56 protein-coding genes, 3 tRNA genes and 1 rRNA gene are annotated in these 53,248 nt (G+C 39.7%); 53 read left to right on the forward strand and 7 right to left on the reverse strand.

Annotated elements, in window-relative coordinates:
* Positions 1-494: 494 nt before the first annotated feature.
* Positions 495-1,145 (reverse strand): DUF2529 family protein, encoded by a 651-nt coding sequence (locus tag BMW30_RS07545; protein ID WP_091475418.1) that lies wholly within the window; start codon positions 1,143-1,145, stop codon positions 495-497.
* A gap of 191 nt (positions 1,146-1,336) precedes the next feature.
* Here BMW30_RS07545 and fsa point away from each other — a divergent pair, with 191 nt between their 5' ends.
* From fsa to fabZ, 28 genes are all read left to right on the forward strand, one after another.
* Positions 1,337-1,984 (forward strand): fructose-6-phosphate aldolase, encoded by a 648-nt coding sequence (fsa, locus tag BMW30_RS07550; RefSeq protein WP_091475420.1) that lies wholly within the window; start codon positions 1,337-1,339, stop codon positions 1,982-1,984.
* Positions 1,985-2,009: 25 nt separating this feature from the next.
* Positions 2,010-3,275, forward strand: coding sequence for a UDP-N-acetylglucosamine 1-carboxyvinyltransferase (locus BMW30_RS07555; RefSeq protein WP_091475422.1), 1,266 nt, complete (start codon positions 2,010-2,012; stop codon positions 3,273-3,275).
* A gap of 78 nt (positions 3,276-3,353) precedes the next feature.
* Entirely contained in the window at positions 3,354-4,319 is a 966-nt protein-coding gene (gene glpX / locus BMW30_RS07560; protein ID WP_091475424.1) for a class II fructose-bisphosphatase, read from the forward strand.
* 190 nt (positions 4,320-4,509) lie between these two features.
* Positions 4,510-5,811 carry a transcription termination factor Rho gene (gene rho / locus BMW30_RS07565; protein WP_091475426.1) on the forward strand — a complete coding sequence of 434 codons (1,302 nt, stop codon included), beginning with the start codon at positions 4,510-4,512 and terminating at the stop codon, positions 5,809-5,811.
* A 1,031-nt stretch (positions 5,812-6,842) separates the two neighbouring features.
* On the forward strand, positions 6,843-7,658 hold the full coding sequence (locus tag BMW30_RS07575) for a gluzincin family metallopeptidase (RefSeq protein WP_091475429.1): 816 nt from the start codon (positions 6,843-6,845) through the stop codon (positions 7,656-7,658).
* Positions 7,659-7,786: 128 nt separating this feature from the next.
* Positions 7,787-7,999 (forward strand): 50S ribosomal protein L31, encoded by a 213-nt coding sequence (gene rpmE / locus BMW30_RS07580; protein WP_091475430.1) that lies wholly within the window; start codon positions 7,787-7,789, stop codon positions 7,997-7,999.
* A 124-nt stretch (positions 8,000-8,123) separates the two neighbouring features.
* Positions 8,124-9,203 (forward strand): peptide chain release factor 1, encoded by a 1,080-nt coding sequence (prfA, locus tag BMW30_RS07585; protein WP_091475432.1) that lies wholly within the window; start codon positions 8,124-8,126, stop codon positions 9,201-9,203.
* Entirely contained in the window at positions 9,190-10,047 is an 858-nt protein-coding gene (prmC, locus tag BMW30_RS07590) for a peptide chain release factor N(5)-glutamine methyltransferase (protein ID WP_091475434.1), read from the forward strand. The genes prfA and prmC overlap by 14 nt, the downstream gene beginning before the upstream one ends.
* Positions 10,048-10,049: 2 nt before the next feature.
* Entirely contained in the window at positions 10,050-11,057 is a 1,008-nt protein-coding gene (locus BMW30_RS07595; RefSeq protein ID WP_091475536.1) for an L-threonylcarbamoyladenylate synthase, read from the forward strand.
* Between the two features lie 9 nt (positions 11,058-11,066).
* Positions 11,067-11,468 (forward strand): arsenate reductase/protein-tyrosine-phosphatase family protein, encoded by a 402-nt coding sequence (locus tag BMW30_RS07600; RefSeq protein WP_091475435.1) that lies wholly within the window; start codon positions 11,067-11,069, stop codon positions 11,466-11,468.
* A 14-nt stretch (positions 11,469-11,482) separates the two neighbouring features.
* Positions 11,483-11,911, forward strand: a complete 429-nt coding sequence (gene rpiB, locus BMW30_RS07605; protein WP_091475437.1) for a ribose 5-phosphate isomerase B — start codon at positions 11,483-11,485, stop codon at positions 11,909-11,911.
* Positions 11,880-12,428: a TIGR01440 family protein gene (locus tag BMW30_RS07610; protein ID WP_091475439.1), complete on the forward strand. Its 549-nt coding sequence runs from the start codon at positions 11,880-11,882 to the stop codon at positions 12,426-12,428. Before rpiB ends, BMW30_RS07610 begins: the two co-directional genes overlap by 32 nt.
* 18 nt (positions 12,429-12,446) lie before the next feature.
* Positions 12,447-13,685 (forward strand): serine hydroxymethyltransferase, encoded by a 1,239-nt coding sequence (glyA, locus tag BMW30_RS07615; protein ID WP_091475442.1) that lies wholly within the window; start codon positions 12,447-12,449, stop codon positions 13,683-13,685.
* A gap of 32 nt (positions 13,686-13,717) precedes the next feature.
* The gene (upp, locus tag BMW30_RS07620) at positions 13,718-14,347 is read left to right on the forward strand and encodes a uracil phosphoribosyltransferase (RefSeq protein WP_091475444.1); all 630 of its coding nucleotides are present in this window, start codon (positions 13,718-13,720) and stop codon (positions 14,345-14,347) included.
* Between the two features lie 12 nt (positions 14,348-14,359).
* Positions 14,360-15,496, forward strand: coding sequence for a non-hydrolyzing UDP-N-acetylglucosamine 2-epimerase (gene wecB / locus BMW30_RS07625; RefSeq protein WP_091475446.1), 1,137 nt, complete (start codon positions 14,360-14,362; stop codon positions 15,494-15,496).
* 148 nt (positions 15,497-15,644) lie between these two features.
* Complete coding sequence (locus BMW30_RS07630; protein ID WP_180366261.1) at positions 15,645-15,998, forward strand: ATP synthase subunit I; 354 nt, start codon at positions 15,645-15,647, stop codon at positions 15,996-15,998.
* 13 nt (positions 15,999-16,011) lie between these two features.
* Positions 16,012-16,746, forward strand: coding sequence for a F0F1 ATP synthase subunit A (atpB, locus tag BMW30_RS07635; RefSeq protein ID WP_091475449.1), 735 nt, complete (start codon positions 16,012-16,014; stop codon positions 16,744-16,746).
* A gap of 47 nt (positions 16,747-16,793) precedes the next feature.
* On the forward strand, positions 16,794-17,009 hold the full coding sequence (atpE, locus tag BMW30_RS07640) for a F0F1 ATP synthase subunit C (RefSeq protein WP_091475450.1): 216 nt from the start codon (positions 16,794-16,796) through the stop codon (positions 17,007-17,009).
* 98 nt (positions 17,010-17,107) lie between these two features.
* Positions 17,108-17,623: a F0F1 ATP synthase subunit B gene (locus BMW30_RS07645; RefSeq protein ID WP_091475452.1), complete on the forward strand. Its 516-nt coding sequence runs from the start codon at positions 17,108-17,110 to the stop codon at positions 17,621-17,623.
* The gene (gene atpH, locus BMW30_RS07650; RefSeq protein WP_091475454.1) at positions 17,623-18,165 is read left to right on the forward strand and encodes an ATP synthase F1 subunit delta; all 543 of its coding nucleotides are present in this window, start codon (positions 17,623-17,625) and stop codon (positions 18,163-18,165) included. The genes BMW30_RS07645 and atpH overlap by 1 nt, the downstream gene beginning before the upstream one ends.
* An 18-nt stretch (positions 18,166-18,183) precedes the next feature.
* Complete coding sequence (gene atpA / locus BMW30_RS07655; protein ID WP_091475455.1) at positions 18,184-19,698, forward strand: F0F1 ATP synthase subunit alpha; 1,515 nt, start codon at positions 18,184-18,186, stop codon at positions 19,696-19,698.
* 25 nt (positions 19,699-19,723) lie between these two features.
* A complete protein-coding gene (gene atpG, locus BMW30_RS07660) occupies positions 19,724-20,602 on the forward strand; it encodes an ATP synthase F1 subunit gamma (RefSeq protein ID WP_091475457.1) in 879 nt (292 codons plus the stop codon).
* A 26-nt stretch (positions 20,603-20,628) separates the two neighbouring features.
* On the forward strand, positions 20,629-22,041 hold the full coding sequence (gene atpD / locus BMW30_RS07665; RefSeq protein WP_091475458.1) for a F0F1 ATP synthase subunit beta: 1,413 nt from the start codon (positions 20,629-20,631) through the stop codon (positions 22,039-22,041).
* Between the two features lie 18 nt (positions 22,042-22,059).
* Positions 22,060-22,467, forward strand: a complete 408-nt coding sequence (locus BMW30_RS07670) for a F0F1 ATP synthase subunit epsilon (RefSeq protein WP_091475460.1) — start codon at positions 22,060-22,062, stop codon at positions 22,465-22,467.
* A gap of 62 nt (positions 22,468-22,529) precedes the next feature.
* Positions 22,530-22,763 (forward strand): DUF1146 family protein, encoded by a 234-nt coding sequence (locus tag BMW30_RS07675; protein WP_091475462.1) that lies wholly within the window; start codon positions 22,530-22,532, stop codon positions 22,761-22,763.
* A gap of 77 nt (positions 22,764-22,840) precedes the next feature.
* On the forward strand, positions 22,841-24,124 hold the full coding sequence (murA, locus tag BMW30_RS07680) for a UDP-N-acetylglucosamine 1-carboxyvinyltransferase (RefSeq protein WP_091475463.1): 1,284 nt from the start codon (positions 22,841-22,843) through the stop codon (positions 24,122-24,124).
* A gap of 15 nt (positions 24,125-24,139) precedes the next feature.
* Positions 24,140-24,331: a DNA-directed RNA polymerase subunit beta gene (locus tag BMW30_RS07685; protein WP_091475465.1), complete on the forward strand. Its 192-nt coding sequence runs from the start codon at positions 24,140-24,142 to the stop codon at positions 24,329-24,331.
* Between the two features lie 4 nt (positions 24,332-24,335).
* Positions 24,336-24,779 carry a 3-hydroxyacyl-ACP dehydratase FabZ gene (gene fabZ / locus BMW30_RS07690; protein ID WP_091475467.1) on the forward strand — a complete coding sequence of 148 codons (444 nt, stop codon included), beginning with the start codon at positions 24,336-24,338 and terminating at the stop codon, positions 24,777-24,779.
* Between the two features lie 12 nt (positions 24,780-24,791).
* Here fabZ and BMW30_RS07695 read toward each other — a convergent pair whose 3' ends face one another.
* Positions 24,792-25,202: a YwpF family protein gene (locus BMW30_RS07695; protein WP_091475469.1), complete on the reverse strand. Its 411-nt coding sequence runs from the start codon at positions 25,200-25,202 to the stop codon at positions 24,792-24,794.
* Positions 25,203-25,419: 217 nt separating this feature from the next.
* On the opposite strand from BMW30_RS07695, the gene BMW30_RS07700 reads away from it, so the two are divergent.
* Positions 25,420-26,700 carry an aminotransferase class V-fold PLP-dependent enzyme gene (locus BMW30_RS07700; RefSeq protein ID WP_091475471.1) on the forward strand — a complete coding sequence of 427 codons (1,281 nt, stop codon included), beginning with the start codon at positions 25,420-25,422 and terminating at the stop codon, positions 26,698-26,700.
* 20 nt (positions 26,701-26,720) lie between these two features.
* Here the strand turns inward: BMW30_RS07700 and BMW30_RS07705 are convergent, their stop codons facing one another.
* Positions 26,721-27,677 (reverse strand): LysR family transcriptional regulator, encoded by a 957-nt coding sequence (locus BMW30_RS07705; protein ID WP_091475473.1) that lies wholly within the window; start codon positions 27,675-27,677, stop codon positions 26,721-26,723.
* A gap of 150 nt (positions 27,678-27,827) precedes the next feature.
* On the opposite strand from BMW30_RS07705, the gene BMW30_RS07710 reads away from it, so the two are divergent.
* The 5 genes from BMW30_RS07710 to yidC all read left to right on the forward strand — a co-directional run bounded on the left by BMW30_RS07710 (position 27,828) and on the right by yidC (position 32,414).
* A complete protein-coding gene (locus BMW30_RS07710) occupies positions 27,828-29,042 on the forward strand; it encodes a pyridoxal phosphate-dependent aminotransferase (RefSeq protein ID WP_091475475.1) in 1,215 nt (404 codons plus the stop codon).
* Complete coding sequence (locus tag BMW30_RS07715) at positions 29,039-29,467, forward strand: RidA family protein (RefSeq protein WP_091475476.1); 429 nt, start codon at positions 29,039-29,041, stop codon at positions 29,465-29,467. The genes BMW30_RS07710 and BMW30_RS07715 overlap by 4 nt, the downstream gene beginning before the upstream one ends.
* Positions 29,468-29,775: 308 nt before the next feature.
* Entirely contained in the window at positions 29,776-30,312 is a 537-nt protein-coding gene (locus BMW30_RS07720) for a single-stranded DNA-binding protein (protein WP_180366262.1), read from the forward strand.
* Positions 30,313-30,536: 224 nt separating this feature from the next.
* Entirely contained in the window at positions 30,537-31,349 is an 813-nt protein-coding gene (locus tag BMW30_RS10805) for a transglycosylase family protein (RefSeq protein ID WP_091475479.1), read from the forward strand.
* A gap of 186 nt (positions 31,350-31,535) precedes the next feature.
* Positions 31,536-32,414 carry a membrane protein insertase YidC gene (yidC, locus tag BMW30_RS07730; RefSeq protein ID WP_091475481.1) on the forward strand — a complete coding sequence of 293 codons (879 nt, stop codon included), beginning with the start codon at positions 31,536-31,538 and terminating at the stop codon, positions 32,412-32,414.
* Positions 32,415-33,369: 955 nt separating this feature from the next.
* On the opposite strand, the gene cls is transcribed toward yidC, so the two are convergent.
* The gene (cls, locus tag BMW30_RS07735) at positions 33,370-34,851 is read right to left on the reverse strand and encodes a cardiolipin synthase (RefSeq protein ID WP_091475538.1); all 1,482 of its coding nucleotides are present in this window, start codon (positions 34,849-34,851) and stop codon (positions 33,370-33,372) included.
* A gap of 138 nt (positions 34,852-34,989) precedes the next feature.
* Here cls and BMW30_RS10625 point away from each other — a divergent pair, with 138 nt between their 5' ends.
* Complete coding sequence (locus BMW30_RS10625) at positions 34,990-35,139, forward strand: Lmo0850 family protein (RefSeq protein ID WP_180366263.1); 150 nt, start codon at positions 34,990-34,992, stop codon at positions 35,137-35,139.
* Between the two features lie 40 nt (positions 35,140-35,179).
* Here the strand turns inward: BMW30_RS10625 and BMW30_RS07745 are convergent, their stop codons facing one another.
* The gene (locus BMW30_RS07745; RefSeq protein WP_091475484.1) at positions 35,180-36,367 is read right to left on the reverse strand and encodes an FtsW/RodA/SpoVE family cell cycle protein; all 1,188 of its coding nucleotides are present in this window, start codon (positions 36,365-36,367) and stop codon (positions 35,180-35,182) included.
* 115 nt (positions 36,368-36,482) lie between these two features.
* Here BMW30_RS07745 and BMW30_RS07750 point away from each other — a divergent pair, with 115 nt between their 5' ends.
* From BMW30_RS07750 to BMW30_RS07810, 14 genes are all read left to right on the forward strand, one after another.
* Positions 36,483-37,847, forward strand: coding sequence for a UDP-N-acetylmuramoyl-tripeptide--D-alanyl-D-alanine ligase (locus BMW30_RS07750; protein ID WP_091475486.1), 1,365 nt, complete (start codon positions 36,483-36,485; stop codon positions 37,845-37,847).
* An 88-nt stretch (positions 37,848-37,935) separates the two neighbouring features.
* Positions 37,936-39,447, forward strand: coding sequence for a DEAD/DEAH box helicase (locus tag BMW30_RS07755; RefSeq protein ID WP_091475488.1), 1,512 nt, complete (start codon positions 37,936-37,938; stop codon positions 39,445-39,447).
* Between the two features lie 97 nt (positions 39,448-39,544).
* Positions 39,545-40,009 carry a PH domain-containing protein gene (locus BMW30_RS07760; RefSeq protein WP_180366264.1) on the forward strand — a complete coding sequence of 155 codons (465 nt, stop codon included), beginning with the start codon at positions 39,545-39,547 and terminating at the stop codon, positions 40,007-40,009.
* The gene (locus BMW30_RS07765; RefSeq protein ID WP_091475493.1) at positions 40,002-41,594 is read left to right on the forward strand and encodes a PH domain-containing protein; all 1,593 of its coding nucleotides are present in this window, start codon (positions 40,002-40,004) and stop codon (positions 41,592-41,594) included. The genes BMW30_RS07760 and BMW30_RS07765 overlap by 8 nt, the downstream gene beginning before the upstream one ends.
* Positions 41,551-42,021 carry a PH domain-containing protein gene (locus tag BMW30_RS07770; protein WP_091475495.1) on the forward strand — a complete coding sequence of 157 codons (471 nt, stop codon included), beginning with the start codon at positions 41,551-41,553 and terminating at the stop codon, positions 42,019-42,021. The genes BMW30_RS07765 and BMW30_RS07770 overlap by 44 nt, the downstream gene beginning before the upstream one ends.
* A complete protein-coding gene (gene acpS, locus BMW30_RS07775; RefSeq protein ID WP_091475497.1) occupies positions 42,018-42,374 on the forward strand; it encodes a holo-ACP synthase in 357 nt (118 codons plus the stop codon). Before BMW30_RS07770 ends, acpS begins: the two co-directional genes overlap by 4 nt.
* 4 nt (positions 42,375-42,378) lie before the next feature.
* Positions 42,379-43,527, forward strand: a complete 1,149-nt coding sequence (gene alr / locus BMW30_RS07780; RefSeq protein ID WP_091475499.1) for an alanine racemase — start codon at positions 42,379-42,381, stop codon at positions 43,525-43,527.
* 53 nt (positions 43,528-43,580) lie between these two features.
* Complete coding sequence (locus BMW30_RS10425) at positions 43,581-43,775, forward strand: hypothetical protein (protein WP_143249006.1); 195 nt, start codon at positions 43,581-43,583, stop codon at positions 43,773-43,775.
* On the forward strand, positions 43,741-44,115 hold the full coding sequence (locus tag BMW30_RS07785; RefSeq protein WP_091475501.1) for a type II toxin-antitoxin system PemK/MazF family toxin: 375 nt from the start codon (positions 43,741-43,743) through the stop codon (positions 44,113-44,115). The genes BMW30_RS10425 and BMW30_RS07785 overlap by 35 nt, the downstream gene beginning before the upstream one ends.
* Positions 44,116-44,162: 47 nt before the next feature.
* Positions 44,163-45,179 (forward strand): SpoIIE family protein phosphatase, encoded by a 1,017-nt coding sequence (locus BMW30_RS07790; protein WP_091475503.1) that lies wholly within the window; start codon positions 44,163-44,165, stop codon positions 45,177-45,179.
* Between the two features lie 73 nt (positions 45,180-45,252).
* Positions 45,253-45,576 (forward strand): STAS domain-containing protein, encoded by a 324-nt coding sequence (locus BMW30_RS07795; protein WP_091475505.1) that lies wholly within the window; start codon positions 45,253-45,255, stop codon positions 45,574-45,576.
* A complete protein-coding gene (gene rsbW / locus BMW30_RS07800) occupies positions 45,573-46,049 on the forward strand; it encodes an anti-sigma B factor RsbW (protein ID WP_091475507.1) in 477 nt (158 codons plus the stop codon). Before BMW30_RS07795 ends, rsbW begins: the two co-directional genes overlap by 4 nt.
* On the forward strand, positions 46,024-46,803 hold the full coding sequence (gene sigB, locus BMW30_RS07805; protein ID WP_091475509.1) for an RNA polymerase sigma factor SigB: 780 nt from the start codon (positions 46,024-46,026) through the stop codon (positions 46,801-46,803). Before rsbW ends, sigB begins: the two co-directional genes overlap by 26 nt.
* A gap of 47 nt (positions 46,804-46,850) precedes the next feature.
* On the forward strand, positions 46,851-48,989 hold the full coding sequence (locus tag BMW30_RS07810) for a Tex family protein (RefSeq protein ID WP_091475512.1): 2,139 nt from the start codon (positions 46,851-46,853) through the stop codon (positions 48,987-48,989).
* 52 nt (positions 48,990-49,041) lie between these two features.
* On the opposite strand, the gene BMW30_RS07815 is transcribed toward BMW30_RS07810, so the two are convergent.
* Positions 49,042-50,442, reverse strand: coding sequence for an alanine/glycine:cation symporter family protein (locus tag BMW30_RS07815; protein WP_091475514.1), 1,401 nt, complete (start codon positions 50,440-50,442; stop codon positions 49,042-49,044).
* 207 nt (positions 50,443-50,649) lie between these two features.
* Positions 50,650-52,155, reverse strand: a complete 1,506-nt coding sequence (locus tag BMW30_RS07820) for a catalase (RefSeq protein WP_091475516.1) — start codon at positions 52,153-52,155, stop codon at positions 50,650-50,652.
* A 273-nt stretch (positions 52,156-52,428) separates the two neighbouring features.
* Between BMW30_RS07820 and BMW30_RS07825 the strand changes: the two genes are divergently transcribed.
* The 4 genes from BMW30_RS07825 to BMW30_RS07840 all read left to right on the forward strand — a co-directional run.
* A tRNA-Glu gene (locus BMW30_RS07825) sits at positions 52,429-52,503 on the forward strand.
* Between the two features lie 94 nt (positions 52,504-52,597).
* Positions 52,598-52,683: transfer RNA gene (locus BMW30_RS07830), tRNA-Leu, on the forward strand.
* A 53-nt stretch (positions 52,684-52,736) separates the two neighbouring features.
* Positions 52,737-52,810 (forward strand) — tRNA-Gly (locus BMW30_RS07835).
* A 143-nt stretch (positions 52,811-52,953) separates the two neighbouring features.
* Positions 52,954-53,248, forward strand: a 16S ribosomal RNA gene (locus tag BMW30_RS07840); the annotation flags it as partial.

Consider the following 53,248-nt stretch of genomic DNA (forward strand, 5'->3'; position numbering starts at 1 on the left):
AGTAGCTCACAGACACGCAGATTGGTTTGCGTTCCAATGAGAGTAGCTCACAGACACGCAGATTGCTTTGCATTCCAATGAGAGTAGCTCACTGACACGCAGATTGCTTTGCATTCCAATGAGAGTAGCTCACTGACAAGCAGATTGATTTGCGTTCCAATGAAACTTTCTCACTGACAGTCAAGCACACGACTTTGTCTCAGAAGTAAAACTTCAACTCCTGAAAGTGTTCCTCAGCACCATGATTACAGCTCGTGAGGAACACTTTTATCCATGATTTGTGCGTCAGCTCGGATTTTCCGGAGTTGCCGCACACTTTGGAACTCCATTTGTGCGTCAGCTCGGATTTTCCGGAGTTGCCGCACACTTTGGAACTCCATCTGTGCGTCAGCTCGGATTTTCCGGAGTTGCCGCACACTTTGAAACTCTATCTGTGCGTCAGCTCGAGATTTCCGGAGTTGCCGCACACTTTGGAATTCTGAGCCGCTCATCAATCACTCATCACTGTTCATTTCTTGAATCAGTGCGTACATTTGATAGTACAAATACATGAACGACATGATATATGGATTTACGATTCGGTCTAGATCTGGTGTCGGCACGACTTCTCGTGGTGACTTCAGATCAATAAAGTGATGAACGGACTCGAAGTCCACCGGACTTTCACCTGCGGAACCTTCTCCACCTGTTCCAGCGATCCCACCAGCACCAGCACCGCTAGCACCACTACCACCAGCACCGCTAGCACCACTACCACCAGCACCAGCACTGCCAGCACCACCAGCAATTCCACCACCAGCTCTGCCACCTTTCTTATTACACACCAACACGTATTCAATGTTCTCGACCTCGAGCTCCTCCAAAAACACAGATAACGGCTCGTCTGCGTATTTGCTGAGAACTAACACGCGGTCAGCGCTCGTGATCGGGGCAATACCGCCGAACTTCAATGCGCCGGGCAACGCTGTCTCACTCTCAGTTAAAAAGTCTTCGAGTAACTCGAAGTCGCCGAACCCTCGAATATAAACATTTCCTTCTCCAAATGATGCTTGTGCGAGTAGACGTGCTGCCATTTCAATTTCTTCTGTTTGATCATGTAAGCCGTTCAAAATGTGTGTGAACTGTGTTTGTAGTATTTTATCCAATTAAAACCCTCCTAATTTTCTCCGAAATAACAACCAACCAACCAATCAATCGATAAACCTCCATATCTCCATCACATAAAAGCGTTTTTCCATTACTGAAAGTTTAAGATTTAGTAACAGTGATGTCAAAATCTTTAATATAAAGTAAACTTAAACTATAATGTAGGAAATAATACTTTAGGAGACGCTAAATGAAATACTTTATTGACACTGCAAACATGGATGAGATTAATGAGGTTTTTGAATGGGGCGTATTGAGTGGTGTGACAACGAATCCTTCACTTGTTGCGAAGGAGAAAGATATTTCATTTCATGATCGTTTAGTTGAGATTGCGGACTTAGTTCAAGGGCCAGTCAGTGGTGAGGTTATCGCACTGGATGCTGAGGGTATGATTGAAGAAGGTCGTGAGCTTGCGAAGTTACATGAACATATCATCGTGAAGATTCCGATGACTGAAGAAGGTATGAAGGCTGTCAAAGTATTATCTGAAGAAAATATAAAAACAAATGTGACTTTAGTGTTTAATACAGTTCAAGCATTGACTGCTGCTCGCGCGGGTGCGACGTATGTATCACCGTTTATTGGACGTTTAGATGATATTGGACTTGATGGTTTACAATTAATTGAAGAAATTTCATATATATTTAATTCACACGGTATCGATACAGAAATTATTGCAGCATCTATCCGTAACAAGTTACATGTTCATGGTGCTGCGCTTCGTGGTGCACATATCGCGACGATTCCATATAAAGTGTTAAAAGAATTAACGAAACATCCATTGACGGATCAAGGTATAGACAAATTCTTAGCGGATTGGAAAAAAACGAACGCTTGAATTTATTGAGTTAGGAGATTTTTACATGACAAAAGAAGTGATTAAAGTACGCGGTGGCAAAAAGCTCACTGGCGAAGTGAGTATCAGCGGTGCAAAGAATAGTGCGGTCGCACTGATTCCTTCATCGATATTGGCATCGAGTGGCAAAGTTGTTTTAGAAGGTTTACCAGAAATTTCAGATGTAAAAACATTGATGAGTTTACTCAATGATTTAAATATAGAGACGAAGTTAAATGGGACGACGCTAGAAGTGGATAGTTCAAACGCTGAGAACGTGCCGTTACCAAACCAAAAGGTGCAATCGCTGCGCGCATCATACTATATGATGGGTGCACTTTTAGCGCGCTTTAAGCGCTGTGTGATTGGATTGCCGGGTGGTTGTCCACTTGGGCCGAGACCGATTGACCAGCATATCAAAGGTTTTGAAGCGCTCGGTGTTAAGGTGACAAACGAACATGGTGCGATGTATTTAGAAGCTGAAAATCTAAAGGGTGCAACAATTTTCTTTGATGTTGTATCTGTTGGTGCAACAATCAATATTATGATTGCAGCATGTATGGCTGAAGGACGTACAATTTTAGAAAATGTTGCGAAGGAACCTGAAATTGTTGACGTGGCAACACTCTTAAACAACATGGGTGCAGACATTAGAGGTGCCGGTACTGACACGATAAAAATTCGTGGTGTTAAGGAACTTACAGGCACGCGCCACAACATTATTCCAGACCGCATTGAAGCGGGTACATACATGATTGCCGGTGCTGCGATGGGTGAGGAATTCACAGTGCGCAACATCATTCCGACACACCTTGAATCGTTGACTGCGAAGCTGACTGAGTTTGGCGTAGACGTTGATATTCATGATGATTATGCCGTGATTTCAAGACCGAAGTCAGTGACGCCGATTAATGTTAAAACACAAGTATACCCAGGTTTTGCGACAGACTTGCAACAGCCGATTACGCCGCTTTTATTCTTAGGTGATCAGCCGAGCAAAATTACTGAAACAATTTATCCTGCAAGATTTAGACATATCGATGAATTGACGCGAATGAATGGAAAGATTGAAAACAACAGTGGGTCTGCAATTATTTATCCTTCTACATTACGCGGTGCTGATGTTGCTGCGAGTGACTTACGCGCAGGTGCATCACTTCTTATCGCGGGATTGATGGCTGAAGGTGTAACGACTGTGCACAACGTCAATCACATCGACCGAGGCTATACCGATATTGTGGAGAAATTAAAAGCAGTTGGCGCAGATATTTGGCGAGAAACGATTGAGGATTAATCTAGAATCCACTCAAGCGAGTGGTTTCTTTTGTGTTACAATTGAGAAAAGTTTTACACATTCAAGGGGGACTTGTTAATGGAAAGAAGTTTGTCGATGGAACTTGTACGTGTTACAGAAGCTGCGGCACTACAAAGTGCACGTTGGGTAGGTAAAGGCCTAAAAGATGATGCAGATGATGCTGCGACTACTGCGATGCGCACAGTGTTTGACACAATACCGATGCGCGGTACGGTCGTGATTGGTGAAGGTGAGATGGACGAGGCACCGATGTTATATATCGGTGAAGAACTCGGTACAGGTGAAGGTCCTGATATCGATATCGCAGTCGATCCACTTGAGGGGACATCAATCGTAGCGAACGGTGGTTGGAACGCGATGACAGTTCTAGCTGTTGCAGATAAAGGAAACTTACTCCATGCACCGGATATGTACATGCATAAAATCGCAGTTGGACCAGACTGTAATGGTGTCGTTGATCTAGATGCCAGCGTACGCGAAAATATCGAAGCGGTCGCAAAGGCTAAAAATAAAGATGTTTCAGAAGTAACGGTAACAATTCTTAAACGTGAACGTAACCAACAAATCATCGATGAAATCCGCGAGGTCGGTTCTCGTATTAAGCTGATTGATAACGGGGACGTTGCAGCAGCAGTTAATACATGTTTCGATTGGACTGGCGTGGACATGATGCTCGGTTCGGGCGGCGCACCTGAAGGTGTCATCGCAGCCGTTGCCATGAAATGTTTAGGCGGCGACTTCCAAGCAAGACTTTTCCCACATAGTGATGAAGAACGTGAACGTTGTAAACATATGGGTATCGACCCAGATAAAAAACTCGTATTAGATGATTTAGTGACTGGAGACGATGCAATTTTTGCAGCCACTGCTGTCACTGAAGGTGAATTGATGCGCGGTGTACGCTTTAAAGGTCAGCATGCAGAAACATCTTCAATCGTTATGCGTGCGAAGAGTGGTACGCTGCGTTTTATCAATGGCACACACAGACTCGATAAAAAACCAAACATGGTATTAGATAACTAAGGTGATAAGAGTAGTCCAGCAAACAAGTTGGACTACTCAATTTGCATGTAGCTCTCCAACTGTGTAAAATACATATTTGTAATTAACTCCTTGAAGATTACCACTATTATTTTCTTTTTTAGCTTCCTTAATATTTAAAAACTCTAATTTACATATAACAATTTAAAGAAAGCGATGTGACTTTATATTTATGGCAGACATGAAATATAAGTCTTTTGACGAGTATTATCGTAATTACACGACAAAAGATCTTACGGAAATGGCAAAGGGTTTAGATTTACAAAACTATAGCCGATTGAATAAAAAAGAGCTTGTCTTAGCAGTGATGGAAAAAGAGATGGAAAAAGACGGCAACCATTATATGGAGGGTGTATTAGATGATATCCAAGCAGATGGTTACGGTTTTTTAAGAACGGTAAACTTCTCTAAAGGTGAGAAGGACATTTATATCTCAGCATCACAAATCAGACGTTTTGAATTAAAAAAAGGGGATAAGGTGACAGGGAAGGTACGTAAACCAAAAGATAATGAGAAATATTATGGTTTACTGCAAGTAGACTTTATCAATGATCAGAACGCTGAACAGATTAAAAAACGTCCGCACTTCCAAGCGTTAACTCCGCTTTATCCTGATAAGCATATCCGACTTGAAAATGAACCGAATGAAATATCAACACGTATCATGGACTTAGTTGCACCGATTGGATTTGGGCAACGTGGATTAATCGTCGCACCACCAAAAGCCGGGAAGACGACGATTTTAAAAGAGATTGCAAACTCAATTACGACGAATCATCCAGACGCAAAGCTTTTTATCTTGTTGATTGGGGAACGTCCAGAAGAAGTGACAGATATCGAACGTTCTGTTGTTAAAGCTGAAGTTGTGCACTCTACGTTTGATGAGCCACCAGAACACCACGTAAAAGTGGCGGAGCTTGCGCTTGAACGCTCGAAACGTATGGTGGAGATGGGTGAAGACGTTATTATTTTAATGGATTCGATTACGCGACTGGCTAGAACGTATAACTTGGTCATTCCACCGAGTGGTCGTACGTTAAGTGGTGGTCTTGACCCTGCATCATTACACCGTCCGAAGCATTTCTTTGGTGCTGCGCGTAACATTGAAGCGGGTGGCTCACTGACTATTCTTTCGACTGCACTAGTCGATACAGGCTCTCGTATGGATGATGTAATCTATGAAGAGTTCAAAGGAACGGGTAACATGGAGCTACACTTAGACCGGAACTTAAGTGAACGACGTGTGTATCCTGCAATTGATATTCGCAGATCATCGACGCGAAAAGAAGACTTACTACTCGATAAAAAAGAGCTCGACGTACTATGGCAGTTGCGCAACTTGTTTACGGATTCATCAGATTTCACAGAGCGTTTCTTGCGCGTGTTGAAATCGACGAAAACAAATGAAGAATTCTTTGATGTGCTGGCGGGCAGAATGGTTGAATCGAAGAAAACGGGCAAGCCGATTATATAGAGATACGATTTGTGAATAGTCAAAAAGCATGAAACATTATTAAATGTGATTGTTCTAAAGTAGTACAAACATAGTAAAGCGTCTTGAAAATCTTAGTCAAAAGATTTTCAAGACGCTTTTCAATCTTTACTATGATTTTGAATAGTTCAATTTTTAGGTCATGTACTATACTTCTGAGTAAAATTTAAAAGTTTCATGCTTTGAACACGATAATCTACATGGAAAAGGACCTAAGATACAAAATAATACTGTGTTGTGTTTATGATTTTTCTACAAGTGCTTATAGAATGGAGAACGAGGTATTTTATATAAAAAAATCCAAAAAATCAGAAAATTCTAAAAAATAGTTTACATCTACAATAAATATGGTTTAATTGAAATAATAATACTTTGTTGCCAACAAAAAAATTAAAATGAATCTTGATATCAAAATAATTATGTCGAAAGGAGATAGATACTATTAGTTTTTCAATATTGTTGATGTAAAATGACGAATCAGGATTGGATGTGATTGATGTTTCGATTTTAATATTATAGTAAGAGCGTTTTGTGCACGTGCTTGTGTTATGAGTTAATCGAGATTTAGGTAATTCATTGTGAAATGTAAAGTTTTAATGTTGTTAACAATGGAGTATTCATAAGATGTATTGAGAAATGTAATGGAAACCTTCCTAAAACAACTAGGTCGATATGAAAAGTAATTGTTCTTAAATGATTGGATTAAAAACAATTGTATTCTTTTGACAATTAAATTGTTCGATTCAGAATCAGTAGATTTATATTTTTGTTGTGATTGAGATTTTATACTAAAAACATCGTAATGCTATAAAAATAAAAATTTTAAAATGGTGATTGTATGAAATATATGTATTTGCATATCGTTAACGTTATTGTTCATGTTGTGGTCATTATAGTTATTGGGATGATGTCTCATGGAGGTATTCTTCCGTCGGTTTATATACCGGTAACATTGCTGTTTGCGACGATTAGTATAATTTTGCTAAATATACACACTAGAAAGGCTGGGAAAAATGATTAAAATTACACGTTTATTTATGATAGTTGCAATTATTGTTACTAGTTATGTATCTCAAATCGGTCTGGTTCAAGCATATGATGGTGAAGAATTTAAGAAACAGTTACTTATAAAAAAAATTGAGTCTACTGAATTTTTTAATGAACATGAGAATCAAATGATTAGCGAAAAACCACACGTTATAAATGATTTGCTAGATATAAATCAAGAGAAAATTGGCTATTTAGTGCAATATGAAGTGGAAATGGTAAGTGAGGAACATTTAATTCAAAATGATAGTGAAGAAGATTTTATTGTAGAAACAACCATAACTTCGCTACTAACTTTTTTATACAATGAAAAAGAAAGTGTGATGGAGGTACTTTTGGTTGATTACTCATCTATTGAGTCAGAAGGGATTATTTATCTTAGAAACTTTACTAGTGATGTAGTTGAGGAAATTTTGCTTGCTGATTCTAGTAACAAAGGCTTGAAAGAAATGTCAAGTGATGTTAAGAAATCTAAAGATATGGCAGTTGCAGCAGCAAAACAAAATATAGGATCAGGTAAAGTAGGGGAAGATGCAGAGTTAAATCCAGATTATCTACCGGGTTGCAGATATTGGTACTGTTCTGAGTTTATAACAGGTGGAGGAGATTATCATGGTAATTGTAGTGCTCTCGCTGGTGGGGTTTGTGGCGTCACTGGGGCATTTACAAGGGTTGGTAGTGCGATATGTTATGGATCAAGCCTTTTAGGTTGTTATGTGCCTAAGTACAAGCAGTGTGTGAGAGGATATTGGTTAACAAAGAACTGTCCAATTCAATCATAATAATTGTTATTATAGGGAAACTTCATGCTTGACCGCAATGAAACATGCGTGTATAATAACTAATTGCGACGCGTGAAAGACGCGAATAACTCTGTTCCAGATGGTTCAGGGCAAAGGAGAGTATAATTATGAAAACAGAAATTCATCCAACGTACAACACTGTAAAGGTGACTTGTTCTTGTGGTAACGAATTTGAAACAGGTTCAGTATTAGATAAAGATATCTCGGTAGAGCTTTGCAACGAATGTCATCCATTCTACACTGGCCGTCAGAAGTTCGCATCTGCAGATGGACGTGTTGAGAAATTCAACAAAAAATTCGGTCTTAAATCAGACAACTAAGTCAAATCGAAATATTCCAGGGCGCATCCATTTCATGGGTGTGCCCTGTTTTTATGTAAACGAAGAAAAAGAATGAATTGTGATATAATAATAGAGATATTTTAGAAGAAAAAAGGAGAACTACATGTTTGATAAACTAGAGATTATTGAAGAACGCTACGAGCAATTAAACGAGCTGTTAAGCGATCCGGATGTCGTCAGTGATCCAAACAAATTACGAGAATATTCTAAGGAGCAAAGTGACCTTCAAAAGACGGTCGATGTTTATCGGGAATATAAACAGCACAAAGAGACGATCGCTGAGTCAACAGAGATGCTTGGAGATACCGATGACAAAGAGATGATCATGATGCTCAAAGAAGAAATCTCGGACAGTGAGAAGAAAATTCCAGAGCTTGAAAAATCATTGAAAGTGTTGTTGATTCCGAAAGATCCAAACGATGATAAGAACGTAATTATGGAAATTCGTGGCGCTGCAGGAGGAGATGAAGCGCAAATTTTCGCGGGTGATTTATTCCGTATGTACTCACGATTCGCTGAAAACCAAGGGTGGAAAACTGAAATCGTTGAGTCGACGCAAAGTGAACACGGTGGATTTAAAGAAATCAGCTTTTTAATCGTCGGTCAAGGTGCATATTCGAAACTGAAATTTGAAAATGGCGCACACCGTGTGCAACGTGTACCTGAAACAGAATCACAAGGGCGCGTGCATACGTCAACAGCAACGGTTGCAGTATTGCCTGAAGTTGAAGATGTAGAGATCGAAATCCGTAATGAGGATTTAAAAATTGATACGTACCGTTCAAGTGGAGCGGGTGGACAGCACGTCAATACGACAGACTCTGCCGTGCGTATCACACACTTACCGACGGGCACTGTCGTGACATCTCAAGATGAGAAATCACAGATAAAAAACCGTGAACGTGCGATGAAAGTCTTAAAAGCACGAGTCTATGATTTAAAACAACAAGAAGCACAAAAAGAATATGCGGACCAACGTAAGACAGCTGTCGGTACAGGTGACCGTTCAGAACGCATACGTACGTATAACTATCCACAGAGCCGTGTGACAGATCATAGAATTGGATTGACACTACAAAAATTAGATCAAATCATTGAAGGAAAACTCGATGAAGTCATCGATGCATTAACAATTTCAGAACAGACAGAAAAACTTGAGGAATTAAACAATGCAAGTTTCTAAACAAGCTGCAATCTTTCAAGCGGAAAAACGATTGAAAGAAAGTGGCTTAGAACCGCGGGTCGCGACACTCGTGTTTCAAGATTTATTTAATGTGTACCAGGTGGCATTTACACTCGCACTGAGTGAACCAATCAGTGAACGTGACCAAGCAAAATATGATGCAGCCATTGCGCGTGTATTGACAGGTGAACCGTATCAGTACGTCGTAGGGTTTGCACATTTCTACGATGCGAAGTTCACAGTGAATCCGAATGTGCTCATTCCACGCTTTGAAACAGAAGAGCTGGTTGACTTCATCTTAAAGAGAGAATCGAATGAAAATCTTACGATTGCTGATATTGGCACAGGGACTGGCGCAATCGGTTTAACACTCGCGCAGCATGCGGATAATCACGTATATATGACAGACAAGTTTGAAGCGGCCATTCAAGTCGCTAAGTCAAACGCATCGATGCTGAATGCCGATAAACAACAAAACGTGCATTTTTTAGTCGGGGATATGTTCGAGCCGTTGATTGAGAACAACATCAAAGTCGACGTCCTCGTGTCCAATCCACCATATATCGCTGCGTATGAACGAGACGTCATGAGTGCAGATACACTGTTTGAACCACAGACCGCACTATTTGCACCAGAAGAAGGATTGTATTTCTACAAACAGATGGTGGAACAATTAGAGCGTGTATTGAATCCGGGTGGCCGTGTTTATTTCGAAATCGGATATAAACAAGGTGACGTGCTAAAGAATTACATTCACGGATTACATCCAAATATAACTGTTGAAGTTATTAAAGATATTAATCAAAATGATCGAATCATACACTTCACTTGGGAGGCGATGTGACGGTGCTAAAGGTCTGGAATATTCATGAATCAGAACTGAATACTGATCAAGTGTTACAGTCACTTAATCAAATTGCACAAGCGCTCAAGTCGGGTGAAGTAATTGGCATGCCGACAGAAACGGTTTACGGATTAGCAGCAGATGCAACGAATGATGAAGCGATTCAGAAAGTGTTCCAAGCAAAGGGAAGACCTGGCGACAATCCGCTGATCATTCATATATATGATATCTCTCAACTCGATGCCTTCGTTACTCAAATCGATAAAAAAGCACAACGATTAATGGATGCGTTTTGGCCAGGGCCAATCTCATTTATTTTACCGCTTAAACCAGATTTTTTATCTGAACATGCTACAGTCGGTCTCAACACAGTCGCCGTGCGCATGCCAAAGCATCCGGTTGCACGCGCAGTGTTACAACATGCAGATGTACCGATTGCGGCACCGAGTGCGAACACGAGTGGGCGACCGTCGCCGACGCGTGCTGCGCATGTTTCACATGATTTGGGAGATACTATATACGGTGTTATCGAAAGTGAAATATCTGAGTTTGGGCTTGAGAGTACGGTGCTCGATTGTACATCGATTCCGTTTCGCATTTTAAGACCGGGTGCGATTTCTCATAAACAAATAGAAACGGTATTAAACGAATCCATTCAAATCGACGATACACATTCAGATAAACCAGTCTCTCCTGGCATGAAGTATCAGCATTATGCGCCACACCAACAGGTCAGCGTTATTCGAGATTGGGAAACGATAGAATTACCAAAGGATGTCGGTGTTATTGCGCCTGCAACTGTGAAACAATACATACGTGAAGATGTGTATTTTATCGCTTTATGTGAAGATGAGTTCGCGTATCAAGAAGCTGGACAAAACTTATACCATGCACTGCGTGAAATGGATAACTCAACTGTCAATGAGATTTATATACATGGTTTTAACGAAAATGATGATACCGCAGCACTGAATAACAGAATTTTTAGAGCTGCTGGCATCAAGTCGTAGAGGGATAATATGAAAATAATATTTGTCTGCACAGGGAATACATGTCGCTCACCGCTTGCAGAAAGCTACGCGAAGACGATTCACTCGAATAAGAATTTTGAATCGCGCGGTATCATGGTGACCAGCGATGAAATCAGTCGTGAATCTCTCAGAATCATTGAGAGTGAAAGTTTAGCTCAACCAACAGAGCCAAAACAGCTGAACGCAAATGATATAGAAGATAGCTTATTGCTAACAATGACGAACGGTCACAAGGCGCATATTGAGCAAATGTATCCAGACGCAAATGTGAAATTGCTGAGCGAGCATACATATGGCACATTAAATGATGTCATGGACCCATTTGGTGGTAATAGTCATATATATGATGAAGTGTTCAAAGAGCTAAAGGACTATATTGATCGATTATAGAAAGGATGAATTTAATGAAAGTCGCAATTGCAAGTGATCACGGTGGGTATAACTTAAAGCGAGAGGTCGTACGTTATTTAGAAGATAAAGGGATTGACTACGAAGATTTTGGCACAGACTCTAGCGATTCCGTTGATTATCCAGACTTTGCGAGACCTTTATCTGAAAAGGTGAAAAATGGTGAGTTTGACCGTGGTATTTTAATTTGTGGTACGGGTATCGGTATGTCGATTGCAGCGAACAGAATTTCAGGAGTCAGATGTGCACTCGTACATGATACGTTTTCAGCGAAAGCGACGAGAGAACATAACAACTCAAATGTTCTAGCGATGGGCGAGCGTGTCATTGGTGTTGGATTAGCACTCGAAATCGTGGATGTATGGTTAAATACAGAATTTGAAGGTGGTAGACATGAACGAAGAGTTAACAAAATTGAAGGATGATTTAACTGCGATTACAGACGAGCTTGAAGCAGATGGTTTTTTTGAGGAGAAACAACTGGTAATCGGATGTTCGACTTCAGAAGTGATGGGTAAGCGCATCGGTTCTGACTCATCTAAAGAAGTCGCTGAAATCATCTATAAACACTTTGAAGCATTGCGTGAAAAGTATAATTTTCATTTAATTTTTCAAGGGTGCGAGCATATTAACTGTGCGCTCACGATGAGTAAACAAACAGCGGAACAATTCGGCTATGAAATCGTCTCAGTAGTCCCACATCGCGAGGCGGGAGGTAGTTTAAGTGAGTATGCGTATAAGCACTTAGAAGACCCAGTCGTTGTCGAGGCGGTTTCTGCAGATATAGGCATAGATATCGGTCAGACTTTAATCGGTATGCATATCAAAGCTGTCGTCGTTCCAAAGCGCACAAAAATGACTACAATTGGTCATGCAAATGTTACAATTGCTACGAGACGACCGAAGTTAATCGGTGGCGTCCGAGCTAAATATAATTCATAAATCTAAGGAGTGAACTCAATGTCGTACATTGAAAAGCAAGACACCGCATTATTTGATGCTATGGAAAAGGAATTCCAACGTCAAAATAACAACATTGAATTGATTGCATCTGAAAACTTCGTATCACGTGCAGTGATGGAAGCGCAAGGTTCAACGTTAACGAACAAATATGCAGAAGGCTATCCAAACAAGCGCTATTATGGCGGTTGTGAATTCGTTGATATCGCCGAAGATCTCGCGCGTGACCGTGCGAAAGAACTTTTTGGTGCAGAACATGCAAACGTACAGCCACACTCTGGTTCACAAGCAAACATGGCCGTATACTTCACAATTCTTAAAGCGGGCGATACGGTACTGGGCATGAACTTAAGTCATGGTGGTCACTTAACACATGGATCGCCTGTTAACTTCAGTGGAAAGATGTACAACTTTGTTGAGTATGGCGTTGATAAGGACAATGAAAAAATTAACTATGATGAGTTACAGCGTTTAGCTGAGGAGCACAAACCTAAATTAATCATTGCAGGTGGTAGTGCATATGCAGGCACGCTCGATTTCAAACGATTTAGAGAAATTGCTGATAGTGTCGATGCATACTTAATGGTCGATATGGCACATATCGCAGGTTTAGTTGCTGCAGGTGTTCATCCAAACCCTGTACCACATGCGCACTTTGTGACGTCAACGACACACAAAACGTTGCGGGGACCACGCGGTGGTTTAATTTTAACGACAGAAGAGTTCGCTAAAAAAATCGATAAAACAATCTTCCCTGGCATCCAAGGTGGACCATTAATGCACGTAATTGCTGCAAAAGCAGTTGCATTTGGTGAGGCATTGACGCCAGAATTTAATGAATATCAACAGCGCGTGCTAGATAATGCAAAAGCGTTAGCCAACAGCTTAAAAGAAAAAGGGATTCGCATCGTCGGTGACGGTACAGACAACCACCTTGTACTTGTTGATGTGAAGAGCATTGGTTTAACAGGAAAAGTGGCAGAAGAAGCATTGGATGAAATCGGAATTACTTGTAACAAAAACACAATTCCATTTGATGAAGAGTCACCATTTGTTACTTCAGGTATCCGCTTAGGTACACCTGCAATGACAACGCGTGGATTTACAACGGAAGATATGACTAGAGTTGGAGAATTAATCGCTGAAGTATTGACAAGTGTTAAAGAAGAAAAAGACTTCTCACATGTTAAAGATGAAGTACTTGCTTTAACATCAAAGTATCCGTTATATCAAGATTAATTCAAATGAACTGTTCCGAAGGGAGAGATAATATGCCAAAAGTACACGTGATGGATCACCCTTTGATCCAGCATAAAATGAGTTACATCAGAGATAAAGAAACATCAACAAAAGTGTTCCGTGAACTCGTGGATGAAGTCGGTGCGCTAATGGCCTATGAAGTGACGCGCGAATTAGAACTTGAAGACGTCGAAGTCGAAACGCCGATTACGAAGATGACAGCAAAACGCCTAAGTGGTAAAAAGATTGCTATTGTACCTATATTACGTGCGGGACTAGGGATGCAAGAAGGTATGCTACGTTTGATCCCATCTGCACGTGTTGGGCATGTTGGACTATACAGAGATCCAGTAACGCTTGAAGCGATTGAATATTATGCGAAGTTCCCTGGTGATATCGAAGAGCGAGATATCTTCGTCATTGACCCGATGTTAGCAACGGGTGCTTCAGCAGTAGAAGCAATCAAAGCGATCAAAAAGCGTGGAGCTAAAAAGATTAGTTTCCTTTGTTTAATTGCAGCACCAGAAGGTGTCGAAGTATTAAAAGAAGCGCATCCGGATGTAAATATTTATATTGCAGCACTTGATGAAAAATTAAATGATAAGAGTTACATCGTGCCTGGTTTAGGTGATGCAGGCGATAGATTATTTGGTACAAAGTAGGAGGAAATAGTTGTGAAAAAAATAATGACGATTTTCGGCACGCGCCCAGAAGCAATTAAAATGGCGCCGCTTGTCTTAGCTTTAGAACAAGACCCTGAATTAGAGCCCATCGTAGTCGTTACAGCACAGCACCGTGAGATGCTTGATCAGGTACTCGAAATTTTTAAAGTGACTCCTGACTACGATTTAAATATTATGAAACAAGGTCAAACGCTCGCTGAAGTGACAGCGCGAGTCGTGATGGGTCTTGATGGTGTGATTAAAGAAGCAAAACCCGATATGATCTTGGTTCATGGTGATACGTCAACAACGTTCGCAGCGTCTGTTGCAGCATTTTACAACGAAGTGGATATCGGTCATGTCGAAGCTGGATTAAGAACAAATAACAAGTATTCACCTTATCCAGAAGAGATGAACCGTCAGATGACAGGTGTACTCGCTGACTTACATTTTTCGCCGACTGAAACGTCTCGTCAAAACTTGCTGATAGAAAATAAGCCGGCAGATAAAATCGTTGTCACTGGTAACACTGCGATTGATGCGCTCAACACAACGGTGGATGAAACGTATCACAGTGAAATCATTGAGAGACATAAAGACAACAAAGTGATCTTACTTACAGCACATCGTCGTGAAAACATTGGCCAGCCGATGGAAAATATTTTCAGTGCAGTGCGAGATATTGTCGATGAATTTGAAGATGTGACGGTTGTTTATCCGATGCACAAAAACCCGAAAGTACGTGAGATTGCAGGCAAGCATTTGAGTGATCATCCACGTATTGAATTGATTGAACCGTTAGATGTGTTTGATTTCCATAACTTTGCAGCGCGCAGTCATATTATTCTTTCTGACTCTGGTGGTGTCCAAGAGGAAGCACCATCGCTTGGGAAACCAGTTGTTGTACTCAGAGATACGACGGAGCGTCCAGAAGGTGTTGAAGCGGGCACATTAAAGCTCGCAGGTGTTGAAAAAGAAAACATCTATAACCTAACAAAAGAATTGCTGACGGATGATGAAATGTATAACACGATGTCAAAAGCTTCGAATCCTTATGGTGACGGCTTAGCATCGAAGAGAATTTGTGAAAATATTAAATATTATTACGGATTAATCGAGGAATTACCAGCAAGCTTTGAGATTAACTAATTAATTATGTCAAAATTGTGGAGGATGCCAGTAAATTTAATTTATTGCCTCCATTTTATTGACATGAAAAATGGACTCCTATATCATTACAAGAGGAGTGTAAAGGTGCATCACACTCATTAAATTTTGATGGGAGACCATAGATGAATTGCCATTCTTAAAGCGTTTTTATCAACATTTTCTAAAGATATTACTCATTCCTCTTTTTGTCGGTATAATCCTCCTTTTCTTTTTCGAATCACCGGTTCTCAATGGCTTTATTCTAGGAACAACTGTGTCTATAATCTTGCTCGGAAACTGGTTTTATCACTTAGAAAAGGCAAAACAGGAAGATGAAAATCGTGTAAAAACGGGAACGATCACACGCGTTATCATCGTGATCGTCGCATGTTTAGTTTGGTATCGTTTCATGGCATACATCAACATATTTGGGATGATAGTAGGACTGAGTTTTACATACATTCTCATGATGTATAGAGCTATTAAAGAAATGCGTAAGTGAAAGAGGTGAAAAAATGGAACACGGAAGTCCGCTCTTTGAATTGGAATTGTTTGGACTACCAATAATTTTTGAATTGTCCACAGTATTGATGGTTGTTATTTCGTCTTTAGTGACTTTCTTAATCTTTGCACTTATGGCAAGAAATATTGCTGTAAGACCGACAGGAAGAGTCCAAATCGCGTTGGAGATACTCGTCAACTTCGTCAGAGGTATGATCACAGGGAATATGTCATGGGCACAGGGAGGTAAATTCCACTTTCTTGCTTTAACGTTAATTACATACATATTCGTTGCAAACTTCATCGGTATACCGTTCATGTTCGCAGCACCAGACGAGGCAAGTACGCTTTGGTGGAAATCACCAACAGCTGACCCAACGATAACTTTAACCCTGGCAGCACTCATGATCATCATGACGCATTACTATGGTGTACAAGAACGCGGTATGGGTGACTACGTCAAGAGTTACTTTGAGCCAACCTGGTGGATGGCACCATTGAAATTCTTAGAGGAGTTTACTTATAACCTCACGCTTGGTCTACGTTTATACGGTAACGTGTATGCGGGTGAGATTTTACTTACGTTGCTCGTCACGCTTGTTATGTCAGGTAGTATTATCGCTACACTTGGTTTCATCCCTATGGTCGTATGGCAAGCATTCAAGGTCTTTATCAGTGGTATACAGGCATTCATTTTCGTTATGTTAACAATGGTTTACATTTCTCACAAGATTAGTGCAGACCATTAATATAAAATAAAAAATTACTTAATTTATCTTAGGAGGATATTTTTACTATGAATTTACTAGCAGTTGGTATCGCAGCTGGTTTAGCTGCATTAGGTGCAAGTATCGGTATCGGTTTAATCGTTTCTAGAACAGTTGAAGGTGTTTCTCGTCAGCCAGAAGCTCGTGGTCCACTAATGTCAATCATGTTCATTGGTATCGGGGTTGTTGAGGCCGTTCCGATTATAGCGATCGTTATTTCATTCATGTTAATGTTCATGTTTTAACTAACTCTTTAATGATGGCGAGCTCTTGAGGGAACTCGCCAGTTTATTATGTTTAATACGTCAATGAGTGAAAACCCGCGAAAGGAGAGAGTACATAAGTGGAACTGTTTATACTTGGTGCTGCGGATTCAATGGTCGTTGCAGTTGGTAGTTCATTAGTTCAGCTTGCTGGTTTCTTAGTGCTATTAGCCTTATTAGGTAAATTTGCATGGGGACCAATCAAAAAGGTGATGGACGAGCGTGAACAACTAATCAACTCAGAAATTGATGACGCTGAAGCGCGCAGTAAAGAAGCGAAACGCCTTAAAGAAGAAAACGATAGAATTCTTAAAGAAACACAAGCAGATATCTCTAGTATGATGGAGAACGCTAAACTTCAAGCGAAGAAAGAACAAGAATCAATTATCAGTGATGCAAATCAAAGAGCGAATCAACTTATTCAAGATGCGAAATCAGATATTGATAGAGAAAAACAAAATGCAATTCAAGAAATCAACGCTCAAGTTTCAGAGATTTCTGTACTAATCGCTGAGAAGATGATTAGAAAAGAAATCAACGCGGATGATCAAAAAGCATTGATTGAAGAGTACTTAAAGGAAGCGGGGAGTAAATAATGGCAAGTAGTGTTCAGAATTACTCTCAGTCGCTAATCAGTGTCCTCGATGATGAAAAAACAATCAAGAAAGTTAAGAAACAACTGGATACGATTGTTAAGTCACTGAGCGACAATGAATCATTTTATGATCTGATGTCTAACCCTAGGCTTAAGCAGAGCGATAGACATACAATTATTAAAAATGTATTTGGCGATGTGCAACCGGAACTATTAAATACAATGTTATTGCTATCTGACCGTGGAAAATTCAACCAACTTCCAGGAATTCACCATGCTTATGTTGCTGAATATAATAAGATGCATAAGCAAGATGAAGTGACGATTGAGTCAGCATATGAACTCAGCGAAGAAGAATTAAATCAAATCGGTCAAAGATTTTTAGATGAAACAGGTTTAGAGCGTTTGATTATAGACAACAAAGTCAATGAAGATTTAATAGGTGGATTTAAAGCGTTTATCGGTACGAAAGTATACGATACTTCAATCCAAACACAGTTAAATGATTTAAAACAACGATTTAAAGTTCGTACTAATAGCTAGTTTAAGGAGTGACATTTAATGGCAATTAAAGCTGATGAAATAAGTGCTCTTTTAAAAAGCCAGATTGCAAACTATGAAGCAGACATGAAGGTGACTGACGTTGGTACTGTTATCGAAGTCGGTGACGGTATCGCACTTGCTCATGGTTTAGAAGATGCAATGGCTGGAGAATTACTTGAGTTCCCATCAGGTGTTTTAGGGCTTGCTCAAAATTTAGAAGAGAACAATGTAGGTATCGTAATCTTAGGTCCGTTTGATGACATTAAAGAAGGCGATGAAGTAAAACGTACTGGTCGTATTATGGAAGTACCAGTCGGTGAAGAATTAATCGGTCGTGTCGTTAACCCATTAGGTCAACCAATCGACGGTAAAGGTCCAATCAACGCAACAAAAACGCGTCCAATTGAATCACCAGCTACTGGTGTTATGGATCGTAAATCAGTTGATGAGCCATTACAAACTGGTATCAAAGCGATTGACTCGCTTGTACCAATCGGACGTGGTCAGCGTGAATTAATCATCGGTGACCGTCAAACAGGTAAAACAACAGTTGCAATCGATACAATCTTAAACCAAAAAGATCAAGATATGATCTGTGTTTACGTTGCGATCGGTCAGAAAGAATCGACAGTGCGTTCGACAGTAGAAACATTACGTCAACGTGGTGCATTAGATTACACAATCGTCGTTTCTGCATCTGCATCAATGCCTGCACCATTACTATACATCGCGCCTTACGCGGGTGTATCAATGGCAGAAGAATTCATGTTCAATGGTAAACACGTACTCGTTGTATACGATGACTTAACGAAACAAGCAGCAGCTTACCGTGAGTTATCATTACTATTACGTCGTCCTCCAGGACGTGAAGCTTACCCAGGTGACGTATTCTACTTACACAGCCGTCTATTAGAGCGTGCTGCAAAATTAAATGATGATTTAGGTGGCGGTTCAATTACTGCATTGCCATTTATTGAAACACAAGCTGGGGATATCTCAGCATTCGTACCAACGAACGTAATCTCGATTACAGATGGACAGATTTTCTTACAATCTGACTTATTCTTCTCGGGTGTACGTCCAGCGATCAACGCAGGTTTATCTGTATCGCGTGTTGGTGGTTCAGCACAAATAAAAGCGATGAAGAAAGTAGCGGGTACGCTTCGTTTAGACCTAGCGGCATTCCGTGAACTTGAGTCATTCGCTCAGTTCGGTTCTGACTTAGATGAAGCGACTGCAGCAAAGCTTGCACGTGGTCAACGTACAGTTGAAGTGCTTAAGCAGCCAGAATTCAGTCCAGTGCCTGTTGAAAAGCAAGTTGCGATTCTTTACGCACTCGTTAACGGACACTTAGATGATGTTCCAGTTCAAGATATTACACGTTTTGAAAGTGAGTTCTACGCATGGTTAGATGCAAATCAACCAGAACTCCTAAATGGAATCAGAGATACGAAAGCATTGCCGGACAACGATGCATATGAAGCAGCGATGGCAGGATTCAAAAAAGTATTTAACCCATCAGAAGAAGGTTAATACAAATTAATTAGGTGGTGAAATTATGGCGTCATTACGCGAGATAAAAGGTCGTATTACTGCTACTAAAAAAACTAGCCAGATCACCAGCGCAATGCACATGGTTTCGAACTCAAAGTTACGCCGAGCTGAAGAGAATAGTAAAAAATTCCAACCATATGTTAACAAATTACAAGAGACGGTTTTCGCGGTTGCTTCAGGTGACAGAGAAGCGTCTCACCCGATGCTACAAAAGCGTGAAGTGAAACGTACGGGTTACATTGTAATTACAGCCGACAGTGGTTTAGCTGGTCCATATAATTCAAACGTGTTAAAGAAAATCACATCTCAGATAGAAGAGAAACATAACAATGATCCAAGTAAATACTCATTGTTCGTGATTGGAAACATGGGTCTAGAATTATTGAAAATTCGTGGCTATGAAGTGACAAATTCACGTGTAGGTCTTGCAGACCAACCACATTTTAGTAGTATTAAATCGATTTCCGAAGAAGCTGTAGATGCTTTCGCCAATGAATCGGTGGATGAGTTGTATATCATTTACAACAAATTTAACAGTGTGCTTGATCAAGAAGTAACACAGCGTAAAGTGTTGCCTTTATCACATAGTGACTTATCATCTGATACACAAAGTTCGATGCAATCGCTGTATGAATTCGAACCAGATAAAGAAACAATTTTAGCGACGATTCTTCCGCAATATGCTGAAAGTATTATCTACGGTGCTATTTTAGATAGTAAAGCAAGTGAGCATGCAATGCGTATGACAGCGATGAAAGCTGCAACGGACAATGCTAAGGAACTTGTAGGAGATTTAACTTTGCAATATAACAGAGCGCGTCAAGCGGCAATTACTCAAGAAATTACAGAGATTGTTGGCGGTGCAGCTGCACAAGAAAAATAGTGAATTTAAACGAGGAGGAAAAGTGAATGGCTTTAGGTCAAGTGGTCCAAATCATGGGACCAGTCGTAGACGTTAAGTTTAAAGACGGACAATTGCCAAACTTGAACAACGCTTTATTCGTTGACATCAAGTCTGGAGATACAGTGACTCAGTTAGCACTTGAAGTGGCGTTACACTTAGGTGACGATACAGTTCGTACGATCGCTATGAGTTCTACTGACGGGCTCCAACGTGGTTCTGAAGTGACAGATAGTGGCGGCCCAATTGCTGTGCCGGTTGGACAAGAAACTTTAGGTCGTGTATTTAACGTACTCGGCGAACACATCGATTTAGGTGAACCTGTTCATGAATCAGTAAGACGTGACCCAATTCACCGTCTTGCACCAAAATTCGATGAATTATCAACAAATGTAGAAATTTTAGAAACTGGTATTAAAGTTGTAGACTTATTAGCACCATATACAAAAGGTGGTAAAATCGGTCTCTTCGGTGGTGCCGGTGTAGGTAAAACAGTATTAATCCAGGAGTTAATCAACAACATCGCACAAGAGCACGGTGGTATCTCAGTGTTCGCGGGTGTTGGTGAGAGAACGCGTGAAGGTAACGACTTATTCCATGAGATGAGTGACTCAGGCGTTATTACTAAAACTGCGATGGTATTCGGTCAGATGAACGAGCCACCAGGTGCACGTATGCGTGTTGCATTATCTGGATTAACAATGGCGGAATACTTCCGTGATGAAGAAGGACAAGACGTATTACTTTTCATTGACAACATCTTCAGATTTACACAAGCAGGTTCTGAGGTATCGGCATTATTAGGTCGTATGCCATCAGCAGTTGGTTACCAACCAACACTTGCAACTGAGATGGGTCAGTTACAAGAGCGTATCACGTCAACTAACGTTGGATCTGTAACGTCAATCCAAGCGGTATTCGTACCTGCCGATGACTATACTGACCCAGCGCCAGCTCAAACGTTCGCACACTTAGATGCAACGACAAACTTAGAGCGTAAATTATCAGAGATGGGTATCTACCCTGCAGTTGACCCACTAGCTTCTACATCTCGTGCACTTTCACCTGCTATCGTTGGTGAAGAGCATTACAATGTTGCTCGTGGCGTTCAATCAACGATTCAGAAATACCGTGAATTACAAGATATCATTGCAATCTTAGGTATGGATGAATTATCAGAAGATGATAAGAAGACGGTTGCACGTGCAAGACGTATTCAGTTCTTCCTATCTCAAAACTTCCACGTCGCAGAGCAGTTTACTGGTCAAAAAGGTTCATATGTACCAGTAGAAGAAACAGTACGTGACTTCGGTGAAATTCTTGAAGGTAAATATGACCATATTCCAGAAGATGCTTTCCGTCTCGTCGGTGGTATTGAGGACGTGCTTGAGAAAGCACGTAAAATGGGAGTAGAAGTATAAAATACGGGAGGTTAGGAAATGAATACAATTGCATTAGACATTGTAACGCCTAATGGTACCGTATTTCACGATGATGAATGTGAAATTGTTGTGGTAAATTCTGTTCAAGGTGAACTTGGAATTATGGCAGGACATGTCCCTGTCGTTGCAGCGTTAAAAATCGGCGTATTACGTGCGAAAATTAATGGTGTAACAGAAATGTTCGCTGTGACGGATGGATTCTGTGAAATCCGACCGAACAAAGTAACGGCCTTCGTTCAAGCAGCAGAGTTTGCTAAAGATATCGATACTGAGCGTGCAATGGAAGCACGTGATCGTGCTGAAGCTTTACTTCAAAAGCTTCAAGATGAACGTGTGGATGATTTTGAAGCACGTACTGCATTACTACGTGCGACTAACCGACTCAACGTCGCAAAAGGCAAATAATTGATACAATCGACCCTTTGAATCAAGGGTCGATTTTTTATTTAAGGAGTGATTAATTAAAAATGTTAGGATTTAGTGAACTCGCACTCATGCAGTTAGTTTTACACATCGCTTGTGTTATACTTGCGTTCTGGTTACTTCAATCAATTAGAATTGAAGGTATTTTCAGAAAAGGTGAGATTGGAAAGTACAGATTGTTATTGATCTTGTTTGCTATCGTACTCGGTAGTTTAACTAGCAATTACATCATGGATTTTTTCAGACTCGTACAAGAAGCATCGTTAATGTTTAATTAACGAAATTACAACTATACATGTTATTATTGTATAGTGTATGATATAAAGAGATGTGAAAAACTCAGGAGTGATTGTTAATGGATACGATTATCGTTAAAGGCGGGCAGAAGTTGTCCGGTACGGTAAAAATTGAAGGGTCTAAAAATGCTGTTCTACCAATTATAACGGCATCATTGTTGGCCTCAAAAAACAAATCAAACATTAAAAATGTACCAAGGTTTTCTGACGTTGGTATTTTATCAGAATTATTATCATTTATTGGCGCAGATGTAAATTTAAAAGAAAATGAACTCGTTGTAGATGCAACACCAAAACTCAACTGTAATGCACCATTCCATCTCGTGAGCCAAATGCGCGCGAGCATGCTTGTCATGGGGCCATTACTTGCGAGATACGGCTACTGTAACGTTGCAATGCCAGGTGGATGTGCAATTGGTTCTAGACCGATTGATTTCCATATTAAAGGTTTTGAAAAAATGGGCGTTCAATTTACGACGAAAGATGGAAGCTATGAAGGTCGCATTGACGGCCGTCTTAAAGCTGCAAACATTTACCTAGACTTCCCAAGTGTCGGTGCGACTCAAAACTTGATGATGGGAGCTTCGCTCGCAGAAGGCACGACGATTATTGATAACGTTGCAAAAGAACCTGAAATTGTTGATCTTGCAAATTATATCAACGCGATGGGCGGTAAGGTACGTGGTGCAGGTACAAGCCGCTTAAAAATCGAAGGTGTAGAATCATTAACGGGCTGTGAGTACACAGTAATTCCTGATCGTATCGAAGCAGGAACGTTTATGATTGCAGGTGCAATTACGCGTAGTGAAATCCGCTTAGAAAACGTGATGAGTGAACATTTAACTGCACTGATTTCTAAACTAGAAGAAGTGGGTATCGACATTATTCAAGATGGTAATGACGTTATCGTTAAACCGATGCGCAGCTATAAACCAATCAAAGTAAAAACGATGCCACATCCAGGTTTCCCGACTGACCTTCAGAGCCAAATGATGGCGTTACTAACGACGGTTGAAGGTACGAGTACAATCACCGAAACAATTTTTGAAAACCGCTTTATGCACGTGAATGAGTTTAACCGTATGAGTACGGACATTGAAGTTGATGATAACCGCGCAGTTATTAAAGGCGGTACAGAAATGAAGGGTGCACGTGTAAGAGCGACAGATTTACGTGCTGCTGCTTCACTTATTCTTGCAGGTTTAGTGAGTGATGGATATACTGAAGTGACGGAATTAAAGCACTTAGATCGAGGCTATGTTGATTTCCATCTGAAATTACGCAATCTAGGCGCGAATATCGAACGCACAGGTGATGTGTCAGACACGACAGTCCTGTCATAGTGAGAGGTTAGAAATATGGCAATTACAAAAGAGAAGAAACTCGTACATCGTAGATTTCCATTAATCGTTAGAATCTTATTGTATATTTATGTCGCAATTATTCTGTTTTTCTTAGGTTTAATGATTGGCTTTGGAATTTTAGAAAATCCACTAGAAGTATTTAGATTAGAAACATGGGAACATATTATTAACTTAACGAGGGAATGATATCATGCTGAACTATGATCAGATTAAAGCGATTATTCCACACCGTCCACCGATGCTGTTAATAGATAAGATTACAGAGATTGAACCAGGTAAAAAAAGTGTTGGAATTAAGCAAGTGTCGGGAAATGAACCATTTTTCCCAGGACATTTTCCTGAATATGCAGTAATGCCTGGTGTTTTAATCGTGGAAGCACTCGCTCAAGTCGGTGCAGTAGCATTATTACAAGAAGAGAACTTTAAAGGTAAACTGGCATTTTTTGCAGGTATCGACAAATGTAAATTTAAACGTCAAGTCGTTCCAGGTGATACACTTGAACTTCAAGTAGAGATTACGCGACTAAGAGGCGTCATTGGTAAAGGTGAAGCAGTTGCCACAGTAGATGGTGAAATCGCATGTAAATGTGAGATCACGTTTGCTATTGGCGACGCACCAAAAGAAGAATCCTAAAGATATTTATCTTTAGGATTCTTTTCTTGTACCGAGGTTTTGTCTAAAACGATCAACGAGATCTTCGCCTGAGTATCCCTTATCTAACAGTTCTTCTAGTAAATCGACAGGATAGTTTGGGTCTCTCGTTTCCAGACGGCCTTTAAAAATAACAGAGATAAATTCCTCGACATCATTGATGTCGACAAGTTTACCGACAAAATGTGCAGGGTTATTCGTTGGGCGAGTAATCTTTACGAGAATGTCTATGTCTTGATTTAAATACTTCTCCAGTCGATCTTTCCATGAATTTTTAAGTGACACTTCAATTAACCATGGATCTTCTCCGATTTCACTATTGATAATAATACCTTCTGAAAAATTTAACTCATAATACTCTGTATTTTCTTTTAAATGAATGCTAACAACGTTAAAAGACTTCATACGGTTTCATTCACCACCTACATATTTTTGACTCATTTAACACGTTCAAATTACTTTGTTCTATTCCAATTTACCAAAGATACAACATTATTTAAATGAATAGGTTAATTTCTTCGTGTATATAATATTTTTCATATAACAGTATAGATTATTAATATTGGTACGTTTCTTAAATTTATCGAACAATATAGATAACAACATAAAAGGGGATTTTAAAATGAGCCATGTGACAGAAGGAAGATTGTTTGATTCACAATTGATGGGTGAAATTAGAGATAAATTTGCTTACATAGATGTAGACCCATTAACCAATAAAAAGCGTATCTTTTTTGATAATGCAGGTGGATCATTTCGCTTAAAGCGAGCAAACGAACGCTTTGCTGAAGTCGATTTGTTTCCTGACCACCCGATGAGAGGTCACGAGACTGCGGTTTACTTAGCGAACATCGAGAAACAAGGCATCGATGATGTGAGAACAATCTTTAATGCAAAGAACGGTTATATCGTTCCGTATTATACAGCCTCACAGGCGATGTTCAATTTAACAGGTGTTGTCTTAGAACATATTGAAGGGACGAATGTCGTAACGACTGAACTGGAGCATCCTTCACTATTTGATTCAGCTAAATTTTATGCGGATAAACTCGGCAAAGAACTGAGAGTTGCACCAACGAACAAAGTGACGGGTGGCGTGGATGTCGAGGAGATTACTAAGTTAATCGACCAAGATACCATTTCACTCAACTTTATCTACGCATCAAATATATCCGGTGCAATTTTAGATGTTGAAAAGATTATTAAAGCAGCAAGAGAGATTAAGCCAGATCTTTATATCATTGTCGATGCCGTTCAACATGCACCACACGGACTCATCGATTTAGAAAAGACGGATGTCGATGTGATCAACATCGCACCATATAAATTTTTTGGTGTTCGAGGTGTTGGGTTCGCCTATGTATCCGACCGTGCAGCACAGCTACCACACCAACGATTACTTGGAAAGGTTGGCGGAGAGTTAGGATTAGGTAGTGTGACACCTGGCCACTTTGCAGCCATTAGCGAAGTTGTTGATTATGTCTGCTGGTTAGGGGAGAAGTTTACAGATGCAAAAGAGCGTCGTGCACTGTATGAAGCAGGAATGACTGCAATCGCATCGCATGAACGTGCCTTGCTTGAAGTGTTGCTTGAGGGAAATGATAACGTCAAAGGACTGAGAGAAATAATCGGCGTAACTGTACACCTAGACTATGAAGACTTATCGACACGTGACTTTATCGTTGGCATTACTTTAGATGGCATCGGTTATGAAGAAGCAGTTCGTCTGTACGGGGAAGAAGATGTTGTTGTTTATGAACGCGTTGCGTCGAGTATATATTCTAAACGAATGCTAGAATCGTTCGATCTAACAGGGACAATTCGAATTTCACCGATGCACTGCCAAACGGTGGAAGAGATTGAGACATTTTTAAACGTGACTGAGAAAATTATTAGCAAATAAAAATAGCGACCAATTGGGCGCTACACTGTTTTCGGTGTGTGTTGCAATAGGTAATCGATAAAGTCTTGTCTGATCTCCGAAGGTGATACTTCTTTTTTATAATAGAGTTTAATATTTTGTTTACTATTGTCGTCATTTAACTTATAAAAGTATACATCGTCAGTTGGCTCTAAATAGTTCGTTAAGCCTGCGCGCACGAACGTTGCACCGATGCCTTTACATGCGATTCGGAATGATGTCAGCATTTGATCTAAGTACATGGATACCTTTGGTGTATACTCAGCGTTTTTAAACATTCTCATACTTCTGTTGTACATGTCATTGCCTTCTTTTAACAAAAGAAATCGTTCATCTTTAAACGTATATAAGTCAACTTTTAAATAATCATCGTTGTGATAGTCACCACTTCGCACGGTGTCATAAGTCAGTTGACTGTCGATAAGTGTTGCGTTTACTTTAGAAGCTTTCGGTACGACGAGTAATATATCGTCTTCAGCCCAAATCACGGACTCATAGTGATAGTGTTCACCTCTCGTTTCAACATCGATAATTAAGTCAATGACGCCGGATTTTAAATATTTCATTAAATCATCAGCATTCGCTTCTAGCACGTTCACTGTATACTGAGGATGTTTATCCTGGAAATCTTGAATCAAGTCAGGCAGTACATAAGTACAAAAGAATGAAGCAGCACCGATATTAATCGTACTTTTGTTCAGTTCGCTTAATGCTTTAAATTTAAGCTTCATGTCTTCCTCAATCTGCATGACTCTTTCAACGGACTCAATATAATATTTCCCCGCCTCAGTTAGGCTGATTGGATTCGTACGCCGATCAAACAGCGGTGTACCGACTTCAATTTCTACTTTTTTAATAGCCGCACTCAGCGCAGGTTGTGAAATGTACAGTGCTTCAGCAGCTTTTGAAAAACTTTTATTTACATAGACGGCGTACACATAATCCATGCTTTTTAACATCACTCAGACTCCCTTCGTATCACCGTATAATAAGAAACATATATTATTATAAAATAAACCTATTGGGCACGTGCTCAACAATGTATTAACATTATTAACTATAGAGTAGAATAAATTCATATGCAAAATATAAAAAGGAAGCGTGATTAAATGTCATCTATTGAAGATAAGTTTGCTAAGTTGAATGCAGAATTTGCGCCAGGTCAAGAAGTCAGACAAAGTATAGATGAAGTATCTATTGAAATCGATAAAATCCCAGGCACGTCAGTTGATTTTTCACATGGAGATATCGATGCACATGCGCCGATACCAGGATCCATTGAAGTATTTAACGAAGGCTTTGAAGTCGGTGGGGCGCAAGCATACACGGAATATAGAGGTAGTCTAGAAATCCGTGAATATCTTGCAGAGAAACTCACAAATTTTACAGGATGGCAAATTAAAGCAGATGATCAATTACTTATCACGCCAGGGACACAAGGTGCACTATTCCTAGCGATGGGTGCGCTTGTTTCTCGTGGAGACAAAGTGGCGATAGTAGAACCGGATTACTTTGCGAATAGAAAACTCGTGCACTTCTTTGACGGTGAACTCGTACCAGTGAAGTTGGATTATTATAATACGGATACACGTGCTGGACTCAACTTAGAAGAATTAGAAGCTGCGTTTAAAAATGGTGTGAAAACATTTCTGTTCTCTAATCCAAATAACCCCACAGGTGTCATCTACTCTCGAGATGAAGTGAAAAAGATTGCTGAACTTGCAGCACAGTATAATGTGTCCGTCATCGTTGATGAACTCTATTCACGTCAATTGTTTGATGAGAGAGACTACACACATCTCATTGCACAAGATGAAATCAATTCGGACAATGTCATTACTATTATCGGACCATCGAAGACTGAATCTCTCTCTGGTTACCGATTGGGTGTTGCTTTTGGCTCACCTAAAATAATCGAGCGTATGGAGCAACTGCAAGCAATTGTTTCACTGCGTGCGAGCGGTTATAACCAAAGGGTTTTAAAGTTATGGTTTGATGAGCCAGAAGGATGGATAGAAAATAGAATTAAAGACCACCAAGCAATCCGTGATGACCTCGTTTCGTTAATCAATACACAAGACGGTTTCAAGGTACGACCGACAGAAGCGGGCAGCTACCTATTCCCGGAGTTTCCTAAACTTAAAGTGTCACTCAGTGAGTTTGTAAAAATACTTCGGGTAAAAGCAGGTGTCACAGTGACGCCGGGATCTGAGTTTGGTCCTGGTTTTGAAAACAGCTTTAGAGTGAACTTCTCTCAAGACCATCAAGCATCTGTAGACGCGATGAAACGCATCATTCAAGTTGTGGAGGAATTAAGACAATGAGTGAAGTGAACAAGCCAATTCCACAAGGCAATTACACACCTGCATCACGTTTTGAAAATATTATATCGACTGCGGGCATGACACCGAGAAAGAATGGCGAACTCGTTCATGTCGGAAGAATTTCATCGACAGAATCATTAGAGACTTATGAAAAGGCGATACTTCAGTCCATCGATAATGCTTACAGTGCTGCCATTCAGTTGGTCGAGAACGATGAACGTGTACATCAAGTCATCTCGATGACGGTTTATGTCAATGCAGATGAAGACTTCACATCTCACTCAAAAGTCGCTGATGTGGCGTCGGACTACTTATTTGAACATTTGGGCGAGGCTGGTATCGGCTCAAGAGCAGCAATCGGTGTTAAATCCTTACCAGGCAATGCACCTGTTGAAATCCAGTTGGTCGTGGGCGTTACGATATAAATATAGGAATGTTCTCATAATTTTTTGAGGACATTCCTATTAATTTTGTAATGTTGTTTTAAAAGATGTTAGATAAAGAGCGGAATCATTGGTTTCTTTAAAAATATGATATGTTTTTCGGATGAAATTTCCACAAAAAAACTTCATGACATACGAATTTTATAAAATTGTATCGATCTTTTACAATTTTTAAATTATTGTATGTGTTTATCCTCAAAAAGCGAAAATTATCTCTCAATTTACGTATTATTGTATTTTGCCAAAATTTTTAATTGCTTATATGCTCGCTTTGGAGAGGAGGTGAGAGATTGAATAAAGTACTAATAGTTGGAGAACTAGTGAAACAATTCACACTTGGCACAAACAATCAGTTTACTGAACAAGGATTTATTGTTGCAACGATTCGTGAACCAAAAGACCCTAAAAAGCCAAAGGAACTCCATTTCATTTATTGTAAAGCGTTCGGAAAAGTGCTGCCAGAAGTACTCACACAAATAAATGAAGGCGATATTTTATGCGTCAGTGGACAACTTGCGACGGTGACGAAACATACGAGTAATGGAAGAGAATACAGAGTGGAGCTCTGGGCTGAATCCATCCGTGCCATGCCAGAGAAAGTACACAAACAAAACCTAATTAACCCTGACCGTCAATTGAATGAAGCCATTCGTTCATATGGCTTATGGGATGAAAAAGGTGAAAAATCAATTTACATTTTGCCAGAAGTCGTACAACAGACAGACGATCATATCCGTTCCCTCCAGAATGTGATGAAAACGTTAAACGTAGAAAGTAAATCGACTGAAACGGAACAAAAGAAAGAAAAAGAGCCTGTAAAGTCGTAACCCGCCACCTGACACATCATAAACACCTCTATAATTTCATACACTCACATTAGACACTTACATTGATTGCACCTCAATGTAGGTGTCTTTCTTTTCTGACAACGGTAACAGACTTGTAACATAAGGTGAAAAATAACACATAGCTGTAACCTAACACGATAATTTATTTGGTAAAATAACAAAGACTTTCGGAAATTATTGGTCAGAATAGATGGAGGCGCACTATGAAAAAGGTTATTGCACTGTTTGGTGGAATCTTTCTTTCACTCATTGCTGTATTGAACGTCCACGCGATGACGGATACAACAATTGTTGAAAGTTCAGACTTCGATGTTCAATCTTTAAATGTTGATACCGACATCAAAGATGAGCAACTATTACCACGAACAGCTATTTCAGAAATAGAATCAGATAATTATAAAGAAAATTCACAAGTATGGCAGCAAGTTGTTGAATTGCATGAAACAGAAACTGCAGATCGCCATACGACATATCTTAAAGAACAAGCATTATTAAGAGAAGCAGCACTCGAAGCGGTTGAAGAAAAAGAAATGGAACATGAATCAGAAGTTGTCAGTGAAACATACGAAGAAGCAGCAGAAGAGACGTATGAAGTAACTGATTCAGAAAATGCATATGTTGAGAGTGAGCAGCCAAAGCAGCAAGTCCAAACGCAGCAATCACAACAAGTAGTTCAAAATAAACAACCTGAACAACAGGTACAGAATGAACAGCCACAAGAGCAAGTTCAATCACAACCACCAGTTCAGGAAAATACACAACCACAGCAACAACAATCAGGATTAAATTGGTCAGCACTTGCACAATGTGAATCTGGTGGTAACGCATCAATTGTCAGTGCAAACGGTCTGTACCACGGATTATATCAGTTCAATGTTGAAACATGGCAAGCAGTCGGTGGTAGTGGGCTACCATCAAATGCATCAGCATCAGAACAGACGATGCGTGCACAAATGCTCTACGATATGCGTGGATCACAACCATGGCCACACTGTGGTGGACTATTATTTTCATAACTTATATAAACGACATGCAGAAGTATAACTTCGATGTCGTTTTTTTTATCGTTTTAATTAGGCAACAATATGACAATTTAAGATTAAGAACGAATGAATGGATGCATATATACTATTTTTGATTTTTTTGTTAGAGTGTTTATGGTACAATCTATCTTATGTGATAAATAATTAGAGGTGAACAAATTGAACAAGAAGTGGCTACTCGCAGGCTCTATGATGCTTGTTTTGCTACTGGCTGGGTGTGACTACTCACAAGAAGAAAACCGAGATGGATTTTTCTTTAATTTCTTCGTCAGACCGATGGATTGGTTAGTCAACTGGTTAGGTGGTAACTTAGATCATAACTATGGTTTTGCAATCATTATCATTACATTAGTGGTGAGATTTGCAATCTTCCCATTCATGATGAAAACATATAAAAACCAAATGTTAATGCGTGAAAAAATGAAAATAGTTAAGCCTGAAATGCAAGCAATTCAGGAAAAAATTAAAGTTGCAACAACACAAGAAGAAAAGATGGCAGCACAACAAGAATTAATGGCTGTATACAAAAAGCACGACATGAACCCGCTCAATATGGGATGTTTACCAATATTGATACAGATGCCAGTCGTCATGGGTCTATACTTCGCACTAAGATTCCCGTCAGATGGAGGAATCGAGCGATACCCAGAATTCTTATGGATGGACTTAACAAGCCCTGACATTACGATGGTCATCATCGCAGGTTTAGTATACTTAGCACAAGCATTTGTATCTGTACAATACGTACCAGAAGAACAGCGTAAACAAATGCAAATTTTCATGTACATATCACCGATCCTGATCGTTTGGATTTCATTCATTTCACCAGCAGCATTACCGTTATACTGGGCTGTCGGTGGGGTATTCTTAATATTCCAAACAATCATTGGTAACCGTTATTGGAAGAAAAAGGTTGAAGAAGAGATGGCACCAATCATTGCCGCACATGAAAAAGAAAAAATGGAAAAAGAACAGCGTTTGAAAAACGCTAAGATCGTTCCTAAAAAGAAAAAGAAAGTTAAGAAGAAGCCAAGATAGTCTAGCTTGATTATGCAACCCGCTCACACTTGTGAGTGGGTTGCTTTTTGTGTCGGTGGTGAAATGAGGCTTATTAACCTCATTGGTATTTGCGCGAAAACGCGTTTGCGTGTCAGTGAGCAAGTTTCATTGGAACGCAAACCAAACTGCGTGTCAGTGAGCTAGTTTCATTGGAACGCAAATTCGTTTGCGTGTCAGTGAGCAAGTTTCATTGGAACGCAAATCAATCTGCGTGTCAGTGAGCAAGTTTCATTGGAACGCAAATCAATCTGCGCGTCAGTGAGAGAGTCTCATTGGAACGCAAATCAATCTGCGTGTCAGTGAGCGAGTCTCATTGGAACGCAAACCAATCTGCGTGTCAGTGAGCGAGTTTCATTGGAACGCAAATCAATCTGCGTGTCAGTGAGCGAGTCTCATTGGAACGCAAACCAATCTGCGTGTCAGTGAGCTACTCTCATTGGAACGCAAACCAATCTGCGTGTCCGTGAGCGAGTTTCATTGGAACGCAGATCAATCTGCGCGTCAGTGAGCAAGTTTCATTGGAACGCAAATCAATCTGCATGTCTGTGAGCAAGTCTCATTGGAATGCAAATCAATTTGCGAGTCAGTGAGCAAGTTTCATTGGAACGCAAATCAACTGCTAGACCGTTTACTGTTCCTCACGAGCTAAAAATCGTAGCTGAGGAACACTTGGGACGTTTTAACTGTTCCTCACGAGTTGGAAAGCGTGTGCTGAGTCCCACTAAGGGCTACAAAGTGTTACTCCCGAGATAAAAAATAAGAGTTGAGGAACACTCAGAGGTCTTCAAGGAGAGAAACTATAAAACCAAATAAAAATCCCGCTAGTGCTCGCTCATTTCCGTACTAACGGGATCCCCAATTCTTAATCAAACGACAATCTCCAACCCACCTCAAATCCAACCAATCTCCAACCCCAAAACCACCAACCTAACACCTACAATATCGGTGCAATCAGATTAGCAATTGCTTCTTTAAATCGGATCATCTTTCCGCGTTCATTATAAATTTTTGGTGTTAACAACTCTGAGTCTTCGATGTCTTTCTCGAATATTTTACGGTGTTTCACTGCTTCGTCAATACTGTAAATGAAAGTATTGATTTCAAAATTCAATGCGAAACTTCGATTGTCAATATTTGTTGTTCCGACGGATAAGACTTCATCATCTACAATCAAAATTTTTTGGTGTAAAAAGCCTTTCTTATAGACATATACTTTTGCGCCAAGTTCCGCAAAGAATCCTGCATTCGCATATGTTCCCCAGTAGACGAATGGATGGTCAGGAAAACTTGGTATCATAATCTTTACTTCGATGCCGGATAGGATCGCCATCTTCAATGCTTCTGAAAATGACTGATCGGGGATAAAATACGGCGACTGTATATGTATGGAGTGTTGTGCTGTTGCAATCATTTTAATATAGCTGAATTTTATCTGTTGAAAGTGTTCTGTTGGTCCACTCGAACCGATTTGCATCGGTACGTTTCCTTTATAATCCACATTAGGGAAGAATGCATCTTGGTATTTTAACTGTTCGCGTTTCTCCTGTGAATTCCAGTCCATCATAAATCGGCGTTGCAATGCTTTCACAGCGTCTCCTTTAACACGGAGGTGTGTATCTCGCCAATAGCCAAATTTTTCTGACTGGCCGACATATTCTTCACCGACGTTGAATCCGCCGGTATATCCGATTTCCCCATCTATCACCACGATTTTTCTATGGTTTCTATTGTTCAATCGGAAGTTAATCAAAGGCAGCTTGTTCGGGAAGAATGCATAGACGTGTCCGCCTGCTTTTTTTAGCTTCCTGAAGTTGCGCATATTCAATGAACGTGATCCAATATCATCATACAATATGCGTACTTCAACACCTTCTTTTTGTTTTTCAATCATTGCATTGTATAATTTCTTGCCTAGGCCATCTAATTTAAAAATATAATACTGGAAATGAATATGGTGTTTGGCGTTTTTAATATCTTCAAGCAATGCATCGAACTTAACGTTTCCATCCGTATATGTCGTGATTTCATTATTCACTGTGACATAGGCATGGTTGGAGTAGAGAAGGAGATGGACTAGTTTATAGTACTTTTGATAGATTGGATTTTCGAGAATAAACTCTCTATTTCTTAATTTTTGCATCTGCTGCTGTACGTGCTCTTCTAAGTTACGTTGAACTGTTTCATCGGCTTTAAATAAATCTTCATTATAAATGCGCCGTCCGAATACGAGGTACAATATGAAACCGAGACCAGGTAGGAAGAACAATACAAGCAGCCATGCCCAAACACTCTGTGCACTTCTACGCTCGATAAAGATCATGGAAATACCAAACAGAATGTTGACAAAGAGTAGTGTCGCAACGAAAATATTAAAAGGTGTAATCTGTTCTCCGATGAAGTCTGTCAGTTGATTTATCAATTAAATCACCTCTCTTTAGTGATATTATATGTGAATGTGCACAAAATTGTAATAAATTCCACGAAACTCTTCTAGTATTTTCAAACAGAAGGGTGTAAAATGTATACTAACTACAGATGTAGGGAGATGTATATCGTGAAAGAACAAAGTAACAGCAAAGTTGAAGCAATTGTAGAGATTCTTAAAGAACTTGGCGTGAAAGTATCAGTCACTAAGTCGAAATTCGAAATGGTAAACGCGATTACACATAAGGAAGTCTTAAAGCTAAAGGAAAGCAATATATAAAAAACTACAAACATTTCAATTGTTTGTAGTTTTTTTTTGGCTAAATTGCTGTTTTATAACGCATGCGATAGAACTGGATACTGAGTACAATTCCGATTGCGAGCATATTACTCCACAGTGCCGTACCACCATAGCTAAGAAATGGTAGCGGTAAACCGGTAATTGGTAACAGCTGAATCGTCATTCCAATATTTTGGAATACTTGGAACATCAACATCGAGATGTAACCCACGATGAAGTAAGCAGAGAAACTATCCATCGATGCACTCGCAATGCGAGCGAGATGCAACATCAATACGAATAGTATCATGATTACAACCGTAGAACCAATGAAGCCGAACTCCTCACCGATGATCGTAAAGATAAAGTCTGTATGGTTCTCTGGTATGTAAATAGAGCCCTGTCCATAACCCTGCCCCTGTAATCCACCTGAACCGATTGCTTGGAGTGAGTTCGCGAGTTGGAATCCACCTTCACGGAAATATTCATAGGGTCTCAGCCACGTATAGATACGTTCTAATTGGTATGATTGTACACCGAGCAAGTTTTGGATGATGTCTGGGCGATACAATATGCCGAGTATCGTCGTCACGCCGATTGAAACAAATACGATTAAAGTGGGTAAAATCAACCACCAACTAATTCCAGAAACAACCACCATACCAAGTATAATCGCGATGAATACAAGCACGGTACCTAGGTCATTTTGGGATAGTATAAAGAATAAAGGTAGTGCTGTGACGAGCACCATTTTAAAGAGCAATTTGAAATCTTCAATAAGATCGTTAGATTGCTTAAATTGGTTATGCTGACTAATGACATAGGCAAGTGTCAATATGTATATAATTTTCACAAATTCAGACGGTTGTAAGCTGAGTCCTCCGATACGATACCAACTTTGGGCACCGTTGATGATAGGTGTGAATGGCGTATCTGGCATTATAAATAAAACAAGTAATGAAAGAACACCTGCACCGTAAATCAGCCATATATATTGTTTCATCAGGGTCATCGGAATCACCATAACAACAAATGCGATTCCAAAACCAATGACATAGAAGACAATCTGGCGCATTCTAAAATCACCGATGTATTGGTTGCTTGTCATTGCGGAAGTAATGACGACAACACTGATGACTGCTAGCACTGCAATTATGGCAATCAACACATAATCGATGCGTGCAAAGAAAAAATTTTTTTCGCGTGTTGAACGATCCTGTCTCTCCACAATTTCTCTCCTCAATATTTCAAAAATTAACTGTATAATATTATACTATGAACGAATAAGAAATTCAGTGAAAAAATAACATTGTAATTAAAATGATGAATTGGACGATGCCAAAATGATTGAAATGACTTTAGAAAATGTAGCAAAAAGTGTGAATGGAACATTGAACAAGGCGGCAGAACGCCAAGCACTAGAGATGATTAAGGGCGTGTCGATCGATACGCGAACGATTCAAGCGGGAAATCTGTTTATTCCGTTTTTAGGTGAACACGTCGATGGGCACAAATTTATTGATATGGCATTCGATAAAAAGGCGAGCGCCTCGCTATCTGAGCACCATGAAGATTTAGAACGAGATGTGCCAATCATTCTCGTGGAAGATGGACTCATTGCGCTCCAGAAGTTATCACAGGTCTATCTGAACGAAGTGAATCCAAAAGTAGTAGCAATCACTGGTTCAAACGGGAAAACGACAACGAAGGATATGATTGAATGTGTACTGACGCCATATTTTAAAGTGCAAAAAACAATTGGTAACTTCAATAATGAAATTGGTTTGCCGCTGACCGTGCTACAGCTAAAGAAAGATACGGAAGTTTCTATTTTAGAGATGGGTATGGATCAGACGGGAGATATTGATTTTTTAAGTCAGTTAACAGAACCGAGTGTCGCAGTCATAACGAACGTAGGGGAATCACACATTGAGAAACTCGGAAGTAGAGAAGCAATTGCACGAGGAAAGTTCGAAATCGTCAATGGTTTAAAAAAAGATGGGACTTTTATCTATAATGGAGACTATCCAAGATTGAATGAATTGATTGATCATGCTGCTCCTTACAAACAGATGAATGCCGGGACAGCCGATACGAATGATTTTGTCGTGTCGAATGTTAAGCAGACGAGTGAAGGGACATCGTTATCGATGACAGGTATCACTGAGGAGATTCATATTCCACAACTCGGTGCACACAACGCACAAAATGCAGCACTGGCATTGCTTGTTGCACAAACGTTAGGTATATCTTTAGATGAAGCACAGAAACATTTTGCCAATCTAAAAGTTACGGACATGCGCATGCAACAGATGACACTAGCGAGTGGTGCATTGCTCATTAATGATTCTTACAATGCTTCTGTATCAAGTATGAATAGTGCGTTAGACAGCATCGCTACGATTGATAGTGACAGACGCATCGTTGTACTTGCTGACATTTTAGAGCTTGGCAGTTATACTGAGGAACTGCACAAGCAAGTCGGTGCACATATTAACACGCTCGGGCATTCAATTTCGGAAGTTATCACTTTTGGTGATCGAGCGAAATATATACATGACACAGTTGAACAAACGCGTAAGCAACATATGCGCTCAATTGAAGAAATTGTGTCACACTTACAAGGTAAACTGGGTGATAGTACAGTAATTCTTCTCAAAGGCTCGCGTGGTATGCAACTGGAGAGAATAATTGAAATGCTTGAATAAGCAATTGAAAAGTGTTAGTATTTAGAAGTTGCGAACAATTAGGACGATAAAAAACAAAGAAATAGTTATTAAAAAGGAGATCCAAAATTTGAATTTTTTTAAGAAATTAGGTATCAGTGATGAGACATTAAAATCACTTGATGACTTGGGATTTAATCAGCCAACACCTATCCAAGAGAGCAGTATCCCTATTGCGCTAGAACGCAGAGATATTTTAGGGCAAGCTCAAACAGGTACAGGTAAAACAGGGGCTTTCGGAATTCCAATTGTAGAAAACACACAAAAAGGCAAAGGCTCTCAAGTGTTAATTTTAACACCGACAAGAGAACTTGCAGTACAAGTTAGCGAACAGCTACGCGCATTCAGTAAATACAAGCGCTTGATGGTATCTTTAGTATTCGGTGGCGTATCGATTGAACGTCAGATTAAAGAATTGAAGAGAAAGCCTGAGATCATCGTTGGTACGCCAGGGCGTGTTATCGACCATATTAAGCGCAGAACATTCCGCTTAGATGATATCCGTACACTCGTATTAGATGAAGCGGACGAAATGATGAACATGGGATTCATCGACGATGTGAAATTTATCATGTCGAATATGCCAAATGAAGAGCGACACACACTTTTATTCTCGGCAACGATGCCAAGAGCAATCCAAGAGTTAGTTCAGCGATTTATGAAAGATCCTGAGATTGTAAAAACGAAAAACGATATTGAAAATACACCACAGATCGATGAGTTCTACACGATTGTCAAAGAACTTGAGAAATTGGATGTATTTACAAACTTCTTAGATATTCACCAACCGCAACTGGCGATCGTCTTTGGTCGTACGAAGCGCCGTGTGGATGAGTTGACGAGTGCATTGATTGCAAAAGGATATCGCGCAGAAGGTTTGCACGGAGATATCACACAGTCAAAACGTCTTGAAGTATTGAAGAAATTTAGAAACACAGCACTGGACATTTTAGTTGCAACAGACGTTGCAGCACGTGGGCTAGACATTTCAGGTGTATCTCACGTTTACAACTTTGATATCCCTCAAGACGCTGAAAGTTATACACACCGTATCGGACGCACGGGTCGTGCCGGCAAGTCTGGTATTGCGTTAACATTTGTAAATCCAGTAGAGATGGATTACTTACGCATGATTGAAACTGAAAAGAACAAAACGATTTCTGCACTTCGTCCACCACTTGATAATGAAGTTCAAAAAGCGAAAGAAAAAGAAATCGAAACGAATATTGCACAGTGGATTTTAGAAAATGACAGCAAGCGTTCTGATCAAATGGCTGCTAAATTACTTGAGAACTATGAGCAGAATGCACTTGTTTCTGCACTGCTTAACCAGATCATGTTTTCTAAAGAAGATGATAATATTCAGCTATCATTTGAAAAACCACTTGTGAAAAAATCGAACTTCAAATCCAAAGGTGGCAATCGTCGTGGTAACCCACGCAAGCCTCATGGTAAAAATAATAAGCGCTCATTTAGTCACAATTCTAAAAAAACTGGTTCTAACTCAGGTAGACCAGATCGCAACAACAAGCGTGACCGTCGTTCAAAAGAAGGCAGAACGTTTAAAGATATGTTAAAGTAATCGATTGAAAATAATAACGCACATGCAATCAACTGATTGTATGTGCGTTTTTTGGTATACTCATGCTAGATGTTTTATCATCTTTATGGAGGTAAAAATGAAGCGTTTAGAACCAAAAGTAGCGAACTATATTCGCGTTAAATTTTTGTTAGGATTAATCATTCAAGTGCCATTGATCATTGTTTATGTCTTTATTCATCAACATTATGATCTTGATCTTTGGCTGTTATATGTACCGATTGGATTGATCGTTCTCGGATACATCTGGTCGCTATTCATCAGACCCGGAATTTATATGCGCGTGACGAAATATGATCATAGTAAGACAGCGTTTGAATTAAAGTATGGTCTAATTTTCGTGCGTAAAGAAATGTTACCGCTGCGACGAATTCAAGATGTGACGATGCAGTCAGGTGTCATTTCCAGACGCTTTAATCTTGGCATACTCCGCATTTCTTCAGCGAGTCAAACAATCGTGACGTCGCCGTTAGATATTGATGAGTTAGAGCAATTGCAGAAAGATTTAATAGAAATAGTAAAGGCGGTGGACAATCATGCATGAACCACAAAAACTCCATCCGCTGGCTTACTTGTCCAGTGCGTTTAGTTTCGTGAAAAATATGTTCGTTCCTATTTTTCTTGTAGCTTTGAATACGAATTTTTCAAATTTGAATTTTATTGAATTAGTACGTTCGATATCGACAGTCGCTATGCTCGTGTTATCCATAGTCGTCATATTAATCATAGTCTCTGCTTTGGTTGAAATGCTAAACATTTACCGTACACGGTTTTGGATTGAAGACAATAAATTCCACTATCACGATGGTGTTTTCGTTAAACGAGAAAAAGAACTAAATATTAGACGTATTGATTCCGTAGACATATCTGAACCTGTCTACTTAAGAATATTTGGTGCAAGCCGGTTAAAAGTAACGACACCAGGTGAAGGTTTAACGATTTCAGTCATGAAAAAAACACAGGCGAATGAGCTTCAAGAAACATTGTATTATGAAAAAGAGAAACTTGAAGCCATCGATGAAGGACAGACTGAGTCAACGGATGTTATCGATGAAGAAGTGGATGAAACAGAAGAAGTTTCATCAGCAGGAGCGTCGAAATCAGAACCGAAAGAACGTGAACTTCTCTATGCCATGACGGGACGCATGCTTGTCCTCATGGCAATGACAAGCGGTGCCCTCGGTACATTTTTAGCAGTTATTCTCGGTATCGTAGGTTCATTCTCAGGTGTTTTTATTGAAGAGATTGTGGAAAGATATTTTGATGTGTTTGAAAACTTTATCAGCATGCCAATCCTTGCGATATCTGTTGCATCGATTCTGTTTGTTATCTTTGCTTATGTGATGGGTACGATTCTTTTAGCAGTTAAGTATTACGATTATAAGCTTTATAAACGCGGCGAAGATCTGATGGTTGAATATGGATTGCTCGAGAAAAAGCACCAAAGTGTGAACATCAACCGTGTGCAAGGTATTGTAATAGAAGACAGCATTATCCGACGCATATTTGGTTTCTATAGTTTAAGTGTCATCATTTCTTCTGATGCGTTGAGTTTATCTGAAGGTGGAAATAAAATATCGTTGCTTCCATTCGTTAGAAGAAAACAATTGTACGAAGTTATTCATGATATTTTCCCGAACTATCATATGGAAGTACCACCGCGTAAAGTACCACTCCGTGCATATAGAAGGTTTTTCCAAATTCAGGCGTTAGTAATCATTACTGCGACAATCGTCGTGCAAATACTTTACTGGGAATACGCATGGATTGTCGGTATCGTTTTATTCGCTGCTATAACATGCGCTGGTATTTATAGTGCACGTAATACGGGCTATCGCATCGATGAATCAGAAGACGAAATCAATCTTATGTCGACATCTTTCTTTAGTCGTTCGCACTATGCAATGAAACGCAACCGTGTGATTCATGTTAGCACATTTACACAACCACTATTGCGCTTCGATAAACTAGCAATCATCCATGTTAAAATGGCAGCTGGATTACTTGGAGAGAAAATCACATTGCGTTATTTAGACATCAAAGATATCGACAAAATTTGGCATTGGATTAAAAGGGGGATGAAGCATGAAGCAAATATCGAAACGCGCGATCACGCTGTGGAGGATTAAAAATGCAGTGGTAGCTATTGTCGTAGGTTTATTAGCGGTCGTTGTCTATGTTTTGTCTGAGATGTTTGATTGGATGCCACTTTTTGTGACTTGGATATTAGCAGCAATTGCTTTGATTATATTACTTACAGATGTAATCATCATTCCGAACTTGAAATACAGAACGACAACATACGGCATCGTTGATGATGTTCTGAAAGTGCATAAAGGTGTGTTCACGAAGTCCAGACAACATGTGCCGCTTATTCGAATCCAAAACATTGATACGAAACAAGGGCCGTTGATGGAGTTTTATAATTTAAAAGGGGTGCAGCTCAGAACTGCATCAAGCATCGTGTATATCCCAGAACTAGAGTCCGATGAAGCAGATTCACTACGTGACGAAATTCGTCAAATCGTCAATGAAAACGTCGGGCGTAGTATATGATTATAGGACTTGGTACAGATATTGTTGAAATCGACCGCATCAGAGCTGTTGAAGATAAAAACAAACGCTTATCAAAACGTATTTTAAGTGAAGATGAAGCACGATATTATGAAACATTGACGAGTGATTCGAGAAAGATTGAATATTTAGCAGGAAGATATGCTGTGAAAGAAGCATATAGCAAAGCGCTTGGCTCGGGAATTGGCGCAACCATTTCATTTAAAGAAATCATCTGTTTGAATGATGAGATGGGTAAGCCGTATTTACAAAATGATCAAGCTGCTCTCGTTTCTATTTCACACACCGAGCATTACGCAACAGCGACAGTAATTATCCAAACCGTTAAGGAGTGACGCTATGTCTAGTAAGTATTATCGTTCTACAATTATGGAAGTAGATTTGGAACGCATTGAGCATAACTTAAGCGAATATAAACGCGTGGTGCCGAACAAGCAGATGATCGCAGTCATTAAAGCGAATGGCTATGGGCTTGGCAGTACAGTGCTCGCTGAATTTTTATCTGAAAAAGGTATAGATTTTTTTGCGGTTGCGACACTTGATGAAGCGATTGAACTTCGCATGCATGGTATACGCGATAAAATACTCGTGCTCGGTGCGATTATTCCGAAAGATATAAACAAAGCGATTCAACACCGCATCGCTGTTACAGCACCGAGTCTTAACTGGGTAAAACAGGCGAAAGCAAAGGTGAAGGATAAATACGAAAAAGAAGTATGGATTCATATTAAAGTGAATAACGGCTTTAATCGGCAGGGGACAAATGATGTCGGAGAGTTAAAGCAGATGGTGGAAGAGATTAAAAATTTCAAATACTTTAAGTATGAAGGTCTGTATTCTCATTTCAGTTCGGCGAATGAAGATAACGATAAGACATCTGTTGAATATGAACGCTTTAAAGGAATCATACAAGCGCTTGAGCATCCACCATATGTGCATATACAAAATACTGCTGGTGCATTAACGATTGATGCATCAGTGTGCAATGCAATGCGCATAGGTATCGGACTGTTCGGCTATTATCCGAGTGAATTCGTCCGTCAGTCAACAGATATCAAATTATGCGCAGCAGTACAGCTAAAAACGAAAGTGTTAGATGAACAATTCTTAGATGAAAATGATGTTGTTGGTTACGGTCAAACGTACAGTGCAAAGTCTAAAGAAAAGATTGTCATCTTACCGATCGGATATGCGGATGGGTTTACGCGTCAGATGAAAGGTTACAAAATGATAATTAATGATTCAGAATGCGAAGTCGTCGGAAATGTATGTATGGATATGACGATGGTACGTGTGCCAGATAGCGTTCAAATTGGTGATGAAGTGACAATCGTCTCAAACGAAGATTCACATACGAATTCATTATATATTTATGCAGAACATATGGATTCTATCACCTATGAGGCGCTTTGTTTAATTTCTAGAAGAGTCCCGAGAAAGTATGTTTATGGGGACTCAGAGTTCGTGAATAACGATGTTTTAAAATAAGTAGTCCATAATAATATAAAGTGGTATTATTGAACGTATAGGAGTGAGATATTGTGTCAGTATTTAAGTGCGAAACTACAGATGACGCGATGCGGAAAGGTTATGCAGAAATGTATGAGATTAATCTATCTATCTCCAAAGCTTATTTTTCTACAGAATCAGAAGCAGCAGTTTTAAGTGATAAAAATATAATGTCAAAAAGATGGTGTCTAGATGAAACGAGGAGAGATTTATCTAGCCAATCTTGATCCGGTAGAAGGTTCTGAACAGGGTGGTAACCGACCTGTACTGGTCATTCAAAATAATGTGGGTAACTATCACAGTCCGACTGTGATAGTTGCGGCAATAACAGGACGGATCAATAAGGCAAAAATACCGACACATGTGGAAATTGCAAAAGATACATATAACTTGGAGAAAGACTCCGTCATTCTCCTTGAGCAGATTAGAACAATCGACAAGAAGCGACTGCAGGAAAAGCTGACGAGCTTATCAAAAGATAAAATGCAAGAAGTTAATGAAGCGTTGAAAGTCAGTCTGGAATTAAATCCATCCAAGAAGAAAAAACATAAAAAGCATTACTCATAATTGACGTCAAACATACGTCACTTTATGTTATTAATTTGATGGAGGGAATGGATTTGCCATATACACAAAACATATATGATGACTATAAAGACATAGTCAGGCGCTATGTATTAGGCCAAGAACAAGAAGCACTCCATCAGTGTCTTGGTTTTTGCGAGCGCGTGATTAAAATGAATTCTGCTACAGAAGAACTTGTTCAAATACATATGGATGTTGTCGATGAAATCGATTTAAAAGATGCATCAGAAATTAAAAAGAGCTTAGAAATTTTAAGAGAAGTACATATTAAACTGGGTGTATCATTTAAAGTTTACCGAGACATGGCAGAAAAAATTGAAGTTCACGATAAAGAGCTAGATGTCGCTTCTCAATTACAGGATTCGATGTTAAAGACGACGATTCCAAAATTCGATGGTATCGATCTCGGTGTGCTCAGCGTACCTGCAAACAAGGTGAGTGGAGATTATTTTAATATCATTGACCACAATGACGGCATGATGACATTTGGTGTCGCTGACGTCATTGGTAAAGGTATTCCTGCAGCACTAGCAATGAGCATGATCAAGTTTAGTATGGATAGCAACGGCTATAGTCAATACCCGAGTGATTCATTGAGAAAACTTAACCGTGTCGTTGAAAAGAATATCAATCAAAATATGTTTATTACGATGTTTTACGGCATGTTTGATAACAATACAAAGTTACTATACTATGCTTCAGCTGGACATGAACCAGCACTTGTCTATCGCTATGAGACGGATACGTTTGAAGAGATCGATGCCAAGGGAATCGTCCTGGGTGTCAAGAAGTTTGTGACTTATGAGCAACGCCAAGTGAGGATGGCAGAGCGAGATATGTTGATCGTATTTACAGATGGTGTCAGTGAACTAAGAAAACGCGATGATACGATTATAGATTTTAATGAAATAAAAGAAATGATACGAGTAAACCGAGATGGACACCCACAAGATATTGTGCAGTTCATCTATGAGAAATTGATTTCCATTACACACCCGACAAAACGTGATGATTTAACACTATTTATTTTAAAGAATTTAAATTAATACGGTTAAAATGGTATGTATGAGGGTATTTTAATCTAAATGCATATCATTTTTTTAGTGAAAGGGATTAATGATGAACTTAACTATAATGACTGAAAAACGCGATTCACATTACTTTATGACACTTGACGGGGAACTCGATCTATACACAGCTTCAAAGTTTCAAGAAGCACTTGAACCAATAAAATCCGAAGGGACACATGATATAAAGATAGATTTATCAAAGTTATCATATATGGATTCTACTGGTTTAGGTATTTTTGTGGGTACTTTGAAATCTCTTGGAAAGAATAATAATGAGTTATACGTTATCGGCGCATCTGAAAGAATTGAGCGCTTATTCGAAATTACTGGTTTGAAGGATCTTATGAATATTACAAAGGGTGACGAATCATGAGCGTAAACTATGACTATGTAGAGATGAAATTTCCTGCAAGTGCAGAATACGTTGGCTTAATTCGATTAACATTATCTGGAGTCTTCTCTAGAGCAGGTGCATCATACGACCAGATAGAGGATTCAAAAATTGCCGTTTCTGAAGCGGTAACGAATGCAGTTAAACATGCATACAAAGATGGTGAACAAGGTGATATTACAATTGGTTTTGCTATTTATCCTGAAAAAATAGAAATTGTTGTGTCGGACAAAGGAAAGAGCTTTAACTATGAAGAAGTTAGAGAAGACCTTGGACCATATGACAAAGATGAGAATGTTGATTTTCTTAGAGAAGGTGGGCTAGGGTTATTCTTAATCGAAGCGTTGATGGATGAAGTGTTTGTTAAAAAAGATTCAGGTGTTACAATTAGCATGACGAAGTATATGGATGAAAGCCAGGTGCACGCGGATGGAGAATCAATCACTAACGGATAATAATCAATCGAGCGATGATATCAACGCACTCATAAAGGCATACCAGACTGAAGGTGACGAGGAAGCACAAACTGAGCTCGTTAAACACTACACGAAACTGATTGAATCACTTGCATATCGTTATTCTAAAGGTCAGAGTCACCACGAAGATTTAGTACAGGTCGGCATGGTCGGACTACTCGGTGCAATTAAGCGTTTCGATACTTCATTTGAACGAAAGTTCGAAGCTTTTTTAGTACCGACGGTTGCAGGTGAAATTAAACGTTATTTACGTGATAAGACGTGGAGTGTACATGTTCCACGACGCATTAAAGAGATTGGCCCAAAGATTAAATCTGCAACGGATGAACTGACTAATGAACTGGGACGTTCACCGCGAGTGGATGAGATTGCTGATTTTTTAGAAGTGACGACTGAAGAAGTGTTAGAGGCGATGGAAATGGGCCAAAGCTATAATGCACTCAGTGTCGATCACGCCATTGAAGCGGATAAGGAAGGCTCGACTGTGACATTGCTCGATGTCATGGGGCAAGCTGATGATAACTATGAGCTCACTGAAAAACGCATGATATTAGAGCGTGTGCTGCCCCTTTTAAGTGATCGAGAACGTCAAATTATACAATATACATTTATTGAAGAACTTTCTCAAAAAGAAGTCGGAGAAAAAATTGGTTTGAGTCAAATGCACGTCTCGCGATTACAGCGTGTCGCGATAGAGAAACTCAGACATGCAGTTCAAAATGCTGATAATTAGAAGACCTCTTAATTCGTTAAGAGGTTTTTATTTTTAGGAGAATACATATGAATGAATCATTGGTTAAACTGCTCGTGCAGTCGTTAAAACTTAAAGAAAGTAACATCAAGAATGTCATCCAGCTATTAGATGAAGGGAACACGGTCCCATTCATCGCACGCTATCGTAAAGAGATGACGGGCAACATGGATGAAGAGCAGATCAATACGATTGAAACAGAGTACAAGTATTTAGAAAATCTGGAGAAAAGAAAACAAGAAGTCATTCGATTGATCGATGAACAAGGGATGCTTGATGATGAGTTAAAGTCTGATATCTTACGTCAAACAAAGCTCAACCGTGTTGAAGATTTATATCGCCCGTTTAAGCAAAAGAAGAAGACACGTGCGACAGAAGCGAAGCGAATGGGGCTAGAACCACTCGCGAAATTTATTTTTTCACAACAGTCCGATGCTGTTGAATCAGAAGCGACGAAGTATTTGAATGAAGAAGTCGAAACGACAGAATCTGCAATCAGTGGGGCACTTGATATCATCGCAGAGCAAATGTCAGATTCCCCAAAATATCGAAGCTATATTTTAAGAGTGTTCAAAGTAGACGGTGTCATTGAATCTAAGAAAAAGAGAAATGCTGTCGATGAACAAGGCATTTTTGAAATGTACTATGACTACACAGAAAAAGTAGAGACCATTGTTCCGCACCGTGTTTTGGCACTGAACCGTGGTGAGCGAGAAAATGTGTTAACGGTGAAAATAACAATCGACGAATCACGCCTCGTGCGCTATATAATGAATCAGATTATTAGACCAAATTCTAAAACGCGTGATTATTTAGAAACGGCAGTTATGGATGGATTAAAGCGATTGATTCTGCCAAGTATCGAACGTGAAGTGAGAGCCGATTTAAGCGAGATGAGTGAAGCGCATGCTGTAAACATCTTCAAAGAAAACTTAACGAAGCTACTCTTGACACCACCATTAAAAGGGAAGGTCATTCTCGGTGTCGATCCAGCATTCAGAACAGGTTGTAAGCTTGCAGTCATTAACCGCGACGGTGCATTTATAGATAAAGGCGTCATCTACCCACATCCACCACAAGTAAAAGTGGATGATGCGAAATCAACCGTTAAGAAAATGATTAAGGAATTCGATGTTGAATTAATTGCAATCGGTAATGGGACCGCATCGCGAGAGACGGAGAGCTTTATCAGTGAAGTCATCAATGAAATGGACGCGGATGTGCCATTTATTATCGCGAATGAGGCGGGTGCATCTGTCTATTCAGCATCTCAGATTGCTCGTGATGAATTCCCGAACTTAAATGTTGAAGAACGCAGTGCAATTTCTATTGCACGACGTGTGCAAGACCCACTGAGTGAACTTGTGAAAATTGATCCGAAATCGATCGGTGTTGGACAGTACCAACATGATTTAAATCAGAAATTTTTAACGGAGTCATTAGATTTCGTCGTCGATACATCAGTGAACAGAGTTGGGGTCAATGTGAATACAGCATCACCTATATTATTGCAACACGTCTCTGGTTTGTCTGCAACGATTAGTAATAATATCGTTAAGGAAAGAGAAGCTAAAGGTGGCTTTAAACGACGCAGTGAACTTGCGTCAGTACCGAGACTTGGTAAGAAGACATTCGAACAAAGCGTTGGATTTTTACGCGTGTACGATGGGGACGAACCACTTGATGTCACACCGATTCACCCGGAAAATTATGATGTGGCATACAAGGTCTTAGATTTGCTTGGTGTAGCAGCAAATACACTCGGGACAGATGAAGCGATCTCAAAGATAGAAATTGCAGATAGTAAAGCATTGGCGGAACAATTTGATGTCGGGATGCCAACAATGACTGATATATTAGAAAGTTTAAAAGCACCGCTTAGAGATATTCGTGAAGACTTTGAAACACCACTATTAAAAACAGAAGTCAGAACACTGGAAGATTTAAAAGAGGGCATGAAGTTAACAGGAACCGTGCGCAACGTGACCGATTTCGGTGCATTTGTTGATATCGGTGTGAAAAATGACGGACTTGTCCATGTATCTCAACTGAGCAATCGATTTGTAAAAAATCCAATGGATATTGTTTCAGTCGGGGATATTGTAGATGTGACAGTTATCGGCGTCGATATGAATAAGGGTAGAGTGAGTCTATCTATGAAGAAATAAAAATAAGCAGTGATTGACAATATATCTGTCAATCGCTGCTTTATTGTGTAAATTATAGTTCTCGATGTATTTCTCTGGAACGTACTTTCAAGTACTTCTTCGTTTCGTTTGCAACGACACCGGATAGGAGTAACAATCCGATTAAGTTTGGTATTGCCATCATCGCATTGAAGATATCCGCGAAGTTCCAAACAAGTTGTAATGGAACAACAGCACCGAAGAAAATAGCAATTGTGAAAATAACACGGTATAGCATTGTGAAATTGTCACCGACTAAGTATGTGAAACATTTCTCACCGAAGTAACTCCAACCGACCATCGTTGAGAAGATAAACGTCACGAGCGTAATGGCGATGACGTACTGACCGATATTACCTGGTAAAAGGGCGTCGAAGCTCATCGCGGTTAATGTTGCACCTTCAAGTCCTGTTGAGTATAAATCTGCCATCGTTAAAGCTAAGCCAGTCACGGTACAAACGATAATCGTATCGATGAATACTTGAGTCATCGCAATGACTGCTTGGCGTCCAGGTAAATCAGTGACAGCGGCAGCAGAAGCAATAGCCCCTGTACCAAGACCAGCTTCGTTTGAGAATAGACCACGTGCGACCCCCCAACGAATTACTGAACCGATCGCTCCACCTGCGACAGCTTGCCCCGTAAATGCATCATAGAAAATTAGTCCAAAAGCTGCAGGCACATCAGCCAGGTTGAAGACGATGATACCTATACCTGCGATCATATAGAAGACAATCATCAATGGAACGAAGAATGCAACGACGCGTCCGATTGATTTAATCCCACCTATAATAACGAGACCAACAAGTACGGCGAATACGATACCTGTGACAAATGTTGGTACATTAAATGTACCTTGCATAACATCTGAAGCAGTGTTCGCTTGTACCATGTTACCGATTCCAAAAATTGCAGAAACTGTTGCAAAGAATGCAAACATGACACCTAACCATTTACCAAAGTTAATTTTTTTGTATCGAAGGTTAAGACCGTGCTCCAAGAAGTACATCGGACCACCTGACATTTCACCCTTCGCATTCTTTTGACGGTACTTAACACCGAGAATACCTTCAGAGTATTTCGTAGCTAGACCAACTAAAGCGGTCATCCACATCCAAAACACTGCACCAGGACCACCGAGTACGACGGCAGTTGCAACACCGGCAACGTTACCGGTACCAACTGTCGCAGCAAGTGAAGTCATAACAGCTTGGAAATGTGAAATATCTCCTTCCTCACCAGGTACATCTTTAGACCTTTTGAACAGCATTCTAAGTGCATGTGGTAACATTCTAAAAGAGAAGAAAGACAAACGCACTGTTAAAATGAGTCCTGTACCGACAAGTAATACGAGGAGCGGGATCCCCCAAACGAAATCACTAATAGATCCAGTAATATCAAGTAAAAAGGTGTTTATATCATTAAACCAATCCATAGAAATCCTCCTAATATGTAAATTTACTACTAAACCATGTTTTTAATTTACTGAACATTATGAATACTGTCAATGGCAATTTTAAATAATTATACAAAATTTTATAAAACGTTGCATAATTCTAGAAAATGTGATAGTTGATAAAATATAAAAAACTCGGAAATCCAATTGAAGATTTCCGAGTTTAATTTATTTTAAATCATTTAATTATCTGTTGTGGAAGAAGTCACCGTTCTCTAAATCAACATCATTGATGTCAATGCCAAGTGCTTCTGCTACACCTTTACCGTAATCTGGGTCTGCATGGTAGCAGTTAAAGATATGACGGTGTTTTGTACGTGTCGTTGTGCCTTGCATTTCAGCTGCTGTATTTTTGAATAAGCGTTGTTTATCTTCATCTGATTGAAGACGGAATAACTTACCAGGTTGTTCATAGTAATGATCATCGTCTTCTCTGAAGTTATGCTCGTAAACTGAAGCAAGTTCTAAATCTAATGCCGGTTGTTTTTTATCTTTTTGTGATTCGAACGCACCGTAACTATTTGGATAGTAGTTGATGTGACTACCTAAGTTACCATCTGTACGCATTGCACCATCACGAGAGAATGGGCAAACATTTGTTGCACCTTTCGGACTGTTTACCGGAATTTGGTGATGGTTCACACCTAAGCGGTAGCGCTGTGCATCACCGTAAGAGAACAAACGTCCTTGTAACATTTTGTCTGGTGAGAATCCAATACCAGGGATGATGTTCGTCGGTGCAAATGCTGCTTGTTCTACTTCAGCGAAGTAGTTCTCAGGGTTTTTGTTTAATTCGAATTCACCGACCTCGATCAGTGGGTATTCACCTTTGTACCAAACTTTAGTTAAATCAAATGGGTTATGGTAATGATTTTTCGCTTGTTCTTCAGTCATTACTTGGATATAAACTTTCCATTTAGGGAAGTCGCCACGCTCGATTGCATCGAATAGGTCACGTTGAGATGATTCTCTGTCTTGACCAACAACATTCTCTGCTTCTTCAGCACTATAGTTTTCGATACCTTGTTGTGTTCTGAAGTGGAATTTCACCCAGACACGCTCATTATTTTCATTGATCATAGAATAAGTGTGAGAACCGAACCCGTGCATGTTTCTGAATCCTTTCGGAATTCCACGCTCAGTCATGATAATTGTTACTTGGTGTAATGACTCTGGTAAGTTTGTCCAGAAGTCCCAGTTGCTTTCAGCATTATGCATGTTTGTTTTAGGGTCGCGCTTTACAACGTGGTTTAAACTTGGGAATAGTTTAGGATCACGGAAGAAGAAGACAGGCGTATTATTACCAACTAAGTCCCAGTTCCCTTCTTCAGTATAGAACTTCAGTGCGAATCCACGGATATCACGCTCAGCATCCGCAGCACCACGTTCACCAGCAACAGTAGAGAAGCGTGCGAACATGTCTGTTTTCTTTCCAACTTCACTGAAGATATTTGCTTTTGTATATTGTGTAATGTCATGTGTTACGGTGAATGTACCGTAAGCACCTGAACCTTTTGCATGCATACGACGCTCAGGAATCACTTCACGGTCGAAGTGTGCCATCATGTCTAAGAAATATGGATCTTCCATCACTAATGGACCACGTGGACCAGCAGTTCTAGAATTTTCACGATCGCCAACAGGATTACCAAACAGAGTTGTTAACTTTGAATCTTTGTACTCTTTACTCATTTAAAATTATCCTCCTAAAGTTTATAATCTTATTTAGAATGATTATAAATAAAGTTTATCAATAAACGGCGGATAATTCAATTGGGTTGCTTATCTTTCCTCAACATTTTTTAAAAAACTTTTAAAGCTTATTATTTTAAAGCTTATTATAATGAAGAAACTATTCAGAAAGCGTCCGAACAAGATAAAAATACAACCTCAGAATTATTTTTAATTAAAAGTGTTGACATTAAAGTCTGTACGTTATATTATAAATATCGTTGCACCAAACACGGCCCCTTGGTCAAGCGGTTAAGACACCGCCCTTTCACGGCGGTAACACGGGTTCGAATCCCGTAGGGGTCACCATCTAAATTTTTAAATTTGTTGTTGACAATTAGAATCGCATGTTATACAATAAATAATGTCGCTAAAATAGTTATTTGAAATAAAATATGAGTTAGCGGTTGTGGCGGAATCGGCAGACGCGCTAGGTTGAGGGCCTAGTGGGAGTTAAATCCCGTGGAGGTTCAAGTCCTCTCAGCCGCATCAATCTTTAGCCACATAGAAAATAAATTCATAATAGATTTACTATATACCGTGCGGGTGTAGTTAAATGGTATAACCTCAGCCTTCCAAGCTGATGTTGTCGGTTCGATTCCGGTCACCCGCTCCATTTTTATGTATTTTTTGATTTGCACATTGAAAACTGAATGACAATAAGTCAACGTTAATTCTAATAATTTTGGTAAATAACCAACTTGGTGTAACCAAGTAAAAAAATGCAAACGAGCTATAAACTTAAATATAGTTTTTAATTATATGGAGAGTTTGATCATGGCTCAGGATGAACGCTGGCGGCGTGCCTAATACATGCAAGTCGAACGCGACACTTTCGGGTGTCGAGTGGCGGACGGGTGAGTAACACGTGGGTAACCTGCCCATCAGCCTGGGATAACCACCGGAAACGGTGGCTAATACCGGATATGTCTACGGATGAAAGTCGGATTATCTGACACTGATGGATGGACCTGCGGCGCATTAGCTAGTTGGTGAGGTAGTGGCTCACCAAGGCGACGATGCGTAGCCGACCTGAGAGGGTGATCGGCCACAC

It is taken from the genome of Aliicoccus persicus (assembly GCF_900110815.1).
Classification (GTDB): Bacteria; Bacillota; Bacilli; order Staphylococcales; family Salinicoccaceae; genus Aliicoccus; species Aliicoccus persicus.

Bases quoted from the DNA above. Each gene is read 5' to 3' on its own strand.
- atpH (WP_091475454.1), top strand. From the start codon at position 17,623: ATGGCAAGTAGTGTTCAGAATTACTCTCAGTCGCTAATCAGTGTCCTC.
- glyA (WP_091475442.1), top strand. From the start codon at position 12,447: ATGTCGTACATTGAAAAGCAAGACACCGCATTATTTGATGCTATGGAA.
- BMW30_RS07700 (WP_091475471.1), top strand. From the start codon at position 25,420: ATGAGCCATGTGACAGAAGGAAGATTGTTTGATTCACAATTGATGGGT.
- rpmE (WP_091475430.1), top strand. From the start codon at position 7,787: ATGAAAACAGAAATTCATCCAACGTACAACACTGTAAAGGTGACTTGT.
- atpA (WP_091475455.1), top strand. From the start codon at position 18,184: ATGGCAATTAAAGCTGATGAAATAAGTGCTCTTTTAAAAAGCCAGATT.
- acpS (WP_091475497.1), top strand. From the start codon at position 42,018: ATGATTATAGGACTTGGTACAGATATTGTTGAAATCGACCGCATCAGA.
- glpX (WP_091475424.1), top strand. From the start codon at position 3,354: ATGGAAAGAAGTTTGTCGATGGAACTTGTACGTGTTACAGAAGCTGCG.
- BMW30_RS07685 (WP_091475465.1), top strand. From the start codon at position 24,140: ATGGCAATTACAAAAGAGAAGAAACTCGTACATCGTAGATTTCCATTA.
- alr (WP_091475499.1), top strand. From the start codon at position 42,379: ATGTCTAGTAAGTATTATCGTTCTACAATTATGGAAGTAGATTTGGAA.
- BMW30_RS07820 (WP_091475516.1), bottom strand. From the start codon at position 52,155: ATGAGTAAAGAGTACAAAGATTCAAAGTTAACAACTCTGTTTGGTAAT.
- fsa (WP_091475420.1), top strand. From the start codon at position 1,337: ATGAAATACTTTATTGACACTGCAAACATGGATGAGATTAATGAGGTT.
- BMW30_RS07610 (WP_091475439.1), top strand. From the start codon at position 11,880: ATGAACGAAGAGTTAACAAAATTGAAGGATGATTTAACTGCGATTACA.
- BMW30_RS07555 (WP_091475422.1), top strand. From the start codon at position 2,010: ATGACAAAAGAAGTGATTAAAGTACGCGGTGGCAAAAAGCTCACTGGC.
- sigB (WP_091475509.1), top strand. From the start codon at position 46,024: ATGGAGAATCAATCACTAACGGATAATAATCAATCGAGCGATGATATC.
- BMW30_RS07750 (WP_091475486.1), top strand. From the start codon at position 36,483: ATGATTGAAATGACTTTAGAAAATGTAGCAAAAAGTGTGAATGGAACA.
- BMW30_RS07765 (WP_091475493.1), top strand. From the start codon at position 40,002: ATGCATGAACCACAAAAACTCCATCCGCTGGCTTACTTGTCCAGTGCG.
- BMW30_RS07760 (WP_180366264.1), top strand. From the start codon at position 39,545: ATGAAGCGTTTAGAACCAAAAGTAGCGAACTATATTCGCGTTAAATTT.
- BMW30_RS10805 (WP_091475479.1), top strand. From the start codon at position 30,537: ATGAAAAAGGTTATTGCACTGTTTGGTGGAATCTTTCTTTCACTCATT.
- prmC (WP_091475434.1), top strand. From the start codon at position 9,190: ATGCAAGTTTCTAAACAAGCTGCAATCTTTCAAGCGGAAAAACGATTG.
- murA (WP_091475463.1), top strand. From the start codon at position 22,841: ATGGATACGATTATCGTTAAAGGCGGGCAGAAGTTGTCCGGTACGGTA.
- BMW30_RS07770 (WP_091475495.1), top strand. From the start codon at position 41,551: ATGAAGCAAATATCGAAACGCGCGATCACGCTGTGGAGGATTAAAAAT.
- BMW30_RS07675 (WP_091475462.1), top strand. From the start codon at position 22,530: ATGTTAGGATTTAGTGAACTCGCACTCATGCAGTTAGTTTTACACATC.
- BMW30_RS07705 (WP_091475473.1), bottom strand. From the start codon at position 27,677: ATGTTAAAAAGCATGGATTATGTGTACGCCGTCTATGTAAATAAAAGT.
- BMW30_RS07715 (WP_091475476.1), top strand. From the start codon at position 29,039: ATGAGTGAAGTGAACAAGCCAATTCCACAAGGCAATTACACACCTGCA.
- BMW30_RS07670 (WP_091475460.1), top strand. From the start codon at position 22,060: ATGAATACAATTGCATTAGACATTGTAACGCCTAATGGTACCGTATTT.
- rho (WP_091475426.1), top strand. From the start codon at position 4,510: ATGGCAGACATGAAATATAAGTCTTTTGACGAGTATTATCGTAATTAC.
- atpE (WP_091475450.1), top strand. From the start codon at position 16,794: ATGAATTTACTAGCAGTTGGTATCGCAGCTGGTTTAGCTGCATTAGGT.
- upp (WP_091475444.1), top strand. From the start codon at position 13,718: ATGCCAAAAGTACACGTGATGGATCACCCTTTGATCCAGCATAAAATG.
- atpB (WP_091475449.1), top strand. From the start codon at position 16,012: ATGGAACACGGAAGTCCGCTCTTTGAATTGGAATTGTTTGGACTACCA.
- BMW30_RS07815 (WP_091475514.1), bottom strand. From the start codon at position 50,442: ATGGATTGGTTTAATGATATAAACACCTTTTTACTTGATATTACTGGA.
- BMW30_RS07785 (WP_091475501.1), top strand. From the start codon at position 43,741: ATGAAACGAGGAGAGATTTATCTAGCCAATCTTGATCCGGTAGAAGGT.
- fabZ (WP_091475467.1), top strand. From the start codon at position 24,336: ATGCTGAACTATGATCAGATTAAAGCGATTATTCCACACCGTCCACCG.
- BMW30_RS07695 (WP_091475469.1), bottom strand. From the start codon at position 25,202: ATGAAGTCTTTTAACGTTGTTAGCATTCATTTAAAAGAAAATACAGAG.
- prfA (WP_091475432.1), top strand. From the start codon at position 8,124: ATGTTTGATAAACTAGAGATTATTGAAGAACGCTACGAGCAATTAAAC.
- atpG (WP_091475457.1), top strand. From the start codon at position 19,724: ATGGCGTCATTACGCGAGATAAAAGGTCGTATTACTGCTACTAAAAAA.
- BMW30_RS07790 (WP_091475503.1), top strand. From the start codon at position 44,163: ATGGATTTGCCATATACACAAAACATATATGATGACTATAAAGACATA.
- BMW30_RS07810 (WP_091475512.1), top strand. From the start codon at position 46,851: ATGAATGAATCATTGGTTAAACTGCTCGTGCAGTCGTTAAAACTTAAA.
- BMW30_RS07710 (WP_091475475.1), top strand. From the start codon at position 27,828: ATGTCATCTATTGAAGATAAGTTTGCTAAGTTGAATGCAGAATTTGCG.
- BMW30_RS07795 (WP_091475505.1), top strand. From the start codon at position 45,253: ATGAACTTAACTATAATGACTGAAAAACGCGATTCACATTACTTTATG.
- BMW30_RS07600 (WP_091475435.1), top strand. From the start codon at position 11,067: ATGAAAATAATATTTGTCTGCACAGGGAATACATGTCGCTCACCGCTT.
- rpiB (WP_091475437.1), top strand. From the start codon at position 11,483: ATGAAAGTCGCAATTGCAAGTGATCACGGTGGGTATAACTTAAAGCGA.
- rsbW (WP_091475507.1), top strand. From the start codon at position 45,573: ATGAGCGTAAACTATGACTATGTAGAGATGAAATTTCCTGCAAGTGCA.
- atpD (WP_091475458.1), top strand. From the start codon at position 20,629: ATGGCTTTAGGTCAAGTGGTCCAAATCATGGGACCAGTCGTAGACGTT.
- BMW30_RS07575 (WP_091475429.1), top strand. From the start codon at position 6,843: ATGATTAAAATTACACGTTTATTTATGATAGTTGCAATTATTGTTACT.